The organism is Pseudoalteromonas spongiae UST010723-006, from assembly GCF_000238255.3.
Lineage (GTDB): Bacteria > Pseudomonadota > Gammaproteobacteria > Enterobacterales > Alteromonadaceae > Pseudoalteromonas > Pseudoalteromonas spongiae.
In genome coordinates this window covers 1,676,786-1,734,456 of sequence record NZ_CP011039.1, presented here as the reverse complement: position 1 = coordinate 1,734,456, position 57,671 = coordinate 1,676,786, and the positions used below count along the sequence as shown (strand labels likewise).

General features: G+C 40.7%; 54 protein-coding genes and 8 tRNA genes (2 of these 62 running past the window's edge). 51 read left to right on the top strand and 11 right to left on the bottom strand.

The annotated features are described in order from the left end of the window. Positions 1-1,500 carry the 5' portion of a carbohydrate binding family 9 domain-containing protein gene (locus PSPO_RS08175; protein WP_010559926.1) on the bottom strand. Its footprint begins 846 nt before the window's first position, so the window shows 1,500 of its 2,346 coding nt (coding positions 1-1,500); the start codon lies at positions 1,498-1,500; its stop codon lies beyond the left edge, outside the window. Between the two features lie 136 nt (positions 1,501-1,636). Next, the gene (locus PSPO_RS08170; RefSeq protein WP_010559927.1) at positions 1,637-2,794 is read right to left on the bottom strand and encodes a Na/Pi symporter; all 1,158 of its coding nucleotides are present in this window, start codon (positions 2,792-2,794) and stop codon (positions 1,637-1,639) included. Between the two features lie 355 nt (positions 2,795-3,149). Between PSPO_RS08170 and uvrY the strand changes: the two genes are divergently transcribed. The 16 genes from uvrY (at position 3,150) to ihfA (ending at position 13,356) form a co-directional block, all read left to right on the top strand. After that, positions 3,150-3,797 carry a UvrY/SirA/GacA family response regulator transcription factor gene (gene uvrY, locus PSPO_RS08165; RefSeq protein WP_010559928.1) on the top strand — a complete coding sequence of 216 codons (648 nt, stop codon included), beginning with the start codon at positions 3,150-3,152 and terminating at the stop codon, positions 3,795-3,797. Between the two features lie 4 nt (positions 3,798-3,801). Beyond that, positions 3,802-5,625 carry an excinuclease ABC subunit UvrC gene (gene uvrC, locus PSPO_RS08160; protein WP_010559929.1) on the top strand — a complete coding sequence of 608 codons (1,824 nt, stop codon included), beginning with the start codon at positions 3,802-3,804 and terminating at the stop codon, positions 5,623-5,625. A 13-nt stretch (positions 5,626-5,638) separates the two neighbouring features. Beyond that, the gene (gene pgsA, locus PSPO_RS08155; protein ID WP_010559930.1) at positions 5,639-6,190 is read left to right on the top strand and encodes a CDP-diacylglycerol--glycerol-3-phosphate 3-phosphatidyltransferase; all 552 of its coding nucleotides are present in this window, start codon (positions 5,639-5,641) and stop codon (positions 6,188-6,190) included. 250 nt (positions 6,191-6,440) lie between these two features. Then, a tRNA-Gly gene (locus PSPO_RS08150) sits at positions 6,441-6,516 on the top strand. 16 nt (positions 6,517-6,532) lie between these two features. Continuing rightward, a tRNA-Cys gene (locus PSPO_RS08145) sits at positions 6,533-6,606 on the top strand. Between the two features lie 33 nt (positions 6,607-6,639). After that, a tRNA-Leu gene (locus tag PSPO_RS08140) sits at positions 6,640-6,726 on the top strand. Between the two features lie 22 nt (positions 6,727-6,748). Next, a tRNA-Gly gene (locus PSPO_RS08135) sits at positions 6,749-6,824 on the top strand. 32 nt (positions 6,825-6,856) lie between these two features. Next, positions 6,857-6,943, top strand: a tRNA-Leu gene (locus PSPO_RS08130). 102 nt (positions 6,944-7,045) lie between these two features. Next, positions 7,046-7,121 (top strand) — tRNA-Gly (locus tag PSPO_RS08125). 101 nt (positions 7,122-7,222) lie between these two features. Continuing rightward, positions 7,223-7,296 (top strand) — tRNA-Cys (locus PSPO_RS08120). A 42-nt stretch (positions 7,297-7,338) separates the two neighbouring features. Continuing rightward, positions 7,339-7,425, top strand: a tRNA-Leu gene (locus PSPO_RS08115). Between the two features lie 95 nt (positions 7,426-7,520). Beyond that, entirely contained in the window at positions 7,521-8,576 is a 1,056-nt protein-coding gene (locus PSPO_RS08110; RefSeq protein WP_010559931.1) for a DUF2066 domain-containing protein, read from the top strand. Further along, complete coding sequence (hda, locus tag PSPO_RS08105; RefSeq protein WP_010559932.1) at positions 8,576-9,283, top strand: DnaA inactivator Hda; 708 nt, start codon at positions 8,576-8,578, stop codon at positions 9,281-9,283. Before PSPO_RS08110 ends, hda begins: the two co-directional genes overlap by 1 nt. A 391-nt stretch (positions 9,284-9,674) precedes the next feature. Further along, positions 9,675-10,655, top strand: a complete 981-nt coding sequence (gene pheS / locus PSPO_RS08100) for a phenylalanine--tRNA ligase subunit alpha (protein ID WP_010559933.1) — start codon at positions 9,675-9,677, stop codon at positions 10,653-10,655. A gap of 13 nt (positions 10,656-10,668) precedes the next feature. Beyond that, on the top strand, positions 10,669-13,056 hold the full coding sequence (gene pheT / locus PSPO_RS08095; RefSeq protein ID WP_010559934.1) for a phenylalanine--tRNA ligase subunit beta: 2,388 nt from the start codon (positions 10,669-10,671) through the stop codon (positions 13,054-13,056). Positions 13,057-13,059: 3 nt separating this feature from the next. After that, positions 13,060-13,356 carry an integration host factor subunit alpha gene (ihfA, locus tag PSPO_RS08090; RefSeq protein ID WP_010559935.1) on the top strand — a complete coding sequence of 99 codons (297 nt, stop codon included), beginning with the start codon at positions 13,060-13,062 and terminating at the stop codon, positions 13,354-13,356. 366 nt (positions 13,357-13,722) lie between these two features. Here the strand turns inward: ihfA and PSPO_RS08085 are convergent, their stop codons facing one another. Continuing rightward, positions 13,723-14,514, bottom strand: coding sequence for a DUF2989 domain-containing protein (locus PSPO_RS08085; RefSeq protein WP_010559936.1), 792 nt, complete (start codon positions 14,512-14,514; stop codon positions 13,723-13,725). 248 nt (positions 14,515-14,762) lie between these two features. Here PSPO_RS08085 and PSPO_RS08080 point away from each other — a divergent pair, with 248 nt between their 5' ends. The 6 genes from PSPO_RS08080 (at position 14,763) to PSPO_RS08055 (ending at position 22,691) form a co-directional block, all read left to right on the top strand. Continuing rightward, complete coding sequence (locus PSPO_RS08080) at positions 14,763-16,208, top strand: glyceraldehyde-3-phosphate dehydrogenase (protein WP_010559937.1); 1,446 nt, start codon at positions 14,763-14,765, stop codon at positions 16,206-16,208. A gap of 123 nt (positions 16,209-16,331) precedes the next feature. Then, positions 16,332-17,459, top strand: coding sequence for a M14 family metallopeptidase (locus PSPO_RS08075; protein WP_010559938.1), 1,128 nt, complete (start codon positions 16,332-16,334; stop codon positions 17,457-17,459). A gap of 215 nt (positions 17,460-17,674) precedes the next feature. Then, on the top strand, positions 17,675-19,351 hold the full coding sequence (locus tag PSPO_RS08070; RefSeq protein ID WP_010559939.1) for an alanine/glycine:cation symporter family protein: 1,677 nt from the start codon (positions 17,675-17,677) through the stop codon (positions 19,349-19,351). 50 nt (positions 19,352-19,401) lie between these two features. After that, on the top strand, positions 19,402-19,725 hold the full coding sequence (locus PSPO_RS08065) for a hypothetical protein (protein WP_010559940.1): 324 nt from the start codon (positions 19,402-19,404) through the stop codon (positions 19,723-19,725). A 1-nt stretch (position 19,726) separates the two neighbouring features. Then, positions 19,727-20,008, top strand: coding sequence for a YeaC family protein (locus tag PSPO_RS08060; protein ID WP_010559941.1), 282 nt, complete (start codon positions 19,727-19,729; stop codon positions 20,006-20,008). Then, entirely contained in the window at positions 19,998-22,691 is a 2,694-nt protein-coding gene (locus PSPO_RS08055) for a DUF349 domain-containing protein (protein ID WP_010559942.1), read from the top strand. Before PSPO_RS08060 ends, PSPO_RS08055 begins: the two co-directional genes overlap by 11 nt. 184 nt (positions 22,692-22,875) lie before the next feature. Here the strand turns inward: PSPO_RS08055 and PSPO_RS08050 are convergent, their stop codons facing one another. The 3 genes from PSPO_RS08050 to PSPO_RS08040 all read right to left on the bottom strand — a co-directional run bounded on the left by PSPO_RS08050 (position 22,876) and on the right by PSPO_RS08040 (position 25,082). Beyond that, positions 22,876-23,337 (bottom strand): hypothetical protein, encoded by a 462-nt coding sequence (locus tag PSPO_RS08050; RefSeq protein ID WP_010559943.1) that lies wholly within the window; start codon positions 23,335-23,337, stop codon positions 22,876-22,878. Between the two features lie 61 nt (positions 23,338-23,398). Then, on the bottom strand, positions 23,399-24,865 hold the full coding sequence (locus PSPO_RS08045) for a DUF3413 domain-containing protein (RefSeq protein ID WP_010559944.1): 1,467 nt from the start codon (positions 24,863-24,865) through the stop codon (positions 23,399-23,401). Between the two features lie 4 nt (positions 24,866-24,869). Then, positions 24,870-25,082, bottom strand: a complete 213-nt coding sequence (locus PSPO_RS08040; RefSeq protein ID WP_010559945.1) for a YejL family protein — start codon at positions 25,080-25,082, stop codon at positions 24,870-24,872. Between the two features lie 62 nt (positions 25,083-25,144). On the opposite strand from PSPO_RS08040, the gene yejK reads away from it, so the two are divergent. Then, entirely contained in the window at positions 25,145-26,155 is a 1,011-nt protein-coding gene (yejK, locus tag PSPO_RS08035) for a nucleoid-associated protein YejK (RefSeq protein WP_010559946.1), read from the top strand. 197 nt (positions 26,156-26,352) lie between these two features. On the opposite strand, the gene PSPO_RS08030 is transcribed toward yejK, so the two are convergent. After that, complete coding sequence (locus tag PSPO_RS08030) at positions 26,353-26,769, bottom strand: hypothetical protein (RefSeq protein WP_010559947.1); 417 nt, start codon at positions 26,767-26,769, stop codon at positions 26,353-26,355. Positions 26,770-27,174: 405 nt separating this feature from the next. Then, positions 27,175-30,159: a ribonuclease E gene (rne, locus tag PSPO_RS08025; protein WP_010559948.1), complete on the bottom strand. Its 2,985-nt coding sequence runs from the start codon at positions 30,157-30,159 to the stop codon at positions 27,175-27,177. Between the two features lie 522 nt (positions 30,160-30,681). On the opposite strand from rne, the gene rluC reads away from it, so the two are divergent. Next, positions 30,682-31,641 carry a 23S rRNA pseudouridine(955/2504/2580) synthase RluC gene (gene rluC / locus PSPO_RS08020; RefSeq protein ID WP_010559949.1) on the top strand — a complete coding sequence of 320 codons (960 nt, stop codon included), beginning with the start codon at positions 30,682-30,684 and terminating at the stop codon, positions 31,639-31,641. After that, on the top strand, positions 31,642-32,280 hold the full coding sequence (locus PSPO_RS08015) for an HAD-IIIA family hydrolase (RefSeq protein WP_010559950.1): 639 nt from the start codon (positions 31,642-31,644) through the stop codon (positions 32,278-32,280). Here PSPO_RS08015 and PSPO_RS08010 read toward each other — a convergent pair. After that, the gene (locus PSPO_RS08010; RefSeq protein WP_040641642.1) at positions 32,272-32,877 is read right to left on the bottom strand and encodes a Maf family protein; all 606 of its coding nucleotides are present in this window, start codon (positions 32,875-32,877) and stop codon (positions 32,272-32,274) included. The two genes, PSPO_RS08015 and PSPO_RS08010, sit on opposite strands and share 9 nt — an antisense overlap. Positions 32,878-32,995: 118 nt before the next feature. Here PSPO_RS08010 and yceD point away from each other — a divergent pair, with 118 nt between their 5' ends. From yceD to PSPO_RS07940, 14 genes are all read left to right on the top strand, one after another. Beyond that, entirely contained in the window at positions 32,996-33,520 is a 525-nt protein-coding gene (yceD, locus tag PSPO_RS08005; protein WP_040641640.1) for a 23S rRNA accumulation protein YceD, read from the top strand. An 11-nt stretch (positions 33,521-33,531) separates the two neighbouring features. Further along, entirely contained in the window at positions 33,532-33,699 is a 168-nt protein-coding gene (gene rpmF, locus PSPO_RS08000; RefSeq protein ID WP_010559953.1) for a 50S ribosomal protein L32, read from the top strand. Positions 33,700-33,709: 10 nt separating this feature from the next. Further along, the gene (gene plsX / locus PSPO_RS07995; protein WP_051320891.1) at positions 33,710-34,786 is read left to right on the top strand and encodes a phosphate acyltransferase PlsX; all 1,077 of its coding nucleotides are present in this window, start codon (positions 33,710-33,712) and stop codon (positions 34,784-34,786) included. A 72-nt stretch (positions 34,787-34,858) separates the two neighbouring features. Then, complete coding sequence (gene fabD, locus PSPO_RS07990) at positions 34,859-35,791, top strand: ACP S-malonyltransferase (protein WP_010559955.1); 933 nt, start codon at positions 34,859-34,861, stop codon at positions 35,789-35,791. Between the two features lie 15 nt (positions 35,792-35,806). After that, positions 35,807-36,553: a 3-oxoacyl-ACP reductase FabG gene (fabG, locus tag PSPO_RS07985; RefSeq protein ID WP_010559956.1), complete on the top strand. Its 747-nt coding sequence runs from the start codon at positions 35,807-35,809 to the stop codon at positions 36,551-36,553. 209 nt (positions 36,554-36,762) lie between these two features. Beyond that, positions 36,763-36,999 carry an acyl carrier protein gene (gene acpP / locus PSPO_RS07980; RefSeq protein WP_010559957.1) on the top strand — a complete coding sequence of 79 codons (237 nt, stop codon included), beginning with the start codon at positions 36,763-36,765 and terminating at the stop codon, positions 36,997-36,999. Between the two features lie 105 nt (positions 37,000-37,104). Further along, entirely contained in the window at positions 37,105-38,343 is a 1,239-nt protein-coding gene (fabF, locus tag PSPO_RS07975; protein WP_010559958.1) for a beta-ketoacyl-ACP synthase II, read from the top strand. Between the two features lie 60 nt (positions 38,344-38,403). Next, positions 38,404-39,195, top strand: coding sequence for an aminodeoxychorismate lyase (pabC, locus tag PSPO_RS07970; RefSeq protein WP_010559959.1), 792 nt, complete (start codon positions 38,404-38,406; stop codon positions 39,193-39,195). Then, positions 39,192-40,178, top strand: coding sequence for an endolytic transglycosylase MltG (gene mltG / locus PSPO_RS07965; RefSeq protein WP_010559960.1), 987 nt, complete (start codon positions 39,192-39,194; stop codon positions 40,176-40,178). The genes pabC and mltG overlap by 4 nt, the downstream gene beginning before the upstream one ends. Continuing rightward, positions 40,175-40,804: a dTMP kinase gene (gene tmk / locus PSPO_RS07960; RefSeq protein ID WP_010559961.1), complete on the top strand. Its 630-nt coding sequence runs from the start codon at positions 40,175-40,177 to the stop codon at positions 40,802-40,804. The genes mltG and tmk overlap by 4 nt, the downstream gene beginning before the upstream one ends. Further along, a complete protein-coding gene (locus PSPO_RS07955) occupies positions 40,801-41,691 on the top strand; it encodes a DNA polymerase III subunit delta' (RefSeq protein ID WP_010559962.1) in 891 nt (296 codons plus the stop codon). Before tmk ends, PSPO_RS07955 begins: the two co-directional genes overlap by 4 nt. A gap of 13 nt (positions 41,692-41,704) precedes the next feature. Then, entirely contained in the window at positions 41,705-42,031 is a 327-nt protein-coding gene (locus PSPO_RS07950) for a PilZ domain-containing protein (RefSeq protein WP_010559963.1), read from the top strand. Positions 42,032-42,045: 14 nt separating this feature from the next. Further along, positions 42,046-42,819 carry a TatD family hydrolase gene (locus PSPO_RS07945; RefSeq protein ID WP_010559964.1) on the top strand — a complete coding sequence of 258 codons (774 nt, stop codon included), beginning with the start codon at positions 42,046-42,048 and terminating at the stop codon, positions 42,817-42,819. Between the two features lie 43 nt (positions 42,820-42,862). Continuing rightward, a complete protein-coding gene (locus tag PSPO_RS07940; RefSeq protein ID WP_051320890.1) occupies positions 42,863-44,680 on the top strand; it encodes a metallophosphoesterase family protein in 1,818 nt (605 codons plus the stop codon). 318 nt (positions 44,681-44,998) lie between these two features. Here the strand turns inward: PSPO_RS07940 and rsmF are convergent, their stop codons facing one another. After that, positions 44,999-46,438, bottom strand: coding sequence for a 16S rRNA (cytosine(1407)-C(5))-methyltransferase RsmF (gene rsmF / locus PSPO_RS07935; RefSeq protein ID WP_010559966.1), 1,440 nt, complete (start codon positions 46,436-46,438; stop codon positions 44,999-45,001). Between the two features lie 87 nt (positions 46,439-46,525). Between rsmF and PSPO_RS07930 the strand changes: the two genes are divergently transcribed. Next, positions 46,526-47,752, top strand: a complete 1,227-nt coding sequence (locus PSPO_RS07930; protein ID WP_010559967.1) for a nucleoside recognition domain-containing protein — start codon at positions 46,526-46,528, stop codon at positions 47,750-47,752. Positions 47,753-47,771: 19 nt separating this feature from the next. Here PSPO_RS07930 and PSPO_RS07925 read toward each other — a convergent pair whose 3' ends face one another. Further along, complete coding sequence (locus PSPO_RS07925; RefSeq protein WP_010559968.1) at positions 47,772-48,740, bottom strand: integron integrase; 969 nt, start codon at positions 48,738-48,740, stop codon at positions 47,772-47,774. A 245-nt stretch (positions 48,741-48,985) separates the two neighbouring features. Between PSPO_RS07925 and PSPO_RS07920 the strand changes: the two genes are divergently transcribed. From PSPO_RS07920 to prpC, 11 genes are all read left to right on the top strand, one after another. After that, the gene (locus PSPO_RS07920) at positions 48,986-49,402 is read left to right on the top strand and encodes a hypothetical protein (RefSeq protein WP_010559969.1); all 417 of its coding nucleotides are present in this window, start codon (positions 48,986-48,988) and stop codon (positions 49,400-49,402) included. 108 nt (positions 49,403-49,510) lie between these two features. After that, on the top strand, positions 49,511-50,437 hold the full coding sequence (locus PSPO_RS07915) for an STM4504/CBY_0614 family protein (protein ID WP_010559970.1): 927 nt from the start codon (positions 49,511-49,513) through the stop codon (positions 50,435-50,437). Between the two features lie 82 nt (positions 50,438-50,519). Next, the gene (locus PSPO_RS07910) at positions 50,520-50,786 is read left to right on the top strand and encodes a hypothetical protein (protein ID WP_010559971.1); all 267 of its coding nucleotides are present in this window, start codon (positions 50,520-50,522) and stop codon (positions 50,784-50,786) included. A 114-nt stretch (positions 50,787-50,900) separates the two neighbouring features. Continuing rightward, positions 50,901-51,395, top strand: coding sequence for a GNAT family N-acetyltransferase (locus tag PSPO_RS07905; protein WP_010559972.1), 495 nt, complete (start codon positions 50,901-50,903; stop codon positions 51,393-51,395). A gap of 124 nt (positions 51,396-51,519) precedes the next feature. Continuing rightward, positions 51,520-52,005: a DUF4240 domain-containing protein gene (locus PSPO_RS07900; RefSeq protein WP_010559973.1), complete on the top strand. Its 486-nt coding sequence runs from the start codon at positions 51,520-51,522 to the stop codon at positions 52,003-52,005. Positions 52,006-52,114: 109 nt separating this feature from the next. Beyond that, positions 52,115-52,468 (top strand): hypothetical protein, encoded by a 354-nt coding sequence (locus PSPO_RS07895; protein WP_010559974.1) that lies wholly within the window; start codon positions 52,115-52,117, stop codon positions 52,466-52,468. Between the two features lie 211 nt (positions 52,469-52,679). Continuing rightward, entirely contained in the window at positions 52,680-53,144 is a 465-nt protein-coding gene (locus PSPO_RS07890) for a hypothetical protein (protein ID WP_010559975.1), read from the top strand. Between the two features lie 225 nt (positions 53,145-53,369). After that, positions 53,370-54,758, top strand: a complete 1,389-nt coding sequence (locus PSPO_RS07885; RefSeq protein ID WP_010559976.1) for a serine hydrolase domain-containing protein — start codon at positions 53,370-53,372, stop codon at positions 54,756-54,758. 356 nt (positions 54,759-55,114) lie between these two features. Then, positions 55,115-55,768 carry a GntR family transcriptional regulator gene (locus PSPO_RS07880; protein ID WP_010559977.1) on the top strand — a complete coding sequence of 218 codons (654 nt, stop codon included), beginning with the start codon at positions 55,115-55,117 and terminating at the stop codon, positions 55,766-55,768. Positions 55,769-55,854: 86 nt separating this feature from the next. Then, positions 55,855-56,727 (top strand): methylisocitrate lyase, encoded by an 873-nt coding sequence (prpB, locus tag PSPO_RS07875; RefSeq protein WP_010559978.1) that lies wholly within the window; start codon positions 55,855-55,857, stop codon positions 56,725-56,727. A gap of 11 nt (positions 56,728-56,738) precedes the next feature. Then, on the top strand, positions 56,739-57,671 hold the 5' portion of the coding sequence (gene prpC / locus PSPO_RS07870) for a bifunctional 2-methylcitrate synthase/citrate synthase (RefSeq protein WP_010559979.1). The gene runs 192 nt beyond the window's last position; only the first 933 of its 1,125 coding nucleotides appear in the window; its start codon is at positions 56,739-56,741; its stop codon lies beyond the right edge, outside the window.

Here is a 57,671-nt window from a genome sequence, read left to right as displayed (position 1 = left end):
ATACTTTTCGTTGTGCTCATAACTAAGTTTATAGGCAATATCATCAATTGCTTCTTCAGCACTGACACGTAAATATTGTTCGCTTATTTCGCAATCTTGCTCATTTTCACATTGTGTGCGCGCTTGTTGTTTGCACGTTGAAAGGTTATCGGCGTCGCAAATGCTGTCTCTAAATTCATCGGAATACTTTGTTCGCGACATCGCAAGTTGTGCGATAAAGGTATCGTTTTCAGTTAAACGGTATTTGCTATCAAGTGACGACACATAGTTGTAATAGTCATCAGCGCTTCGTGCGGTTGTCGTTGCGGCTATAGAGAAGTCGTTGGTAAAGTCATAGCGATAACGTGCCGCAACATTGTTACTTTTACTTTCTAACGAGACAATAGTCGAGCCTAGGTTACCAGGGATAATCACATTACTTTGGTTATCGTTAGCGATAAAGCTACCAAAGGTATGCGAGCCAACGCTTCCTGTAAGTTTTACACCTGCGTCAGGTTCTGCCACATTGCGGGTATAAATAAGGTTCCAAGGTGTTGAAAAATAGTCGGTATTCTCTAAGAAAAAGGCACGCTTTTCTGGAAAAAACAAAGTGAAACTGTTGTTGATACCGAGCTGTGCAACATCGGCTTCGACTTGTGAAAAGTCAGGATTAATGGTCGCAGTAAGCGTAACTTCTGGCGTGATCCCCCATTTTAGGTCTAATCCCGGTTCTAAGGTGTTATCTGCTTGCCAATCTTCAATGGGTACAACACTGACATCGCGGTTTTCGCTGCGGCCAGCAACAATGGTTGGCACTAGCGTTAGGTTATTGCCTTGTTCGGCTTGTTCAAAACCTGACACGGTTTGCATTTGACAAACCCAACAGCTGTTAGCGTGGTCGATTTTTATTGATGAAATACGCAGGCGTTCATTTCGTGGTAAAAAGCGAACAAACTCCATCGCCATTTTTTTGCTGTTATTACCCTGTTCGAAATTTAATATGCGAAACGGAATTGAAATCTCAACAACATAACCCGTTTCTGTTAATTGCCCCGAGCTGTGCCAAATACCATCCCACGCATCGCTTTCTTGGCCTGTTAGCACGTTTTCAATGGAGTCCATTTGCACGCCAAGCGGATTAATAAAAAACTGATACGCCAGCTTTTCGTTATTGTATGAGTCAATTTTCAAACCCACTAAGTCATCGCTCCAGTTTTTATCACGGTCGCGATAAAACGCACGAATTGCATTTGGGTTTGAATCACTTACCACATAAGCGACATTGAGTGATTCACCATCTTCATAAACAAGTGCGTAGGCTTGCTCCTTGGCTGGCATATTTTCATAGGGCCAAGTGATATTGTTGATTTCGATGCGTTTTGCTTGCTGCCACACACTTTCATTTATATTGCCATCAATAACGACTGAATCTGATAAAAATGGGATCTCAAGTGTGGTGTCGGTTTTTGCTATTACAGAGGTAGAGAGTAGGGCAGCACACAGTGCTAGCGGGTATTTCATTTTAATTGCACGAGTTTTTATTGTTTTGCAGTATTTTAGAGTGTTGCAGTTTTTCGAGCAATTTAGATAAGGTTAAGCAACAAAAAATAACGATAAAGTAACCACTTTATCGTTATTTTTACAAGGTAGTGAGTTTTTAGCGCGATACTAACATCATTACTCCAGGCACAACAAAAAAGGCACCTAGCACATAACCTAACGCTAAAGACTTATTATTTGAACCTACTTCAGCCAGCTTACTTGCAGCACGAAGCGGTAATTCACGTAGGAATGGTGTACCGTAAATAAGCGCAACAGCAAATACGTTAAACATTACATGAACAAGGGCGATTGTTAGTGCCACTTCGGCAGCTGCGCCTGTAATTGATGTTGCAGCAAGCAGCGCAGTAATGGTGGTACCAATGTTCGCACCTAGCGTAAACGGGTAAATTTGTTTAGTCGAGAACACACCACTACCCGCAAGCGGGATCATTAAGCTTGTTGTTGTTGACGATGATTGCACCATAACCGTAACCACAGCACCCGATGTAATACCTGCAACAGGGCCTTTACCAATCGCGCGGTGTAGCATTTCTTTGGCTGTGCCAACAAGCGCTTTTTGCAATAGTTTACCAAGAGTTGTTACTGCAAATAGAATCAGTGCGATACCCACAATTACCATAGCAATACCAAGGGTTTTGCCATCGAAAAATGCAAGACCATCTTTAATTACGCCTACCGCAGGCTTAACAAGTGGTTTGATAAAGTTATAACTTTTAAGTGATAGGTCAGCGTCGCCGACAAATAAATGCGCAAGGCTTTGAGATAGTTTTTGTAAAATGCCGAACGCTAATTCAAGCGGTAGGAAAATCGCAACAGCAATTAAGTTAAAGAAGTCGTGTACTGTTGACGCTTCGAATGCGCGTTTAAATTCTTCTTTTGAACGTATATGACCAATTGATACTAAGGTGTTTGTAATAGTTGTACCAATGTTCGCACCCATGATCATTGGAATTGCAATATTAATAGGTAATCCGCCAGCTACTAGGCCAACAATAACCGAGGTAACGGTTGAAGATGATTGTACTAACGCAGTTGCGAGTGCACCGAGCAATAATGCAACAAATGGGTTGGTTGCGAATGCAAAAATTTCTTTCGCACCTTCACTGCCACCTGAAGCTAGTTTAAAACCGCCACTTACGGTACTAACTGCAACTAAAACCAAATAAACTAAAAATGCGATAGCAGCCCAGTTTAAAAACTTGGCCGTAACACTTTGTTGGCCGTTTATTGGATTTGACGTATTTTGACTCATTTCATTTCTCTTGTTTTCGACGACCTTGTTGGTCGTGTTATGTGACATTTACATGTCATTTTTGTGACGACGCGGATTAAAACAAAGAAATATGAAAGAAATATTACAGTGAGTGTAATATTTCAAAGTTAACAACAATCGATGTGTTGTTATCGTCATTAAATTGCTGTTAGAACGTTAAAATTTCGTAATGTAATAGATTGTAAATGATGAAGTTTTTATAAATCGGTGAGTTAGTGAACAATCGGTCAAAATAGCCATGGAAATCCAATTTAAGTTGTTCGACTTTGATAACTAATGTGCTATGGTTAGGCCTCTTAAATCTGTCTTACATTGATAACCGTGAGGTAACTCCTTGATTAACGTATTGTTAGTTGATGACCATGAACTCGTTCGCACAGGTATAAAGCGTATACTTGATGACGTACGTGGCTTTAAAGTGGTTGGTGAAGCGAAAACTGGCGAAGAGGCGGTTCAGTTTTGCCGTCAAAATAACCCAGATATCGTACTCATGGATATGAATATGCCAGGTATTGGTGGGTTAGAAGCAACTAAAAAGATCTGTCGATTCTGCCCAGATGTAAAGGTCATTGTATTGACCATGCAATGTGAAGACCCATTCCCGAGCAAAGTAATGCAAATAGGTGCACACGGTTACTTAACCAAAAGTGCAGGTCCTGAAGAAGTGGTTAATGCTATTCGCGCTGTGAAAACAGGGCAGCGTTATATTGCGCCAGAAATTGCGCAGCAGATCGCACTAGCGCAGTTTAGCGGACGCAATGATGAAAACCCGTTTGCAAGCCTATCAGACCGCGAATTACAGATTATGCTGATGATCACTAAAGGTGAGAAAGTACAAACTATTGCAGATCAGCTTAACTTAAGCTCAAAAACGGTCAATTCATATCGTTACCGTATGTTTGAAAAGCTTAATGTGGGTGGCGACGTAGAATTAACACACCTTGCTATCCGCCATAAAATGATTGAGATTGACGCCGAATAACACGATGTCGGCGTTTAACGCAAAAGCCTTTCTAAAAACCGTATCAAATGAGCCCGGCGTTTATCGAATGTTAGACGCCAAAGGGCAAGTTATATACGTTGGTAAAGCAAAAAATTTAAAAAAGCGTCTTTCAAGCTATTTTCGCGATAACATTCCCGAAAACAAAACCCGAGCGTTAGTGGCGAATATTTGCGGTGTTGAAGTTACACTGACGAATACCGAAACCGAAGCACTACTGCTTGAAAATAATTTAATAAAAAAATACATGCCGCGTTACAACATTTTGTTGCGCGACGACAAATCCTATCCTTACATTTTAGTAACCAATCATACTCATCCGCGTTTAGCATTTCACCGTGGCGCCAGAAAAATTAAAGGCGAGTATTTTGGTCCTTATCCAAGTGCCGGAGCCGTGTCTGAAAGTTTGCGCTTAATGCAAAAGATATTTCCAGTGCGTCAATGTGAAGATGCGTACTACCGCGCACGCAGTCGCCCGTGTTTACAATATCAGTTAAAGCGTTGTTCAGCGCCATGTGTAGGTAAAATTTCCGACACGGATTACCAACAAGAAGTAGATATGGTGAAAAAGTTTCTGGCGGGGCGCTCGTCAGAAGTAATCGCAACATTGGTTGAAAAAATGGAAGCGGCGAGTATCTCGCTTGAGTTTGAAAAAGCAGCGCAATTGCGTGACCAAATTTTATTGCTGCGCAAAATGCAAGAACAACAAGCAGTATCGGGCAATGTTGCAGAGCTCGATGTAATTGGTTTCTCGGCTAAAAACGGTTTGGTGGCAGTACATGTATTGATGATCCGCGACCATAAGATTTTGGGATCCAAAACGTATTTTCCAAAAACGCCAAAAGACAGTAGCAATGACGAAGTCTTAGAATCGTTTTGTGCACAATATTATGTGCAATTATCCAATACCGGACGAATTCCAAAACAATTAGTTGTGCCGTTTGCATTTGCTGGCAGTGATACGTTAGCAGAAGGGTTATCGGCAATTTGCAGTAAGAAAATTGCATTTGTATTAGCGCTGCGTGGTGAAAAGGCAGACTATTTGGCACTTGCTAATAAAAATGCAGCAAATGCCTTAGAAGTAAAACAAAGTGCAAAAGACTCCATTGCGAAACGTTATGCTCAATTAAAAGAAGCGCTAAGTCTAGAAACCATTAATCGTATGGAGTGTTTTGATATTAGTCATACCATGGGCGAAAACACAGTTGCGTCGTGTGTGGTATTTGACGACCAAGGTCCAGCCAATAAAGAATATCGCCGCTTTAATGTTGAAGGTATTACACCGGGTGATGATTATGCTGCTATGGCATTTGCACTTAGAAAGCGCTACAACAAACTGACTGACGAAAGTAAAATTCCCGACATTATTTTTATTGACGGTGGTAAAGGGCAGTTATCACAAGCTGAACATTATTTTGCTGATTGGCCACACACCAAATTACCGCTATTAATAGGTGTTGCCAAAGGCACATCACGAAAACCGGGTTTAGAGACGCTATTAATTGATGGCGGCAGGCGCACGGTGAATTTATCATCGGATGCGCCAGCGTTACATTTAATTCAACATATTCGTGACGAAAGTCACCGCTTTGCTATTGCAGGGCACCGTAATAAACGTCAAAAGCAGCGCAATACATCTGTGCTTGAAGAGATTTCAGGGGTTGGCGCGAAAAAACGTCAAGCCGTATTAAAATATTTAGGTGGCATTCAAGGGGTAAAAAGCGCTACTATTTCTGAATTGGAGCGAGTGCCGGGCATTAGTCGTAGCATCGCAGAACGAATCTATCATCATCTAAATGATGACAAATAAATAAAATACCAATATGTGGAACATTCCAAATACACTTACAGCTTTTCGCCTGATCTTAATTCCGATTTTTATTGTTTTCTTTTTTATTCCAGCTAAGTGGTCTTTTTTCTGGGCCGCGTTTATTTTTTGGCTTGCCTCAGTCACCGATATGTTAGATGGCTATCTAGCAAGAAAACTTGAACAATCAACACCATTTGGTGCGTTCCTTGACCCTGTTGCTGATAAAGTAATGGTGTCAGTTGCACTTATTGCATTAACCCAACATTACCAATCGCTCTATATTACGATTCCGACCATTATTATTATTGGTCGAGAAATTATCGTATCGGCATTGCGTGAATGGATGGCGGAAGTGGGTGAGCGCGCCAATGTGGCGGTATCGCAATTAGGTAAAATTAAAACCGCAGCACAAATGTTGGCGATTATTGGTTTGATTTGGCAGTACGATAGCCAAATGATCACCTTATCATTTGTATTATTTTATATTGCGACTATCTTAACCTTTATTTCGATGGTGCAATATTTGGTTGCTGGCTGGGGCGCGTTGTCTCAATCAAACAATTAAATTGGTGTTTGTGCATTGAAATAAGTGCATAAACGAGTGTTTTTAAATCATTTTAGATAAAAAATAATCAAACAACTTATTTCCGACATTTTTATGTTGACGCGTTTAATAATCTATGTAGAATGCGTCGGTGTTGAGAGGGGAGTGGTTAACTAACTACCCAATTGGAAGTGCGAGTATAGCTAAGCTGCTCGAAGCAAGAATGCGACAAAGTCGTGTTAGTGCTAAGTTAAAAAACGGTTTATGGAACGCGAGTATAGCTCAGCTGGTAGAGCGCGACCTTGCCAAGGTCGAGGTCACGAGTTCGAACCTCGTTACTCGCTCCAACTTCTTAAAGAAGTCGGCGGAATGGCAGAGTGGCCATGCAGCGGATTGCAAATCCGTCTACCTCGGTTCGACTCCGGGTTCCGCCTCCATTTTCAACACTCCACATGCGAAAGCAGCCCGATGCCCGGGTGGTGGAATTGGTAGACACAAGGGATTTAAAATCCCTCGTCAGTAATGACGTGCCGGTTCAAGTCCGGCCCCGGGCACCATTGATTTTAGAATCAATTTGATGCGAGTATAGCTCAGCTGGTAGAGCGCGACCTTGCCAAGGTCGAGGTCACGAGTTCGAACCTCGTTACTCGCTCCAAATTGGTTTTTGCTGCAACGTAGAAACCCGATGCCCGGGTGGTGGAATTGGTAGACACAAGGGATTTAAAATCCCTCGCTAGTAATAGCGTGCCGGTTCAAGTCCGGCCCCGGGCACCACTTATTTGAGTTAAGCCTCACAAAAAGCCATTGGCAGCGAGTATAGTGCAACTGCTCGAAGTAACGTTTGGTTACTAAGCTAAAAAACGGTTGAAATGGAATGCGAGTATAGCTCAGCTGGTAGAGCGCGACCTTGCCAAGGTCGAGGTCACGAGTTCGAACCTCGTTACTCGCTCCAATTTTTAGAAAAAATAATTAACAACTTGGTATCACCAAGCCAGAACTACTAACTTTAATAGTTCGAAGCAATTATTTATCCAGCTTCATTATGAAGACATTGGCGGAATGGCAGAGTGGCCATGCAGCGGATTGCAAATCCGTCTACCTCGGTTCGACTCCGGGTTCCGCCTCCATTATCGAAAGATAATACTCTCCACATGCGAAAGCAGCCCGATGCCCGGGTGGTGGAATTGGTAGACACAAGGGATTTAAAATCCCTCGTCAGTAATGACGTGCCGGTTCAAGTCCGGCCCCGGGCACCACTTTATATCAAATTTAATTCCTTATAATTCTAAGCATATTTTTAGCTAAATTTACTTTGCTTTGCATCATCTGATGTTTTAGGATCAGACTCACGATGGAATACAAGTTTAACACTTTGAAAAACGCACTGATTTTTACTTTATTACTGGTTTTCAGTAAGGCTATTCTAGCCGTTGAAGTGACCGACCTTTATCAATATAAAGCGGTAGTTGATGATAAATCTCAAGCGCAACAACGCCGAGCAAACCGTGTTGGTTTTATTGGTGTGCTTGAAAAAGTATCCGGTCGCAGTATTGATAAATCACACCCAGCAATTGGTGATGCGTTTAAAAACCTGTCTCGCTTTGTACTCAAATACGAGTATGAAGAGTCTTTATACCAAACGTATTTAAACATTCGTTATCAGCCACAATTAATCGACGGCGTACTTAATGAGATGGAAATCCCGATTTGGGGTAACCGCCGACCGCTGACGTTAATTTGGCTTGCAATTGAAGAAGACGTGCAACGCTCATTAGTCACCAAAGAAGACTACCCACAAATTTTTCACTTACTCGATACCAATAGTAATAATGCGGGCTTACCGATTGTTATGCCGTTACTTGATCTTGAAGATCGCATGAATTTAACGGTTACAGATGTGTGGGCTAACTTTCCGCAGCAAATTTTAAATGCGTCGCGTCGTTACGAACCCGAAGTAATTGTGTCGGCAAGGCTGTATCAACGCGAGAATGTATGGCATTTGGATTGGCAGTTTACCAACCAAGGCACATTCCAATTACACCAGCTTAAGGGTGACAAACTCACGATTATCGGAGAGCTTGTTAGTAGTATTTCAACGCAAATCGCCAAGCAGTATGCATCACTTAGTGAAACTGAGGTTACCAGCAGTGTGTCAGTGCGCTTTTTTGGTGTAAAAGGCATTAAACAGCTTGAGGCATTAAAAACTCGCTTACGTACGCTTACCCAAGTTGATGAATTAGATATAAGTTTCCGTCAAGGGGAACGTGTGGATTTAGTACTATATCTTAATGCGCACGTAGATAGCTTGAAAAAAGCGCTACAATTGGATTCACAATTTGAGATTATTTTTGATCCATTTAGTCATCAAAGTACACAACAACTTGAGTATCAATGGCTAAGCCAGTAATGAGTGAATATCAACAAATGGCGTTGCCGGTAACATTGCCGGACGACGAAACATTTATGAGCTTCTTTGGCGGTGAAAATTCCCATGTTGTTAAACAACTAGAAGTGGGGTTAACACAACTTCAAACAATGCCATTTAATTATGTGTACTTGTGTGGTTTTTCTGACTCAGGTAAATCACATTTACTGTATGCAACGTGTATTCGCGCACAGGAGCTCGGCTTATCGTGTTTTTTGTTATCTTGTAAAGATCTCGCTTGGCTTGACCCACACGTACTTGACGACTTAGAAAAGCTCGATGTAATTTGCATTGATGATATTCAGCAAGTAGCGGGCGACCCACTGTGGGAAAAAGCGCTATTTAATTTTTTCAATCGCTTCAATAGTGAAGGAAAAATGTTAGTAGTAGCAGGGGATTTACTGCCTAATATGCTTAATATTGCATTGCCAGATCTCGAATCGCGACTCAACTGGGGTACCACTTTTCAAATCCGCTCTATGAGTGATGATGATAAAGCCGAAGCGTTAGTAAAACGTGCGAAAATGCGTGGCCTAACACTTACTGAAGAAGCAACACGTTTTTTATTGTCGCGCGTTAGTCGTGATATGCGTGCGTTACTGGATATTTTAGATAAGCTTGATCATGCTTCAATTGTTGAACAGCGCAAGCTTACCATTCCGTTTATTAAGTCTATTTTGGATCTTTAAAGCATGAGCATGTTTTGAAAAATCGTGCTCATGCTTACTTAATTTATTACACAGGTATCGTGCGAGCGAAACGCAGCAAAGACTGTGTTGAAAATCAAAATATAAACCCGCTATCTATTAAATCTTCCGCTTAGTTCTAAATTGTTTTTTATCGCAATATACGACCACTAAATTAGTGCAATCGAAATAAGCCTAAAAAAACCACCTAAAATTAACAATAACGTGCCTTTTTAACCATTATCGCTCTAGTAAAAACAATTGTTTTTCGGGTATCATAATGGGCTAATTTTTATTAAAAAATGTTACGTTAATCGATAGTTAAACGTTACGAGAAATCAAGCTAACTCAATGTAATATTGAGCTGGTTGGCAAAAACGAGTGAAAAGCCCTTATGAATTTAGAAGCAATCTTGGCTGAAGCCCTTGAAGCTGTTGAGAAAGCCAGTGAAATCGCTCATTTAGAAGATGTGCGCGTAAATTACTTAGGTAAAAAAGGCGAAATTACTAGCCTATTAAAAAGCCTAGGTAAAATGGACCCAGAAGAACGTAAAACTGCAGGTCAGGTAATTAACCAGGCAAAGCAGCAAGTTCAAGAAAAAATCAATGCGAAGCGCGAAGCGCTACAAGAAAAAGCATTAGCAGAGAAGCTAGCAAAAGAAACTATTGATGTGACGCTACCGGGTCGTACTCAACCGACTACGGGCCTACATCCTGTAACACGTACTATCGAACGAATTGAAAGCTTTTTTGGTGAGCTAGGTTTTGCTGTTAAATCTGGTCCGGAAGTGGAAGACGATTTCCATAACTTTGACGCGTTGAATATTCCTGAGCATCACCCAGCACGTGCTGATCACGATACCTTCTATTTTAATCCAAAGCTGGTATTGCGTACGCAAACAAGTGGTGTACAAATCCGTACTATGGAAGCAGAGCAACCACCACTGCGTATCATTTCACCGGGTCGTGTATACCGTAATGATTACGACCAAACGCATACGCCAATGTTCCATCAGGTAGAAGGCTTGATGGTTGATAAAAACGTAAGCTTCACAGAGCTTAAAGGGATTTTGCACGATTTCTTACGTAACTTTTTTGAAGAAGATATGGAAATCCGTTTCCGTCCTTCGTACTTCCCATTCACTGAGCCATCAGCAGAAGTGGACGTGAAAGGTAAAAACGGTAAATGGTTAGAAGTATTAGGCTGTGGCATGGTTCACCCTAATGTACTTCGCTCTGTTGGCATCGATCCTGAAGAATACACAGGTTTCGCATTTGGTATGGGCGTTGAGCGCTTAACCATGTTGCGTTACGGCGTAAATGACTTACGTGCATTTTTCGAAAACGACTTAAAATTCCTAAACCAATTCAAGTAAGAGTGAAGTAACAATGAAATTTAGTGAAAAGTGGCTAAGAGAATGGGTAAACCCAGCAATTGATACTGATGCACTTTCTGAGCAGCTGTCGATGGCAGGCCTTGAAGTGGATGGTTTAGACGCCGTTGCCGGTGATTTTACAGGCGTTGTTATTGGTCAAGTGGTTGAATGTGGCCAACACCCAGATGCAGACAAATTACGCGTAACTAAAGTCGATGTTGGCGAAGACGAACTACTTGATATCGTTTGTGGTGCTGCAAACTGTCGCCAAGGTTTAAAAGTAGCGGTTGCTAAAGTTGGCGCGGTATTACCGGGCGATTTTAAAATTAAGAAAGCAAAATTACGCGGTCAACCTTCTCACGGCATGTTATGTGCGTTCGAAGAGTTAGGTATGGCTGAAAGTTCAGACGGCATTTTAGAGTTACCTGAAGACGCAGTAATTGGCACAGATATTCGCGAATACTTCGGCTTAGATGATGTGACTATTGACGTTGATTTAACGGCAAACCGCAGTGACTGTCTTGGTATTAAAGGTCTTGCACGCGAAGTTGGCGTATTAAACAGCCTTGACGTTACTAACGTTGAAATTACGCCGGTTACACCGACAATTGATGACAAAATTGACATTGAATTAGTTAATCCTGAGTCATGTCCTCGTTATTTAGGTCGTGTAATTAAGGGCATTAACCTAAATGCTGAATCACCACTTTGGATGGTTGAGAAATTACGTCGTAGCGGTATTCGTTCAATTGATCCTGTTGTTGATGTAACAAACTACGTATTACTCGAACTTGGTCACCCAATGCACGCGTTTGACTTAAACGCAATTGAAGGCGGTATTAAAGTACGTAACGCAAATCCAGGTGAAGAGCTTGTATTACTTGACGGCAATACGGCAAAGCTAAAAGAGAACACGCTGTTAATTGCTGATGACCAAAAAGCACTTGCGATGGCTGGTATCTTTGGTGGTGAGAAATCAGGTGTTACCGAAACAACACACGATATCTTATTAGAAAGTGCTTTCTTCAGCCCGTTGGCAATTGCAGGACAAGCGCGTAGCTACGGTTTACATACGGATGCATCGCACCGTTATGAACGCGGTGTTGATTACAAACTTCAGCATGACGCAATGGAGCGTGCAACCCAACTATTACTTGATATTGTTGGCGGTGAAGCCGGCCCTGTAGTTGAAGCTGTATCACAAGCGCACCTACCAAAAGCTAAATCAGTGACATTGCGTCGCGCACGTTTAGACCGTGTAATTGGTTATCATATTGATGATGCAACGGTAACAAATATTCTTACTCGTTTAGGTCTAACAGTTAGCTTTGAAAATGACACATGGCAAGCTGATGTACCAAGTTACCGTTTTGATATTTCAATTGAAGAAGACTTAATTGAAGAAGTAGCACGTGTATTTGGTTACAACAATATTCCAAATGTAGCACCAACAGCGAAATTGGCGATGACAGATCACCAAGAAGCCGTGCTGCCGCTTAAGCGTTTTCGCAATGAATTAGTAAGCCGTGGTTACCAAGAGGCAATCACCTACAGTTTTGTTGACCCTAAAGTACAAAGCTTGCTACACCCAAGTGCTGATGCGCTGGTATTACCGCACCCAATTTCAATTGAAATGTCGGCAATGCGCGTAAGCTTATTACCAGGCTTATTAGGCTCTGTGGTATATAACCAAAACCGTCAGCAATCACGTATCCGCCTATTTGAATCAGGCTTAAAGTTTGTTAAAAACGATGCCGCTGAAAATGGTGTTGAGCAAACGCAAATTATTGGTGGTGTGATTTACGGTAACACGCATAACGAACATTGGGGTATCGCATCAACACCAGTCGACTTTTTTGATGTAAAAGGCGACGTTGAGGCACTATTAAACCTAACTGGTGATATGGCGAATATTTCGTTTGTTGCTGAGCAAAATGAAGGTTTACACCCAGGTCAATCAGCTTCGATTATAAGAAATGGTAAAAAAATTGGTTACTTAGGCTGTATTCACCCAGAAATACAGTCTAAACTAGGAATTAACAATCAAGTTTTTGCCTTTGAAATCGAGTTGTTAGGTTTAGAAAACCGTGTATTACCTGAAGCGGTTGAGGTTTCTAAGTTCCCATCTAACCGACGCGATATTGCGATTGTTGTTAAAGATTCGGTAAATGCTGGTGATATTTTAGAGTCAATTAAAAAAGTTGGCGGAAATCAACTAGTTGACCTAAACTTATTCGACGTGTATAAGGGCAAAGGAGTTGAGGCTGATCACAAGAGTTTAGCGATTGCATTAACACTGCAAAATTCAGAGCGAACCCTTGAAGAGAAAGACATCAACTCAATTGTAGACTTAGTGGTGGCCGAATTGGCTGAACAATTTAACGCATCGTTGAGGGACTAGATTATGGCGCTTACAAAAGCCGACATAGCTGAACACCTATTTGTAAAACTGGGTATTAACAAAAAAGACGCTAAAGACCTTGTCGAAAGCTTTTTTGAAGAGATTCGTACTGCACTAGAAGCAGGCGAGCAAATTAAGCTTTCTGGCTTTGGTAATTTTGATCTTAGAGATAAGAAAGAGCGTCCGGGGCGCAACCCTAAAACGGGTGAAGATATTCCAATTTCTGCACGCAGAGTTGTTACATTCCGCCCAGGTCAAAAACTGAAGACACGCGTAGAAGTTGGTACCAGTAAAGACTAACCAAGCGTATGTATGAAGCCAATTCGAAAAAGCCTGCTTAATGCAGGCTTTTTTATTTGCTCTTTACTAGGGTCTGTTGACCTTTTAAGTTCGTTTTTGCAGCAGTTTGATTGGGTTTTATACAAGGCAGAGGCTGCGTGGCATAGTTATTCTATGTGAGTCAGCCGATAACACAGTAGAAAAGCCAATCAAGCGCTGCCAAATGGTTCTTTTGAGCGCACTTTTCTCATTGTTGCTCGATATTTGCTTAGATTACTAGGCCACACATCGAGCGCCACGATAAAAGCACGCTCAAAAAGAACAAAAATAGAACAGCAAAGGTCAACAGACCCTACAAGCAATCGAATTTTACTTGATGTAAAAACCTTATCGTGGCGACGTGAAATTACCGTCTTCAATACGCGATAGGGTATCTGCCGCAAGATTTGCGAGCTCACTTAATGATTTACCTTGATTGGTAAGCTCATATTCAAGCGGTGCTAAGTCAATATTTTGCACGCCGGCTTCTTTTGCTACTAATGCCCAAATATAAGAAAGCTTATGCTCTTCCATTTGATAAAACATATTTGTCAGTGCAGTGTAGATTTCTGGCTTGGCTTCGTTGCCAGCAGGGTTTAACTCAAGCGCATGGTAAAGCTTATCTATTGCCAAATCGCTATCAAACTTAGTGTAGTAAGTTGCTAATTTGTATTGGAATTCAGATGTTTCTAACTCACGTTTTTCATCCATTGCAATCAGTGATTGAATAGCGCCTTCATCACCATTTCGTGACCAGTGATAGAATAGCAGGTGTGGATATTGTGAATTTCGTGTCTCTTTCGATAAACGGTTTATCTCTTTTAGTGCAGTGAGGTGACCATTTACGCGCGACGTTGTTTTTTCTTTTAGTTTAATGTGTTCAATGCTAGCTGCTAACTCAACACATTTCGCATAATCGTGAAATGCGCTGAGTAGTTTGTATTTAGTTGCATCATCAGGCGTTTTGGATTCTGCATAACGCCCTAAAATAACGTCGGCACGCTCGGTATTACAATGGCTGTCGGTATTAAGATCGGCGCAAAACTGGCTATTTTCGTCACAAATTTCACGAATACTTTTGGCATTGTCGCAGCCAACGAGAAGAGAAAGCAAACAAAGTGCAGATAGTTTTTTTAACACAATTTAATGACATAACTACAATAGGATGTTCTAAGCTTAGCGAATCCTTTGCTTAAATGTAATAGTGCATTGGTCATAATTCGCATAAATTTGTTTTCGCTCAAGGGGATTATCGGTACACGGCAAAAGTCTGATATTGAAATGGTGGAAAAAACAATGTTTTTCAATTAGAATGCACGCGTCTAAAGCACTTCTCACAATTAACGCTTTAGGCTATCCGTTCAAAATTTTACGTTTAGGTAGACAAAATGACCTCATCTCACGAGCAAGATTATCTGAATAGCTGGCAGGAACGCCAAGACTTCGCTGAAAGCATGCAACCAATTATTGGTAAGCTTTACCGTAACCGTGGCATCGAGATTGCCATCTACGGTCGTCCACTAATTAATGCAAGCACAATTGACGTTATTAAAGCACACAAAACTGTTGCACAATTTGAAGACAGCAAACTACGTCTTCGCGAAAGCTTCCCGTTTTTAGAAGCTATCGACAAAATGGAACTGACTTCAGCACGTATCGATTTAGGTAAACTAGCTTATGCTTATATCTATAAAAATGCGGGTGAAGGTCGTTCAATCGAAGAGTACCTAGCAGCAGAACTAGCTGAAATCCACAATAAAGAAGACAAAATTGAACCGCGCGACGTAGTCCTTTACGGTTTTGGTCGTATCGGTCGTTTATTAGCACGTCTTCTAATCGAGAAAAGTGGTCCTCACACAGATTTACGTTTACGTGCAATTGTTGTACGTGGCGGTAAAAAAGGCGACCTTGAAAAGCGTGCAAGCTTATTACGCCGCGATTCAATTCATGGTCCTTTCAACGGTTCAATCACTGTTGATAATGAGCGTAATGCAATTAAAGCAAACGGTAGCTACATTCAAGTTATCTACGCTAACTCGCCAAGCGAAGTAGATTACACGCAATACGGCATTGAAAACGCACTTGTAGTGGATAACACCGGTATCTGGAAAGACGAAGATGGCCTTGGTCAGCATTTAGCGGCAAAAGGTGCGTCAAAAGTACTTCTTACAGCACCAGCTAAAGGCAATATCAAAAACGTTGTTTACGGCGTAAATAACAAAGATATCCTGTCTGAAGATACAATTATCTCAGCAGCAAGCTGTACAACAAATGCGATTACGCCAACGCTAAAAGCATTAAATGACAAGTTCGGTATTAAGAACGGTCACGTTGAAACAGTTCACTCGTACACGAATGACCAGAACTTAATTGATAACTATCACAGCGCTGAGCGCCGTGGCCGTGCTGCGGCACTTAACATGGTTATCACGTCAACGGGTGCTGCAAAAGCAGTATCTAAAGCATTACCAGAGCTTGAAGGTAAGCTTACAGGTAACGCTATTCGCGTACCGACACCAAATGTGTCAATGGCAATTCTTAACCTTAACCTTGAAACTGCAACATCAGTTGAAGAGTTAAACGAATTCTTACGTGAAACGGCTCTTTACTCAGATTTACGTGATCAAATCGATTACACTGCATCTACTGAAATCGTATCAACTGACTTAGTTGGTAGCCGTTATGCAGGTGTTGTTGATTCACAAGCAACGATTGTTGATGGTGATCGCGTAGTACTTTACGTTTGGTACGATAACGAGTTTGGTTATAGCTGTCAGGTTGTTCGCTGTATGCAAGATATGGCTGAAGTAACACACCCAAGCTTACCTCGTTAATCTAATTTTTTATCTAAAAGCCGGCCATTGTGCCGGCTTTTTTATTCAATTACTCGCATATTGTTTCAGCCCACTCGTTATTTTGATAGGCTTAAAGCTATTGTGCGTTAGGGAACACAGTTTATGAGAATTACAAGCCAATTCGATAGCGGTAATATTGAGGTACTTAGCCTTGAAAACCGTGAAGATATTCAATTAAAAATTAAAAATGACAACCAGTCTGAATTTTTCCAGTGGTTTCACTTTAAATTAGAATCACAAATTGATTTATTACATCGTTTGACGATTGTTGATTTAGATAAATCAGCGTACCCAGAAGGGTGGGTTGATTACCAAGCAGTTGCATCGTATGACCGTCAAACATGGTTCCGAGTACCAACTAAGTTTGAAAATAACCAATTAGTTATCGAGTTTACACCAGAGTGCGAACAAGTATATTTCGCATACTTTGCTCCATACAGTTATGAGCGTCACCAAGACTTACTTTCTTGGGCGCAATCACACGAAAGCTGTACTATCGAAACATTAGGTGAAACACTTGATGGCCGCGATATTAGTGTATTACAAATCGGCGAACCTGCTGACGATAAGAAAACAATTTGGATGATCGCCCGTCAGCACCCTGGTGAAACCATGGCAGAGTGGTTTATTGAAGGTGTGCTTCACAAATTATTGGATGACGAAGACGCACACGCCGCTGCACTATTAAATAAAGCGGTTTTCTATATTGTGCCAAATATGAACCCAGACGGCAGTGTACGTGGTCACCTTCGTACTAATGCGGCGGGCGTTAACCTAAACCGTGAATGGCAAACACCATCAATCGAAAAGAGCCCAGAAGTGTATTTTGTACGCGAAAAAATGTTCGCTACCGGTGTTGATATGTGTCTTGATGTACACGGCGATGAAGCGATTCCGTTTAACTTCTTTGCGGGCAGTGAAGGCATTCCACGTTACGATGCGCGCTTAAAAGACCTAGAAGATTGCTTTAAAGCGGCGATGTTTGTTACTACACCAGAATTTCAAGATGAACACGGTTATCCAAAAGATGAACCAGGTCAGGCAAATTTAACTGTAGGTTCTAGCTGGGTGGGCCAAGAATTCAATTGTTTGTCTTACACAATTGAAATGCCATTTAAAGATAATAATAATTTACCAGATGTTGATTACGGTTGGTCAGATCGCCGTTCGTATTCATTTGGACAAGACACACTTGCGGCAATCGTAAGTGTGGTAGATAAACTACGATAATAAAAATAGGGGTGCTTATACCAATTCACTTAAATAGCTGATCATTTTAGCGGGTTAAATATTATGTTAACTGCGTTTGAATTTATCAATGTAGAACAACTACATAAGAAAAATTCCGCCTTGTTATCATTTCATTTCTCCAGCGCTACTTCTGATCACATACTTAACAGAATTGGTATTGCTGCCCAAAAAAATAATAACAAGAGGAACAAGTTGTGGAAGCATTTGGCAATTTTTTAGATATGCTAGATGGTATGTTAGGGAGTGCCTTTTGGTTTCCTTACGTGCTACTAGGGGTTGGTCTATTTTTTACCATTTACTTAAAATTTCCACAGGTGTTGTATTTTAAACACGCCTGGAAAATTGTAAGTGGTAAATACGATAAAAAAGAACACGAAGGTGATACAACGCACTTCCAAGCGTTAGCAACAGCACTTTCAGGTACCGTGGGTACGGGTAACATTGGTGGTGTTGCACTGGCAATATCAATTGGTGGTCCAGCGGCGCTTTTCTGGATGTGGATGACTGCGTTTTTCGGTATGACAACCAAATTTGTTGAGGTAACGTTATCTCATAAATACCGTGTTAAAACAGAAGACGGCACTATGGCCGGTGGCCCAATGTACTACATGGACCGTCGCTTAAATATGAAATGGCTTGCGGTACTGTTTGCAATCGCAACCGTAATTAGCTCATTTGGCACAGGTTCACTGCCACAAATCAATAATATCGCCCAAGGTATGGAAGCAAGCTTTGGTCTTGAACCTATGCTAACGGGTGGCGTTTTAGCAATTTTATTAGCACTGGTTATTTTAGGTGGTATTAAACGTATTGCGGCAATTACTTCACGCGTTGTGCCATTTATGGCAGCCGTTTATATCATTGGTGCGTTTGGCGTAATTTTTTATAACATCGAAAATATCGGCCCTGCATTTGCCTCGGTATTTACTAATGCCTTTACGGGTTCTGCAGCAGCAGGCGGCTTTATTGGTGCGTCATTTGCCTATGCGTTTAACCGTGGTGTAAACCGTGGTTTATTCTCAAACGAAGCAGGTCAAGGTTCTGCGCCAATTGCCCACGCTTCAGCGAAGGCGGATGAGCCAGTATCTGAAGGTATGGTGTCAATTCTTGAACCGTTTATCGATACAATTATTATTTGTACGTTAACGGGTCTTGTAATTTTATCATCAGGCGCGTGGACAGAAAAATTTGATACACGTTTTGAACGTACCAGCATGGAATTCATCGATGGTACATATCATGAGCGTGTTGATGCGCAGCGCAACGAACTTTACGCGTATTTAAATGGCGGTGAGTCAAGCGTTAAGCCGTTTAATGGTACGCTAAATGTTGTTGAAGGTAAGGCTGTAAATCAAAACTTTACAGTGTTACACAATCGCTCAGTGGGTGAGAAAATTCGTTTCTTACTTGATGGCGACCACTTGCATACTGGTACAATTGTTATCAAAAAAGGTAAAATTGTTGATAAAAGCATCGTTGTTAAGGGTAAGTCGCTTGTACACTCAGCAGAGCTAACAACGCTTGCATTCCAGCGTGGCTACTTTGGTGAAAACGGTCAATACATTGTATCGATCGGTTTATTACTATTTGCGTTCTCTACGGCAATTGCATGGTCTTACTATGGTGACCGCGCAATGACCTATTTACTAGGAACTCGTTCAGTAATGCCTTATCGCGTATTTTATGTCGCAGCGTTTTTCTGGGCATCATTTGCAGACACCACTTTAGTGTGGAAATTGGCGGCAGTTGCCATTGTTGTAATGACCTTACCTAACTTATTCGGCATTATGTTGCTGCGTAAAGAAATGAAACAGTCAGTAGATGACTATTGGGTGAAGTTTAAAAAAGACAACAGCCAAGAAAAAGAGTAAAATAGAAGGCGCCTTAAGGCGCCTTTTTTATTAGTTTAATGGAGCAGTAAATGGCGAGGATAAGTTGTCCAGCGTGTAGCAAACCGATTTCCGATAAACATAAAGTATGTCCACATTGTGATACTGCTGTAGCAGGGCTTGATGATCATGAAAGAGCCAGGCTCGCCAGTCGTCGTTACGTTAAGCGTAAGCAAGCGCTGCTCAATCAGTCATTTGTTGCATTGATTATTTTCTTAGGCGGCTTTTTGTACCTTTACTCACGAGAGCCCGCTGCAGATAGCATTGAACAAATGACAACCTATGGCGCCATTGCCGTGGGTTTTATCTGGTACCTTATTAACCGTATTCGCATCATTTTATTGAAAAAGTCTTAGCATGAACATTGAACACTTAGTTAACACCTTAACACCAGAAATTTTCGAACGCCTTGAGTACGGCGCTGCAACCGGAAAGTGGCCAGATGGCACGCCACTGTCTGATGAGCAACGAGAGCAAACTGTTCAGCTAGTGATGTTGTACCAAGCAAAAGTAGCTAAAACCAATGAACAATTCACGATTGGTGAAGATGGCCAGATGGTGCAAAAGTCAAAAGCAGAATTAAAGAAAGAATTCAGTCCTAAAAATGAGATCGCAAGGTTCGCGCAAGATGATATTTAGTAGTTTATTCACGCCGAAATGGAAAAGTAAAAAAGCATCAGATCGTTTATTAGCAATTAGCCAACTTGATGCCAATAAAGTAAAAGATAATACAATCTTAAACCAGTTAGCTAATAATGATGACGACGACAAGGTTAAGATTGCAGCATTAAAACGCATTAATGACATTAGTTTATGGTGGCAAACATATAAACAAGAAAACAGCCAGCCAGTTGTTAGTGCAGCTGAAAAAGAAATTTTTAATCAGCTTGAACAAAAAAAGCCAACTAACGATGAACTTGAGTTACTGGTAAAACGTTGTGATAAAACCCAACAATTAGAAGCGTTACTGCCACTAGTAAACGATTTTAATGTGCAAGTTTCGTTACTAAAGCGCATCGGTAAAAAGCCGTTAATCACAGATTTCTTTGCTCACGCCAGCGATTCGCAACAACTGGAGTTAGTTCCAGTTATGCAACAATATCAATTAGATAAAGCATTGTTAAAGCATGCAAAACCAGCACTTGCTGAACAACTAAAACAACAAGAAGAAACGCGTAAACGCGAAGCGCTTAAACCAATCGAGGTGAATAAGGCGAGTACATTAGTATTGGCTAAGCTAAACGCATTGCGCGATAAGTTTGATTTTGTAAAGTGCGATACCGAATACAAACAACTTGAAGCCCAGTGGCAGCAGCTTGAATTAGATTACTTAGACGATAAGCAAAGTGTGGTTGCTAAATACCAAGATATTACGGCAAAAGCACAAAAGCATTTAGTTGGTTTAAAAGCCAAGTTTGATGAAGAGCAAGCGGCTAAGTTAAGACAAGATAAAATTAAGTCAGTAAAGCAAACAAGCGTAAGCTTGAAAGAATGCGGTGAAAATGCGCTAGATGCGCTATTGCTTGAACCTACAGCTGATAATGTATCAGCACTTGAAACGTCATTATCAGCAATGAATGCGCATCAAGCAGAGCTAGATAGCTTATCACAAAGCGACAGTGACTTTACTAAGTTCACTCAGCGTTTAAAAGCACAATGTGCTGAAATAAAAGATGTTATTGAGTCATTGCCTGCGATTGCTGAGCAAGTTAATTTAGGTAAAGCATTAATTGTTGCAAGTGACTTACAAGGGCTTGATGAAGCGCAAGAAGCTAAGTCTCAGTGGTATAGCACCACGTCAGATATGCTAAAACAGTTACCAAAACCGTTATTGCAAAACTATCAAAAGCAAATGCGCGAAATGGATAAGCACTGGAAAGCCTCGCATCAAGACCTGCTTAAAGAGGTTAAATCGCTACAACAGGATGTAACGAAACAGCTTAAAGATATCAAGCGTTTAATTGACGCTGGTCGCTACAAGGTGTGTTTTGGTATTTTTAAAGGTGTACAAGAAAATATTGAAAAGCTACCTAAGTCATCACAACAAAAGCTTGAAGCAGAATATCAACTTGTTGATCAAGAATTAACGAAGGTAAACGAGTGGCAACGTGAAATTAGTTTGCCGAAACGCCATGAGTTAATTGAAGAAGTTAAGCAGAAAATTGCACAAAATGATGTAGATATTGCCGAGTTAAGCCAATGGATTAAGGTAGCACGTAAACGTTGGAACGAACTTGGCTACATTGCAACGGATGAAGAAAAAACGCTAGATGAAACTTTTAATCAACAGTTAGAAATCGCGTTTACGCCGTGTCGAGAGCACTATGCTGCACTTGAAGCCGCTCGCGAACAAAATGTTGTGACACGTAAAAACCTGATTGTGCAATATCAAGCGTTAGCAGATAGCGTAAGTACGCTAACACTAAAAGAGGTAGAAAAGCAGTATAAGCAGCTTAAGCAAAATTGGCGCAATGCAGGCGAAGTCGATAACAAAAATTATAAACAGCTGCTTGCAGAGCTAAAACCGATTGATAACCAAATATTTGCGTTTATTAAAGCGGCGTATGCGGTTAATGCAGATACAAAAGCGAAACTCGTAAAAGAGGCTGAAGCCTGTTTAACAGACGATAATATTGAAAACGTGATTGAGCAATTAAAGTCATTGCAACAACGTTGGAAAGATATCGGTTTTGCCGGTAAAAAGCTTGAAAACCAGCTGTGGAATGAGTTTAGAGCAGTTAATGATCGTGCGTTTTCATTGCGCGACAGTGAGCGCCAAGCCAAGCGAGAGCAGCAAGACGAGAAACTCGTTTCACTGCAAAGCGAGTTCACGCGCATTACACAAGACGTTGAGTTAGATAATGTAGAGTCGCTAACAAATGCAATTTCAGCGCTAGCGAATTTACGTGATGAACTGAAGCAGGCTTATTTACTGAAATCTCAGTTATCAAATGAGGTAAGCAGTACGTTGACAGAGTATGCTGCAAAGCAAGAAGTACTCAAAAACAGTAAAGATAAAGAAAAGTTAATTTCACTGTTTGAACAACTTGAACAAGGTATTGTTCCTCCGTCTTGGCAACAAAAAGTACCTAGCGAGTTAACGCGCCAGCAAATTACGATTCGTATTGAATTGTTAAACGAAATGGGCTCTCCAGAATCTGATGATGCGGTACGACTGAGTGAACAAGTAACATTGCTTCAAGAAAAAGTGAATGGTGCAGCGTTAGATAATGAAACCCTGTTAAAGCAGTGGCTTAGTAAAGGTGAAATCGACAGTGAGTCGTTAGCGCTGTTAGCACGCATTAAACCAGCGTTTATATAATGGACTTTTAACTCTAAAAATTGAGAAAAGCCCGTTTTAAAAAGCCACATAAGTGGCTTTTTTTATTGCCATTCCACTGTAGTTAACCAGAAGCAGAGCGGTGTTAGTACTTAGCTATTTAGACTTCGTTTATTCACATATTAGTTAAATAGTACGCAAGTTAAAAAACGTTAGAAAATGATCGTTATTTTCGACTGTTGCTGAGCTTTTTCTTTAGCCTTTTTAATTCGTCTTGTTGCAAGTCGATCAAATCCCTGTACTCTTCCTTGATTTGCTTGCGTTTGGCTTTTACCTCTCTTTTTAAGGCTGTTTTGTCTTCTTTTGACATGTGCTTATTGAGCTGTGTTTTTAATTGTGCCAGCTCATTTAATCGCGCCTGTTTCAGAGCACTTATTTTATGCTCAACCCCTTTTATGTCGGATTTAATTTTCAGTACATGTTGTTTTTGGGTGTAGCGATCGATAGTGTCTTTTTTTGCGAATGGCTTAGAGCTGGTGTTAACCGCTTTCAATGTCAGTGTTTGTTGTTGATGTTTCGATTCACATGGAAATTGACTAAAAGTAATGCCGTTTTGTGTTGTGCATTTATAGTAATCCAGCGCTGAACATGTGAATGGAATAAAGAGTAGGGTGGTGAGTAGCTTCATTGCGATTCCCTCATAATCTAGTGACATCCTGTCTCGTCACTAGATTATAGAAAGAGAATAGCTATTGCTCAAATTGCTTTAATTTCTTCAGGCTTTGCACTAAAAATGGCACTTCAAGGTGACTATCAATCGCGAATCCTTGCTGTGCTGATACTGTTTCATGTTTACCGTCAGACGTAAGTAAGGTTAGTTTATCTTTTTTATAGATAAGTAAGGTATTGCCACTAATATTCACACCTGTGTCGCTACCATTATACAGGTTGTTACCTAACGTCGTATTTTGCACGTTTTGGCAATCAAACGTGTTGGCAAGCACGGTTGTAATCACATCTTGTGGTGTAATAATGCCTGCAGGTGTAATGTGCTCAGCTGTATAAAGAGTTGATTTTGACCACGCATCTTCTTCGCTATTTGCCAGAGAAAATGCAAAATCTACAACGCTATTTTTAATGGTTGCAAGCTCGTCTTGTGTTTTCACATAGTGAACCGTTAAGCTGGCGTTTTCATCTTCTGCTAAGCGCGGAAGATTAATAAACGATGCATTAACGCTATTGCTCCATGCTGGTAAAATCCCCTGTGCACGAATCACTTTTTGATAGTAACTTGGCAAGCCATAAACCAGGTTGAAAAGTGATTCACGCTTATTTGCTGGCTGATAAAAGTTATCTGTGGTATCAAGCGCTTTGTCGCTTAAATACTGATTTAATAATGCCTGGTTATCAAACACTAATATTTCTGCAGAAGCTGAATTTGTATTACAGGTTAGCGGCTGGTTTGGCGCAACATAAGTTACTTTTTCATTGGCAAAGCTAACATTTTGCGCTTCTTTGTATTCGTCTAAATCGACAAGTTGGTAACGTGCTAATAAACTTTTCGCTGTGGTTGGGTAAGAAAGCGGTAAAACGTTATCTTGCTTGGTGATATCTAGCTTAACATTCGCATCAGCCCAAATATGAAGCAGGTGACTGGCGACAAAGGCAACAATAAATACCGGAGAGATATAACGACGAAACGGTTTTTGTCTTAATTCTGTGAGGTGTCGCCACGTAAAGTTACTGGCAACGAGTTCAAAAAACAAAATGACAAAAATAATGCCGCCCGCAATAAATAGCGAAAGGCTAGGATTAGTAGAAATTGTGTCACTGATCAAGGACACAATCTGTTCAAATACCTGCGGCGACAAATGATAGCCAAGTTGAAAATAAACATAGGCGTCTAATGCCAGAAGCGACATGGTAAAGGTTGCAATTACTGCAGCCATGCCCCGAATATGCCGCGGGTATGGAAAAATAAGACTGAGCGGAAAAATTGTCAGCACAAAGCATAAAAATGTCAAAAAGCTAATGTGACCTAGCCAGTTTAACAACAAGAATACTTTGCCGCTAAACGTCATCGGCATTGGATCTGAAATTAAATAGAGGCTACTCACAATCAATGCAAATAAAATATTTGCAAAGGTGAACCAGTGGCCCCAGCTCAACAGTTTTGCCGCTTTAGACGAAAACGCTTGTTGTGATGACAAATTCATAGCGTTACTTTACAGAGTCTTTTAATGCTTGTGTAAAATTATCTATTAGGGCTTGTCGTTGTGCTGCTGGCACTTTTTCATTAATGATATGTGAAAGTGTATTGCCAAGACTCATTAGGCTTAAATCTAATGGCGCTTTGTGGGCTACAAGGGTTTTTAAAAGGTCATCAACAAGATTTTCTACTTGCTGGTCTGAATATTTTGATAAGATAGGCATCAATTAAGTTCTAATTTTATAAAATTACTCATATTTTAACATTTGAGGCGCGAAAAACAAAGATGACAGTGCAAGTAGAAAGACTCGTCGTTCACTATGTCGACAAAAAAGACGAAACAGTTGAAATTCATCTTCGTAATGATGAAATGCCAGTCAACGATAAGGTTAATGTGTTTATCGATCAGTTACACCATGCCTACAACGGTAAGCCAGGAAAAGGCTTTTGCGGTTTTAGTCCAGAGAAAAACGGCGTGGTAAGTTCGAGTATTCAAAGTTATCGTCAAGGTGAAATGCATTTTTATCATTTAACTGAACAGGCTGCCGAGGTTTTAAAAGAAGAATTAAACAAATACGCGTTTAATGAAACGGGTTACCTTATTTTTTGTCACTACCGTTTTGTTGCCGACGACTATGTGATGATTGCATTGGTAAATGTAAAAGAGCATTACTCGATTAACCAAGAGCTCGACCTTACTTCGTCGCGTCATTTAGATATCGCGAAAATGCAGTTAGCGGCACGTATCGATCTTAACGGTATGGCAACAGCGCTTGAAGACAACCGTTATATTTCATTTATTAAAGGGCGTGCAGGGCGTAAAGTTGCCGATTTCTTCTTAGACTTTCTAGGCTGTGAAGAGGGGATTGATGCGCGCCAACAATCGCAAGCTATGTTATCGGCGGTTGAAGACTATTTATCGGATAGACAATTTGATAAAACCGAAAAAGATGACTTACGCAAGCAAGTTTTTGATTATTGCTCAGACTGTGTTGCTACTGGCAGCGATGCTGACGTATCACAGTTATCAAGCACCATAAGTAAAGATGATGAAGTAAGCTTTGATAGCTTTTATAAAGAGCAAGCCTACGATTTAGAAGAGTCATTCCCAGTTGATAAAAAGACGGTAACGTCTATGGTGAAATTTTCTGGTCAAGGCAGTGGTGTAAGTGTGAGTTTTGAGCGCAAGCATTTAGGTGAACGTGTTTTATATGATAAGTACAGCGACACCTTAACCATTAAAGGAACTCCACCTAACTTGAAAGACCAATTAGAGCGTTTCTTTGAAGAAAACTAACGTGAATAAGTTTTAACTCGATCTGCCAGATTTGATTTACAGAGCTGAATCAAATCTGGCAGTGAATAGCCGATTTGTGCCAACAACTGCCATTCGTAACGCCTAAATAAACGGCGAAAAATAGTAGGCTAAAATAAGCGACGGAGGAGCGCAAGCCTACTGTTTTGCGTCCACGGTTTAATTGGCTTGTTATATGCTCATAAACCTACGCTAATAAATTTACTATTTAACTTTTCACTTAAACCTTTTTCTAATTCTAAAGGCTGAGTATCTAGTTGCTCTCTGATAAATTTTAAGTTTTGAGAATATTCGGGATTATTAGCCATTTTTTCTACGTTGTAATAAATACGTGAAAATAAATCATCGTCTAAATATTTTTGAGACTCAATTGCACCCTCTCGAATTAACCTTTCCCGAAGGGATAGTTTGTAAAAAATATCATCTACAGTAAGTCTTAAAACATGTGCTCTAAAATCAGTTATACGTGCATTATCTATTTCTTTTACTGAAGCTTTGCAATTTTCGTTTGTAGCTTCAATTAACTGTTCAACTTTTGATTTGTCTTGTGCAAATGCAAGAGATGAAAAGAACGATAAAATTAGAAGTAATCTCATTGCTCCTCCTGAGCATATAACAGTTTATTAAGAGGCAAGTTGCCTCTTTTTCTACCGCAACATCGCCTGTTTACATACTGAAGCAATTTATAACACTAATAATTAGTTGTTACTAGTCAGATAGTTATTTGAAAATTGACATTTTATCAGTTGTAAAAAACAGGCAAATTGCCTGTTAATAATATTAAGGGGGATATAATCATTAATAAATGGATAGATTATTCAACGGCTGCTATTCGCTCATGGCGGCCTGTCAGGAGAAGTCCAAACCTATTCATAGAAACTACAAGAACAAATATTAGCTGCAACAATTAATGCTAGCTGAAGAGTTACTATTTCAATTCGCTCTAAATTTCAGACAAAAAAAGAGCCGCATAATGCGGCTCTTTTAGTTACAACTTAAGATTAAACTGTTTTTGCCATTGGTGCGCTTGCTTTACCAACTGGGTTAATGCTACCCGGTTGCATACTGCTTGCACTTGGTACTTGGCGTTCACTGTGTGGCATTGCTGATGGCATTTCAAAACCTTCAGTCATTGCGCCACCAGACGCTTTTGTCATTGGCGCACTTGCATGGCGATAAGCTACGCCGTTTGTCGCAGGTGCTGTGTTTGTTTCAGTTTGAGCAGCAACCGCTGCAACACTTGGTGTTTCAACTGTTGTCGTTTCTGCTTGTTGCGTTTCAACAACGTCTTCAGCAGCTGGAACGGCAGCGTCAAGGTTTTCACCGTTAGCGTCTTCAACTACTTCAGCTTTAACTTCAGGCTGCGTTTTTTCAACTTTTGGTGCTTCTTCAACTTTAGTTGGTTCAACGACAACCTCAGCTGCAGCATTTTCTGCGACCTTTGTTTTAACAATCGGTGCTTCAACAGCTTCGGTTTTAGTCTCTTGCACTTCAGGAGTTGCGACTGAGTCAACTTCCACTTCTGCCATTGCTTGATCAGCAACTGGTACAAAGCCTGGTGACTCCGTTGTCTCAAGTTCAATATCAGACTTAGTTTCGCTTGGCTTTTTACGACGCTGACCGGCTGCACGTAAATGGCGCGGCGAACGGCGAGAGCGAGTACGTGTCTCTTTTTCGTCGTCGTTTTGTGATTCAGCGCTTTCAGTCGCGGCTTTTGGCTCACTAACTTGTTCTACAGGTTCATTGGCTACGTCGTTAGCAACAACCTGTTGCTCGGCAACTTCTTGTGTTTTTTGCTCTGCAACCGGCGCGTCAGCGTTTGATTCTGAAGCCGCTACAAGATCAGCGTTTTCTACTTCTTCAGTCACTTTTGCTGGCTTTTTCGCTTTTACAGGCTTAGAACGCTGTGGCTTTTGCTTTTCAACCGGAGCTGTATTTTCAACTACAGGCGCTTGCGTTTCTGTATTTGTCTCTAACGCTTCATTGGTTTTCTCAATACGCACTTTTTTACGCATATTGCGACGTTGACGACGCTCTTTTACTTTAACCGGCTGTTGTTGATTTGCTTCCACCTCAACAGGCTTTTGTTCTTTCTCAACCTTGTTAGCGTTTGAGCGGTTGTTACGGCGGCGACGATTGTTGTTCTCTTTTGAGTTACGTTTTTCATCGCGCTGTTCGCGTTGCTCTTTTTGCTCACCAGCAGCTTGCTTATTACGGTTGTTCGGTTTGCGCTGATTGCGACGTCGATTGTCGTTACCACGTTGGTTATTACGACGACCACCGCGTTTTTGTACCGGCTTTTCTGGTTCTTCAGAAGCAAACAGGCTACCAAACCACTTAGCGATCTTAGTGAATAAGCCTTCTTTTACTTCTTTTTTAACTGGCGCAGGTTCGCTTGGTACAACAACACCTTGGAGTACTGGTTGCTCTTTAACCGCTTTTTCAGCGTGAACAATGGCATCCGTTTTTACTTCAGGTGCTTGAACTTGGTCAAAGCTTACCGTTTCAATCGTTTCATCTTTCTTTAAACGCAATACTTCGTAGTGTGGTGTTTCCAAATGTGGATTTGGAATAATCACTACATGACAGCCGTGGCGTTTTTCAATACGGCGCACGCTCTTGCGTTTTTCGTTTAGTAAGTAAGTTGCTACTGGTACAGGTACTTGTGCATTTACTTGTGACGTATTGTCTTTAATCGCTTCTTCTTCTAGTAGACGAAGAATCGATAATGCAAGTGACTCGTTTGAGCGTACAGTACCTTGGCCGTTACAACGAGGGCAGGTGCCTTGGCTTGCTTCACCCAGTGATGGACGAAGACGCTGACGCGACATTTCAAGTAAACCGAAACGTGAAATTTTGCCAATTTGTACACGTGCGCGGTCTGGTTTAACTGCTTCTTTTAATTTGTTTTCAACAGCGCGTTGGTGGCGCGGCGGTGTCATATCAATAAAGTCGATAACAACTAGGCCACCTAAATCACGTAAGCGAAGTTGGCGCGCAATTTCATCTGCTGCTTCTAAGTTAGTGTTTAGTGCCGTTTCTTCAATATCGCCGCCTTTTGTTGCTTTAGACGAGTTGATATCAATTGATGTTAACGCTTCAGTTGGGTCAATAACGATTGAGCCACCTGACGGTAAACGTACTTCACGTTGGAATGCAGATTCAATTTGGCTTTCAATCTGATAATGGGTAAACAGTGGCGCATCACCTGTGTAAAGTTTTACACGGTTAATGAAGTCTGGGCGAAAACGTTCGATATGTGCTTTTGCTTCATCGAATACGCGCTGCTTATCAATTAAAATCTCGCCAATATCACGACGCAAATAATCACGAATAGCGCGGAAAATTACATTGCTTTCTTGGTGGATTAAAAATGGTGCCGGGCCGCTTTCTGACGCTTTTTTGATAGCATCCCAATGAACAAGCAGGGCACGTAAATCGTATTCAAGTTCTTCGAAAGATTTACCAACGCCGGCAGTACGTACAATTAAGCCCATGCCTTTTGGTAATTCTAAACGAGACAGTGCTTCTTTTAGCTCTGTACGCTCATCACCTTCGATACGACGAGAAATACCGCCAGCACGTGGGTTGTTTGGCATTAATACTAGGTAGCTACCTGCAACGCTAATAAAGGTAGTCAGTGCTGCACCTTTTTGGCCGCGCTCTTCTTTATCAACTTGTACAATTACTTCTTGGCCTTCTTTTACAACATCTTTGATGTTTGGGCGACCGTTGAAAGTGTAACCTTCTGGGAAGTAACTGCGGGCAATTTCTTTAAGAGGGAGGAAACCGTGACGCTCAGCGCCGTAGTCGACAAAAGCAGCTTCTAGAGATGGTTCTACGCGGGTAATTTTACCCTTATAGATATTTGCTTTTTTTTGTTCATGGCCAGGGCTTTCGATATCTAGATCATATAAGCGCTGTCCATCAACCAGTGCAACGCGCATTTCTTCTTGTTGCGTTGCATTGATCAGCATACGTTTCATATTGTTAAACTCTGTAATAGTAGTAAGAGATTAACAACCAGTGTTGTTCAGACACCCACAAGTTTGTGCAGTCTCACGACTGGGCTGTCTGGGGGGAGTATAACTCCGATTTTCTGTTAAATTGCCATTCTAGGCAGGTGCTCGGTATTTGTTTCTTACCCAGCACAAAAATTCATTTAATTTTATTCTGAACGACGTTTGGTCGTAAATCTCGTATTTTATCTTTTAAAATACGTTTATTAGCTGAGTTAGATGGGGCTTTTCTGAATTACAATCTAGTACACTCATTGGTTCAGGGGGCCGCTACATGCGCTTTAAGATCGTTAAAAGCTTTAGAAAGCTGTCATAGACCTGTATGATCTGCGTCTTAAAGCGTGTTTCATCGTTAGCTTTGGCTAATAAAACACCAAATTGACACGTGGAGCGTGAATTTTGCTCACAAAAGGTCAATTTCAAGCGCGATTATCCCATTAAATATGGACGCTTCGCAACTAAATTATTACTCAAATCAGTGATTAGGCAATGTCAGAACAGCAAAAAAATCAGGTCCAATTTGTTGACATCGATGAAGGCAACCATGGGCAACGAATTGATAACTTTTTAATTACCGCTTTAAAAGGGGTGCCAAAAAGTGCAATTTACCGAATTTTGCGTAAAGGCGAAGTGCGCGTAAATAAAAAACGCATTAAGCCAGTTTATAAGCTTCAAGCGGGTGATGTGGTACGTATTCCGCCAGTTAAAGTGGCTGAGAAGCAAGAGTTTGTACCTAAAAACTTAGATAAAATTGCAAAGCTTGAAGACGCAATTTTATTTGAAGATAAATACCTTATGGTTCTAAATAAGCCATCAGGTATGGCTGTTCATGGTGGCAGTGGCTTAAGTTATGGCTTAATCGAAGCGCTGCGTAGCATTCGTCCAGATGAACGTAATCTTGAACTGGTTCATCGACTAGACCGCGATACGTCAGGCTGTTTACTCGTTTCTAAAAAACGTTCGGTATTACGTGGGTTGCATGAACAACTGCGTGAAAAAACCATGGAAAAGAATTACTGGGCGCTGGTTACAGGTAGCTGGGCAAGCAAAATCAAGAATGTTACTGAGCCACTTCGTAAAAATACCTTGCAGTCGGGTGAGCGAGTAGTGCGCGTAGACGAGGCAGAAGGTAAGCCGAGCCAAACACGTTTTCGTGTTTTAGAGCGTTTTGGTCAATTTGCGACGTTAGTGCAAGCATCACCAGTAACGGGTAGAACCCATCAAATTCGTGTACATACGCAATGTAAAGGTCACCCAATTGCCTGCGATGATAAATATGGTGTTGCTGAGTTTGATAGCGAAATGAAGAAAAAAGGCTTAAATCGCCTATTTTTACACGCACATGACCTTACCTTTATTCACCCTAAAACAGAAGAGTCGATGCGTGTTGAAGCGCCATTGGATAATCAGTTAAAGAACTGCATCAAAACACTACGTGAAGAAGCATAGATGACAGCGAAAGAACTTATCATTTTTGATTGGGACGGTACCATTATGGATACCGTGCCAAAAATTGTGAATACGGTAAAGCTTGTTGCAGATCGTCACCAGTTAACAAGGCCAAGTGATGATGCTATTCGTCAAATTATTGGTCTTAGTTTAGAGGTGGCAATTGAGAAGCTTTTTAATGAACCAAGTGCAACGTTTGAGTTAGCGCAATCATATAAAGAGGTGTATGTGTCAGAAGACGATACGCCATCGACGTTGTTTCCCCATGTTTTTGAATGTTTAACAGCATTAAAAAACAAAGGTTATACATTGGCTGTAGCGACGGGCAAAAGTCGCAAGGGGCTTGATCGTTTAATGCACGAAACTCAGCTAAGTTCATTTTTTAAAGCGACACGTACCGCGTGTGAGTGCGCCTCTAAACCATCACCAGAAATGATTTTAGAAATTTGTAGCGAACTTAATATAGCTGCTAATAAGGCCGTGATGATAGGCGATACCAGCATGGACTTGGCAATGGCTCAAAATGCCAAGGTAGCCTCTATTGGTGTTAGCTTTGGCGCACATCCGGTTTCTCAATTAGAGCCTTATGCGCCAGTCGCGATCATCGATCAGTTCGAGCAGCTAGTCGACTTATTTTAAATCCAGTGGGTCAATACCAATTTGTGCAAGCAGGTTGGTTAGCTTGATTAACGGCAGACCCACAAGGGAATTGGGATCCTCACCTGAGATCTTATCAAACAACACAATACCTAACCCCTCCGATTTAAAGCTGCCCGCGCAATTCAGTGGCTGTTCTTTATCTATGTATTGTTCAATTTGAGCTTGGCGCAATGTTTTAAAGTACACATCGGTGGTGTCGTGAGTTACTAAGGTGTTATTAGTTGCAATATCAAACACGGCAAGTGACGTGATAAAACGCACTTTATTACCTGAAAATAAAGAAAGTTGCTTAATTGCGTTATCGCGCGTATGTGGTTTTCCGAGTATTTGCACTTTGTTATTTGGCGTTTCAAATACGGCAACTTGATCAGAACCAATCACCACACCTTGTTGATAAAATTGAAGCGCTGTTTTGGCTTTTTCAAGCGCTAATCGCTCAACCAATTCGATCACACTTTCATTGGCTTTTGGCGATTCATCAATATTAGGTGAAAAGCTCTCAAATACCGGTAAAATTTTTTCTAAAATTGATTTTCGAAACGGCGAACTTGACGCTAAAATAAACGGAGTTTTCATGATAATTTTCATCGAATACTTACTTTTTGCGCAGAATAGGATTCAATTGCGCTAAATGCAAAGGAAAGTTGAATTTTATTTTGACTCTAAGTCTAACAATCTATATGATGCAGCCCCTATGCAAAAGGTGAAGATTCCGATCACGCTTGATCCTATACGAACCGCACAAAAACAGGTCACTTATGACGGTATTGTGTTGTTCGAGCAACTTCCTCGATTACTCGATGTAGTTGTACGGAACGAGGGTGAGGTCGAAGTTAAAATTCATTTCAGAAAAGACGAACAGGGAATTAGTGTTGTTGAAGGCCATGCCAACGCCAACATTACAACTATTTGTCAGCGCTGTAATGAAGAGTTAGGGTTGGATTTGGAACTAGACTTTGCTTATTCGCCAATAGGTATAGGTAAGTCATCTGAGCATCTACCGTCATGTTATGATGTGGTAGAGATGGATGAGGAAGGTGAAATTAATTTACATCAACTTGTTGAAGATGAATTAATGTTAGCCATCCCAATAGTACCGATGCATGAAGAGTCTCATTGCAGATTTTCAGAAAAGCCTTTGAGCTTTGGTGAAATAGAAGCAGAAGATGACAAACCAAATCCATTTGAAATTTTGAAACAACTTAAGAAAGATTCTTAGGAGATAAGGCAATGGCTGTACAAAAAAGCAAGAAGTCTCGCTCTAAGCGTGGTATGCGTCGTTCACACGATGCGATCAATGGTCCAACTCTAACAGTTGATCCAGTATCAGGTGAAACGCACCGTCGTCACCACGTAACTGCAGACGGTTACTACAAAGGCGAAAAAGTAGTTTCTTAATAGAGCTATTTTGATGTCTAATCTAACCATAGCGTTAGATATAATGGGGGGCGATTACGGCCCCCGTTCTTCGTTGCCTGCAGCAATTGAAGCTGTAAATTCGCACGATAATATCACCCTGATATTATGCGGTAACGAAACCCTCATTCGCACAGAGCTTGAAAAGCTCGACGCTTTGCAACACCCTCGATTACAGATTAAACATTGTAGCGAAGTCGTTAATAACGACGATAAACCATCCACAGCGTTACGCTGTAAAAAAGATTCCTCCATGCGAAAAGCCCTTGATTTAGTTAAATCAGGAGAAGCACAAGCATGTGTGTCTGCCGGTAATACTGGTGCACTGTTTGCAATGGCTTATTGCATCTTGAAAATGCTGCCGGGTATTAGTCGACCAGCATTAATCAGTTCGGTTCCAACTGAAAAACCTAAACCAGTTTATTTATTGGATTTAGGGGCTAATGTTACTGCGGATCCAGAAACATTGTTTGACTTTGCCGTAATGGGCAGTGTGGTTGCCGAACAATCGCAAGGCATTGAAAACCCGACTGTAGGGTTACTTAATATCGGCGCAGAAGATATTAAAGGGCATGAAGATATCAAACGCGCGTCAGAACTGTTTGAACAATCAAATGCACTTAACTACATCGGTTATTGTGAAGGCACCGACATTTTTAAAGGCAAGGCCGATGTTATTGTATGTGATGGTTTTGTTGGCAATATTGCATTGAAAACCTGTGAGGGAATTGCCAAAATGATCATTCATAAACTGAATAAAACCCTCAAAAAAAGCATTTTTTACCGCGCCGCAGCACTTTTAATGTTTCCAGTGCTAAAAAAACTCTATAAAAAGATGAACCCCGACCAGTATAACGGTGCAAGTTTGGTAGGATTACGCGGTATTGTGGTTAAAAGTCACGGTAATGCAAAATCGCCGGCATTTTTGGCGGCGATAAATGAAGCCGTGCGGGAGGTTGAAAAGCAACTTCCTGAGAAAATAGCAGCACGATTTGCTGCGCTGAAAGGGCAACAACTCGCGTTGGACAATGAGGAAAATGATCCACTTTGTTCACCGTGCAATAAATAGCGGCACTTTCACCACCAAAAGAATTTTATAACCAGCAAATGCTGGTTTTGTTTTGTTATAGAAGAAGAAACTATGTCAAATAACACAGCGATTTTATTTCCAGGCCAAGGTTCACAAACTGTGGGCATGCTGGCTGAACTACTTGCAGAATCAGATGTTGTTAAAGCAACCTTTGCCGAGGCAAGTGACGCACTTGGTTACGATTTAGCAGCACTTGTGCTAAATGGTCCAGCAGAATCATTAAATGAAACGCACCGTACTCAACCTGCGTTATTAACCTCAAGTGTGGCTATTTATCGTCACTTTATTGAAGCAGGTGGCGAAAAGCCAAGTGCAATGGCTGGTCACAGCTTAGGTGAATACTCAGCATTAGTTTGTGCTGGCGTTATTTCACTTTCAGAAGCAGTAAAGCTTGTTGAAAAACGTGGCCTTTATATGCAAGAAGCAGTACCAGCGGGTACTGGCGCAATGTACGCAATTATTGGTCTAGCTGATGATGCAATTGCAAAAGCTTGTGAAGATGCAGCGCAAGGCGAAGTAGTATCGCCAGTAAACTTTAACTCACCTGGTCAAGTTGTTATTGCAGGCCAAAAAGCAGCAGTAGAGCGTGCAGGGGAACTGTGTAAAGAAGCAGGTGCAAAGCGTGCATTGCCGCTAGCTGTAAGCGTGCCGTCACACTGTGCATTAATGAAGCCAGCAGCTGATAAATTAGCGGCTGATTTAGAAGCGATTACATTTAATACTCCTGAAATCTCGGTGATTAATAATGTTGACGTGGCTACTGAAACTGCAAGCGAAGCAATTAAAGATGCATTAGTACGTCAACTTTACAGCCCAGTTCGTTGGACTGAAACAGTACAAAAATTAGCGCAAGATGGCTTAACAACGACTTATGAGTTTGGTCCAGGTAAAGTATTAACGGGTCTTGCAAAACGTATTGATAAATCGGTAAGTTGCGCTGCAGTTAACGATTTAAACACTCTTTCTAGCGTTTTAGACGCATAATTTACGGAAAATTTTATGAGTAACTTATTCTCTTTAGAAGGCAAAGTAGTACTAGTAACCGGTGCAAGCCGTGGTATTGGTAAATCAATTGCTGAAACACTGGTATCGCTAGGTGCTAAAGTTGCAGGCACTGCAACAAGCGAAAGTGGTGCGGGTAAAATCAGTGATTACTTAGGTGAAAACGGCAAAGGTTATGCACTTAACGTAACAGACGCTGAGTCAATTGAAGCGACATTAGCGGCTGTAAAAGCTGACTTAGGCGATATTGATGTATTAGTAAATAATGCGGGTATTACTCGTGACAACCTACTTATGCGTATGAAAGACAGCGAGTGGGATGACATTATCGACACTAACTTATCGTCAATCTTCCGTTTATCAAAAGCGGTATTGCGTCCAATGATGAAAAAGAAAAATGGCCGTATTATCAATATTGGTTCAGTGGTTGGCACTATGGGTAATGCAGGTCAAGCTAACTATGCAGCAGCAAAAGCGGGCGTAATCGGTTTTTCTAAATCTATGGCGCGTGAAGTGGCTTCTCGTGGCATTACAGTTAACGTAGTAGCGCCTGGTTTTATCCAAACAGATATGACTGACGAGCTAACAGATGACCAAAAAGCAGCAACGCTTGCTAACGTGCCTGCGAACCGTTTAGGTCAACCGAACGAAATTGCAGCAGCAGTGGCTTATTTAGCATCTGACGCGGCTGCGTACGTAACCGGCGAAACATTACATGTAAACGGCGGTATGTACATGATCTAAGTCGTCACGTAATCGTAATTTCGGCGAAATAGTGAAGTTTAGGGTTGAAATTGCGGTGAAAGTAGGCGATAAAAGGTTAGTTTTAGATTTATGAGGTTCGACCAGATAATAAAAATCGAAATGAATCTTGAATCATAAAATTTTGCAGCGTAAACTACGCCGCAATCTGAAAAATAACGCAAAAGCGTTTTTTAATTAAGGAAACAAGAATGAGCAACATCCAAGAACGTGTTCAAAAAATCATCGTAGAGCAACTAGGTGTTCAAGAAGAAGAAGTAAAAGCAGAAGCATCATTTGTTGATGATTTAGGCGCTGATTCACTAGACACTGTAGAACTAGTAATGGCTCTAGAAGAAGAGTTTGACACTGAGATCCCAGACGAAGAAGCTGAGAAGATCACTACAGTTCAAGCAGCTATCGATTACGTTACTGCTCACGCTGAGTAATTAAAGCATAGACATTAAAGGCAGCATTCCAGCTGCCTTTAGTTTTTCAAAAGCCCTCATTAGGGCTTTTGTATTATCTGCACCTAATATATTTTGGAGATGACTGTGGCTAAACGTCGAGTAGTGGTTACTGGCCTAGGTATGTTAACCCCACTAGGTAATGATGTTGATTCAACATGGCAAGGTTTATTAGCGGGTCAAAGTGGCATTGGTTTAATCGACCATTTTGATACGTCTGATTTTGGTACTAAATTCGCGGGTCTTGTAAAAGATTTTGACCCAACACTTTATATGGCGAAAAAAGATACCAAAAAAATGGATTTATTCATTCAATACGGTATTGCTGCTGGTGTACAAGCATTTAAAGATTCAGGTTTAGAAGTAACTGAAGAAAATGCTGAGCGCATTGGTGTCGCTGTGGGTTCAGGTATTGGTGGTCTAACACTTATCGAAGAAAACCATGTTAAATTACTTAACAGTGGCCCTCGCAAATTATCACCGTTTTACGTGCCTTCAACCATTATCAATATGATTTCAGGTCATTTATCGATTATGCACGGCCTAAAAGGTCCAAATATTTCGATTGTTACGGCATGTACGACAGGTCTTCACAATATTGGTCATGCAGCACGTATGATCGCCTACGGTGATGCAGATGCAATGGTTGCAGGTGGTGCAGAAAAAGCATCAACACCAATCGGTATGGGCGGTTTTAGCTCAGCACGCGCGCTTTCAACACGCAACGATGATCCACAAGCGGCATCACGTCCGTGGGATAAAGACCGTGACGGTTTCGTACTTGCAGACGGTGCAGGTGTAATCGTACTAGAAGAATACGAACACGCAAAAGCGCGTGGCGCAAAAATTTATGCTGAGCTTGTAGGCTTTGGTATGAGTGGCGATGCGTATCACATGACGTCTCCACCAGAAGACGGTGCAGGCGCCGCGTTAGCGATGAAAAACGCACTAAATGACGCAGGCATAAATGCCGAGCAAGTAGGTTACATCAACGCACACGGTACATCAACGCCGGCAGGTGATATTGCTGAAACCAACGCGGTTAAGTCTATTTACGGCGCCGCAGCAAGTGATGTACTAGTAAGCTCGACTAAATCAATGATGGGTCACTTACTTGGTGCCGCAGGTTCTGTTGAGTCAATCGTAACGATTTTATCGCTGCGTGACCAAAAAGTAACACCAACAATCAACCTTGATAATCCAAGTGAAGGTTGTGATTTAGATTACGTTGCGCACACTGCACGCGATGCGAAATTGGATTACGCGCTGTGTAATTCATTTGGCTTCGGTGGAACTAATGGCTCTTTATTATTTAAGAAGATATAATCGTTAGCAGAAATCGAATTGCGAATAAAAGCCTAGGATTTCCTAGGCTTTTTTGTGTGTATGGATATAACAATAATAAATAATAGCCAAACTCAAACTGTCGCCTCTAACGACCGAGCATTGCAATATGGCGATGGCTTTTTCACTACCATTAAAGTAGAAAATGGCAAACCGTGTTTGTTAGAACTGCATTTAGCACGGCTAGCGCGCTGTGTGACGCGTTTGTATTTTGATAATGTTGATTTATCAGCCATTGAAAACCAAATAAATGCGCTTGCAAGCGGCCATTCTCTGGCCGTTATCAAAGTCATTGTCAGTCGTGGTCAGGGTGGTCGTGGTTATCAACTGCCTACCGTGCAAGCGCCGCAGGTTTATATTTACACTGCTGATTTTCCCGAGAATTATTTAACGCTCAAACAACAGGGTATCACCCTCGATACCTTATCAACGCAATTGGCAGTTAATCCTTTACTTGCAGGGTTAAAAACCCTTAACCGTTTGGAGCAGGTGTTAGCAAAGCAAGAATTACAACAAAAAGGTGTTAGCGAGGGGCTTTTGCTTAACTGTAACCATGAAGTCATTGAAACCACGGTTGCAAATATTTTGCTCGTAAAAAATGGCCAGTTAATTACCCCAAAACTCGACAAATCGGGTGTGTTTGGTGTTTATTTAGCGCATTTAGCGAAGCATATCGATATTAAATTTGATACTGTGTCTCTAAGCGACTGCTACAACGCAGATAACTTATTTTGTTGTAATAGCTTAATGGGAATCGTACCAATTACACGCCTTGATACACATTACTACAGCCTTGAAAACGCACTTCAATTTTTAAACGAGCAAGCATTATGATACGAGCGTTTGCGTTTTTATTTACGACCTTAATTGCAGCGGTTGCCTTTGTGGGTATTCAGCTTAAGCAGTTACAAGCGACACAAATTAGCATTTCTGAACCAACACTTTATCAAGTAAAGGCAGGTACGGGCGTTAACGCAATGTGCCGCACATTTAAAGCAAATGGTTGGATAAACGACTGCTTTTGGCTCAAGGTATACGCCAAAATAAACCCTCAGTTAGTGGAATTAAAACAAGGCATGTACTTAATTGAGTCGCAGTCTTTTCTATCGTTAATTTCAAAGATGAATAAAGGGCGCGATCATCAATTTGCGTTTACTATTGTCGAAGGTTCAACCTTTAAACAGGTATTAGCCAGTTTTAAAGACGCACCGTATTTAGAATTGGTGTCAGAGCAATCGTTGCGAACTACACTCAGCATGTGGGGCATTAATCAAACTAATCCTGAAGGGTGGTTTTACCCAGATACGTATCATTATTCTGCTGGCGATAGCCAGTTAGATATTTTAAATCGCGCCTATGAAAAAATGGCTAATACCTTAGATATCGCATGGCAAACCCGTGATACCTCAGTACCACTTAAATCAAAATACGATGCACTTATTCTGGCATCGATCATTGAGAAAGAATCAGGCCACAATGCAGAGCGTGATTTAATTGCCTCGGTATTTGTAAATCGTCTTCATAAGGGCATGCGCTTACAAACCGATCCGACCGTGATTTACGGTTTAGGGGATGAATATCAAGGTGATATTAAAAAAGAGCATTTAAAACGTTACACCGATTATAATACGTATCGTATTAATGGATTGCCGCCAACACCCATTGCCATGCCATCAGAGCAGGCTATTTACGCGACTTTAAATCCACGATACTCTGATTTTTATTATTTTGTTGCATCAGGAGATGGTAAACACCATTTCTCTAAAACATTAGCTGAGCATAATGCAGCAGTTAGGAAATATATTTTAAAAAAATGAACGGTAAATTTGTTGTTATTGAAGGCCTAGAAGGGGCTGGTAAATCGTCTGCAATTGCAGTGTGTCAGCGCGTATTACATGACGCGCAGGTTAAATTTGTTAATACCCGGGAACCCGGTGGTACACCGCTTGCTGAATCGCTGCGCAGTTTAGTGAAAGCAACGCACGAAGAGAAAGTAAGTGATGCAACTGAATTACTGTTAATGTACGCAGCACGTTCGCAATTGGTTGAAAATGTTATCAATCCTGCGCTTAATCGCGGCGACTGGGTATTAGGCGATAGACACGATTTATCATCGCAAGCATACCAAGGTGGTGGCCGTGAAATCGATAAACACAAACTTGAAGCGTTCGCGGATATTGTGTTGGGCGAGCTTAAGCCTGATTTAACCTTATACCTTGATATCGATCCAAAGATTGGATTAGCGCGCGCTGCCAATCGTGGTGAGCTAGACCGTATTGAACTTGAACAATTAAGCTTTTTTGAACGTACTCGCGAAGTGTATTTAAACGCCGCAAAAAACGATAGTTCAATTGTTACTATTGATGCCAGCTTACCAATGGAAACTGTTCACAAGCACATTGAAAAAGCACTTAAGCAGTTTATTGACGGAGCGAATGCGTGATCCCAAGCTGGCTTCAACATAATTACCAACAGCTTCAGCAATTAGGCGCTACGGGGCAGTTGCATCATGGCCTATTGCTACTTGGAAAAGAGGGCGTTGGTAGTTTCGATTTAGCATATCAGCTGGCGTTAGATTTATTGTGTATGTCTAACGGCACGCAAGCATGTGGGGTTTGTAAAGCATGTACCTTAAATAAAAGCCAAACAAACCCAGATTTTATGTTGGTCAGTGCTGAAAAAGATAGCATTAGCGTTGAACAAGTGCGTGCGATCAGCGATTTTTTTGTTAGTACAGCAAGCTTCCAAGGCAATAAAGTGGTTATTGTGAAAGATGCCCATGCTTTAACCTTATCAGCAAGTAATGCACTGTTAAAAACCTTAGAAGAGCCCAACGCTAATCGCTATTTGGTACTGCTAAGTGATCCCAATACGCCACTACCAGCAACAATTTTAAGCCGTTGTTTCAAAATTACGTTAACGGTAGACGCCAATCAAGCAAAACAGTTTATTGGTGATTTAGGCATTGATGCCACACAACCTTGGGTTAATGCGTTTTTACATAGGCCGTTATGTTTAAAGCAATGGCAAGAAGACGGGCAACTAAGTGCCGTTGAATCTTTGTATCAGTTATCTCAGCAGCAAACGTTACAATCATGTCATAAGCAATTGCTTGAACTTTTTAACCAAAACACTGATTATATAGATATATTTGCGCAATTTTGCGCACAAAAATTGCAAACTGAGCTACTCAGTAATACGCTTGATGTAAAACGCTATCAAGAAAAAAATCAAGCATTGCTCAGTTTTGCGCATAAGTTTAAAGAAGTTAAAGGACTTAATTTATCGTTGCAGTTAAACCAGCTGTTAAAACAATTAAGTTATTTATAAATAGGACATTATTTTGCAAGAATTACTAGTCGATTTTGAAGATACACGTGAATTGTACAAGAGCTACATGCCTTATTTAAAAACAGGTGGCTTATTTGTACGCACCAATATGCAATTTGAAATGTCTCAACCATTAGCATTGCGCATTAGCTTGCCAGATGCACTTGAAGAAGATGTTATTACCGGTGAAGTCGTGTGGATCACACCACAAGGTAGCCAAAACTCAAACCCTCCGGGTGTTGGTGTGAGCTTTATCGATGATAAGAGCCAAGTGCGCGATAAAATCGAAAAAATGCTAGGCGGTATGTTAAACTCTAGCGATCCCACTTATACCATGTAGTTTATGGATTTTTTGTGATTGTAGATTCTCACTGTCATTTAGACAGACTTAATTTTGATGAGCTTGGTCTTTCTCTTGACCAAGTATTAGAAAACGCCCGCGCTAAAAGTGTAGAGCACTTTTTATGTGTGTCGGTAACCTTAGATCAATTTCCAAGTATGTTGGAAAAGGTTAAAGCGTATCCCGATGTGTCAGTTAGTTGTGGTGTACACCCGCTAGACCAAAAAGACGTACTTGATAAAGCACGTTTAGTTGAGCTTGCAACGCACGACAAAGTAGTGGCGATTGGTGAAACAGGTCTTGATTACTACTACAGTAAAGACACGCACCAAGTACAACAAGATTCATTTGCAGGGCATATTGATGTTGCCAATGAATTAAACAAGCCGTTAATCATTCATACCCGCGATGCAAAGCAAGATACCCTTGATATTATGCGCGCCCACAACGCACAAAACTGCGGTGGCGTATTGCATTGCTTTACTGAAGATTGGGAAATGGCAAAGCAAGCGCTAGATCTAGGTTTTTATATTTCTATTTCGGGCATTGTAACCTTTAGAAACGCCGCAGCGCTGCGCGAAGTGGTAGAAAAAATTCCGCTTGACCGTTTGTTAATTGAAACGGACTCGCCTTATTTAGCGCCAGTACCGCATCGTGGTAAAACTAATCAACCTGCATATGTTGAAGATGTTGCGTACTTTATTGCGGATCTTAAAAAGTTATCGTTTAAAGAGCTTGCAAAGGCAACGACAGATAACTTTTACGACCTCTTTAAACTAGCCAAGTAAACAGGATAACTGCGTGACACTGCCTATTCTGTTAACAGGACCTATGATCCGGCGAGCAGAACCGAGACAGGTCACGTTATTTATTGTAAGTTCCCAGCAAGCGCCGTTTAAAGTGAATGCACAGGCGCTTGGCGAATTTGAACAAACCCAACAAATTTTAGCACTTGGCGAACACTGTTTTTGCCACTTTTACTTTTTAAATAGCACATCGACTAAAGGGTTTGTGGTTGATACGCTAATTTCGTATCAATTAGAATACAACAATGCGCCCGTTGACTTGTCGGCGTTTTATCTTGATGGCCAATCATCGTGCAGCTTTGTTATTGCTAAACAGCTTAGTAGCATTTTGCATGGCTCGTGTCGTAACCCTCATCATGAATCAAAAGACGCGCTTATAACCGCAAGCCATTTTTTGGTAAGTAAACGCAAAAATAGTGAGCCAGAACCAAGTTTACTGGTGATGTCGGGCGATCAGATATACGCCGATGATGTTGCGGGCCCTATGTTATTAGCGATTGAACAGTTAATCCACCAGCTAAAGCTGTTTAAAGAGCCTAACCTGATTGACGAACTTCAGGCTGATGCTAAACATACGCTTTATACACGCGATACCATTTTACCGATAACCAAATGGCATGAGCGCTCTAAACTAGAGTTTGGCTATTGGTTGCGCCAAGATTTAGAACACTTTACCAGTTTAAAATCGCATAACCACTTGGTGCATCTTGAAGAATTTTTTGCGCTTTATTTATTAACAACGAGTGCAGCGTGTTGGCAGTTAGTTGGGTTAGATGATTTAACATTCGAATCGAATAATCAAAAACACAGCAATACATTTTTACAAGAAAAACAAAACTTAATCGACTTTGTTGATGGTTTGCCCGAAGTTGAAAGGCTATTTGCTAATATTTCTCATATCACCATGTTTGACGATCACGATGTCACCGATGATTGGAATTTAACGGCAGGATGGGAGCAGGCAGTTTATTCAAATCCGATAAGTAAACGCATTATTGCTAACGGCCTGATAAGTTATTTAGTATTCCAAGGCGTGGGTAACGATGGCGGCGAATATACCAAGGCGCTGTTAAATGCACTAGATGAGCAAATAACCACCCAGTATCGTCATTTAAAGCAATTTGATAATCAAATATTGGCATTTGATAGATGGCATTACACCCTTGATACTCAACCTAAAATTATTGCGCTCGACACCCGAACACACCGCTGGCGTAATGAAACCGATTTTAACGAACCGTCAGGTTTATTAGATTGGGAACAATTGGTCGAGCTTGACGATAATATGACAGGACTTGAGGAGGTTATTTTAATCTCACCAGCGCCGGTGTTTGGTGTTAAATCAATTGAAGCGATTCAAGCGATTTTTAACTTTTGTGGTCAACCATTATTAGTTGATGTGGAAAACTGGATGGCCCACGAAGGGGCGGCGCGAAAATTAATGCAAATATTCAAACGCGCAGATACGCCAATTGAAACGCTTATTTTGTCAGGTGATGTGCATTATTCGTTTTGTTTTTCGGTGCAAAGCCGTTTTTCAAATCGTGATAACCGTATTTGGCAATTGACTGCCAGCGGCATTAAAAATGAATTTCCTAAATCTTTGCTCAGCAAATTAAACACCTTAGATAGCATTTTGTACCATCCAAGTAGCCCGCTTAATTTCTTTACCAAACGTTGGCAAATGAAGGTGCATAAACACCGCCATAAACAATCAACAAAGCATTTAGTGAGTGATTCGGCAATTAGTTTGGTGTGTTTAGACAACGAACGACTGACCCACTACCAGCTATTACACGGTGATGGAAACATTACAGAATTTGATCTAAAAGAGAAAAGTTAAATTAAGCCCCGATTTTAACCTTCAATACCGCTGAAAAGTTGCAAAATACGGGGCTTAAGCCAAGTTTGTTGCGCTTTTACAAACGCCCAATAAAAATCGCCCAGGACCAATCCACATTGTCCTGGGCTTAGGGGAATGGCTCATTTAATGAGCCGTGCGCTAACTTACAAACTTGATCATTTCATAGGGAGAAGTGAAAAAGTATTAATAATTGTAGTTAAATTAATCAAAAAAAGGAAATTTTTGCTCAAAAAATAAACTCACAAAAAACAATTGGTTATAAATTGTTTAAAAAATTGTTAACAAGTTTTCATTGAGTTATTCCCAAGTTATCAACCGACTATCCCGAACTAACTCACGTGGTAAGCCATTTTTGATTTTGTTCTTTTGCCATTTACCTAAGCCAACGCAAGTATCGTTTAACAAAAGTAATACCTCGTCTTTCGCGCTAGTAACTTGTGCTAATTTAATATCTTTTCCTTGAAAGTAGTCACAAGCCTCTGAAACTGACAGTTTATGGGTGTTTTTAAGGCCTTCAGCGCCAAAGCAAGTTGCAAATTCATGCTGTAATCGAATGCCATTTTTATGCACCTTACCAAGCAAAATTCCAATGCGACTGTATTTAATTTTGTCTATTACCGAGTCTATATTGCTAGGGAACAACCAAAGCTCTTGCTCGCGTTGCCAAAGCTCGCCTGCAAGCGGTTTCATACCAAATTGCTTTTTGATTATTTGGTTAAATTGCTCGGTTGTTTTTTTATCGGCAGCAGTAAATGGAAAAGCGCCTTTTTTAACTTTAGGCTCAGGCTGTGGCACATGGGATTTTTTAACAAACTTGGCAACAAAAAAACCTTCGGTATCGTAAATTTGCGGCCAAATATGTAAGTAACCCTCATCGGTTGCCGAGTCTTTCACATTTTCAAATAGGTGAGTTAGCGGCACTACCTCAATATGGTCGGCAAATGTGGTGAGTAAATATTGGCATACCGCTTGGTTTTCAAGTGGCGTTAAGGTGCAGGTTGAATAAACTAGCGTGCCACCGGTTTTTAACGCATAAAACGCACTTTCTATTAGGCATTTTTGTACATCGGCAATTTCAATATTAGATTCAATAGACCAATTTTTTAATGCATTCTCGTCTTTACGAATAGTGCCTTCGCCTGAGCATGGTGCATCAAGCAGAATATGGTCAAAGCTCTGTTCCATATACTGACCAAAAATACTGGCGTCAAAATGCGAAAGGGCACAGTTGCTAATACCTAAACGCTGCATATTGGCACTTAATGACTTAATACGCGAACTCGAATACTCATTGGCAACTAATACACCGTCGCTTGAAAGGGCTTCGGCAATTTGAGTTGATTTACTGCCGGGAGCTGCTGCCATATCAAGCACACAGCTATCACTTAAGTCGTTACCATCTAACAGGGCGGTAACAGGCATCATTGAGCTGGCTTCTTGCACGTAAATACAACCAGATAAGTGAATATCGGTATTACCCAGTGAAAGTGATTGTTGGTTTTCAGGGCGTTCTAGCCAAAAGCCATTTTCACACCATGGCACTTGCGTTATTTGCCAGTCGTTTTGTTGCGCGTACTGTTTAAAACTGTCAACTGACATTTTTTTGGTATTTACGCGAACGGCCGTTCTAAGTGGCTTCTTACATGAGGCGAGGTAATCATCTATTGAGAGGTGATTTGGAATATAGCTTTCAACATCATCAATAAACGTTTGTGGAATATAAATATTAGAATGCACTTTTTATCTGCCATGTAAGGGGAATTGCGACAATAATACAGGAAATGTGGCACACTAAGCAGCATTCAAAATAATAATAATCTGATTATGCTTAACAAAATTTGGCTTTCATTTTTCATTATCGCGTTTGTGTCTGCATTAGCTACGTGGATAGGCGGTGACGGCTTAGTATTTGAAAGGTTGGTGCAAGCTCTATTTAGCATGGCCAAAGTATCCGTTGAAATTGCTATAGGCTTAATTGGCGCGCTGTGTTTTTGGTTAGGGGTAATGAAAATTGCCGAGCGCGGCGGCATGGTAGATGTGCTTGCCAAAGGCTTATCGCCACTATTTACCCGCTTAATGCCCGGCGTGCCAAAAGGACACCCAGCGTTTGGCTCAATTACCATGAATTTAAGCGCTAATTTACTGGGCCTTGATAATGCAGCAACGCCAATGGGCATTAAAGCCATGCATGATCTGCAATCACTTAACAAAACGCCTGATACCGCAACCAATGCGCAAATACTGTTTTTAGTATTAAACACCAGCTCAGTAACGCTATTTCCGATAGCGGTATTTGTGTATCGTGCACAGCAAGGCGCGGCCAGCCCAACCGATGTGTTTATTCCCATTTTATTAGCAACCTTTGCTTCAACCTTTGTTGGTTTGCTCGTTACGTGCGCCATTCAACGAATTAAACTGTTTAATACTGTTGTGCTGCTATACCTTGGTGGGTTAGTAGCCATTGTGATGGCACTTATTTTGTATTTTATGAACCTCACCACAGAGCTAATGCAAACGCACTCCGCGATTTTCAGTAACTTTTTAATATTCGCGTTTATTATTGTGTGTTTATGTTGGGCAAGTATTAAAAAAATAGATGTGTACGACAGCTTTATTACAGGTGCCAAACAAGGGTTCGAGCTATCTATTTCTCTCATCCCATATTTATTAGCTATGTTGTGTGCCATTGGCGTATTTAGAGCGAGCGGGGCGCTTGATTATGTATTGGATTGGCTGCGTACTGTAGTGATTACGCTTGGCGGTGATACACAATTTGTAGATGCCATGCCAACCGCTTTTATGAAGCCACTTTCAGGCTCTGGCGCGCGGGCAATGATGTTAGAAACCATGAATACCCATGGTGCAGATTCATTCGCAGGGCGTTTAGCATCCACCATTCAAGGTTCAACCGAAACCACTTTTTATGTTTTAGCTGTGTATTTTGGTGCAGTTGGCATTAAGCATACTCGCCATGCGGTGGGTTGTGGTTTAGCTGCAGATTTCGCTGGAATTTTAACAGCCATTGGTGTGTGCTATTGGTTTTTTGGTTAGTTGCTACAAAGCTAAATTTTTACAAATGCGACAAGGGACTAATCACACCGTTCGCTCCTTGTTGTAAAACATGCGTATAAATTTGTGTGGTGCGCACATCACTGTGCCCCAATTGTGCTTGAACAGTACGAATATCTGCACCACTTTGCAGTAGGTGAGTCGCGAAGGAGTGCCGTAATGTGTGTGGTGTTACAAGCTTTATAAAGCCAGATTGTTTAGCAGCTTGTTTTATTGTTTTACGAATACAACTTACATCAAAATGATGACGTCTTATTTCGCCTGTTTCTGGGTTAGCACTTAACTTATAAGAGGGAAACAAAAACTGCCACGCGAGTGACTTATTGGCTGTAGGGTATTTTTTAGCAAGGGCAGTTGGCATCCATACCCCTGCAAATAGTTTGTTGTTTAAATCGCGTTTTAAATACTCATTGACTTGAATTATCTGATTCCTTAATAAAGGAATAAGCTCTCTAGCAAGTGTGACTATGCGGTGCTTGTTTCCTTTACCGTTCCAAATACGCACACAGAGATAATCAAAATCAATGTCCTGAATTCTCAAGTTAACCACTTCTCTACTTCTTAAGCCACTGCCATACATTAAACTCGCAACTAAATAATTCCGCTTAGTTAAATTTGAAAGTAACAAGCGAACTTCTTCACGACTTAAAATGGATGGAAGCTTTTGTTGGCGATTACTCTTAATAAAATTTAATTTTATCGAAAGCGACTGTTTAATAATGTGCCGATACATAAAGACAATAGCATTTAGAGCAAGTGCTTGTGTATTTGCTGCAAGATTTCGTTGTACTGTTAAGTAGTTTAAAAACGTTTCAACTTCGGTATCTCCCATTGAAGCTGGATGACGTTTATTGTGAAAATTAATATAGGCAGCTATCCAATGAATATATGATTCGATTGTTTGTTTTGCATATCTTTTAGAATGCATTTCCTCAATGACTAAATTTAAAAATGGAGAACGTGTTTTCATAAGAACTGACTTTTATTTTACTGTAATTATATACAGTATTGCAGTTTTTCCTCCTTAATCAAATTAACAGGCAATTTGCCTCTTTTTACCAGTTAACTATGAAGAGTTATTCAGCTAAGTTGATGACTAGTAAATGTTTATAACAAATGTTATAAACTGGCTTGAAGATAAACAGGCGATGTTGCGGTAGAAAAAGAGGCAACTCGCCTCTTAATAAACTGTTAAATCTCTTTAGGTAGTCACTCATGGATTTCGAGATCGAATTACAAAACATCCGGTTCGACGAATATGATGAAGCTGATATGGAAGCGCTTTATGATTTCATTGATCGCCTTGAGGAGCTTCCTAATAAAAGGGAAGCAATTCCAGCGATATTCAGCTTCATCGAAAAGTTTAATGATAAAGATCTTGGATCACCGGGACCATTGGTTCATTTCATCGAAGAAGAAGACGATTATCACGATTATTTGAAGTCGTCTTTATGTCGGAAACCTACAGGGTTAACTGTTTGGATGGTAAACCGCATACTCAATGGTCTGCCCGATGAAGAAAAGCATGAATGGCTGATAAGCCTAGAATCAGCTTCTAAAAGTGAATATGCTGATGAAGTTGCTAAAGGCGAAGCAAAAAGGTATTTGGAGTTTCAGTGTGGCGAGATTTAACAAGGGCCAGCAACGGACCTCCGGCAATTGTCGCCTTTTGTGCGGGGCAAAAAAGTCGCCAATCACCTCCGGCCGCTGTGGCCGGCGTTAGCTGTATAAGGAAGGAATATGGCAATTTTTGAGTTGTTTTCAAAGAGACAGAAAAAGATACGGGGGGAAGTCCCAGACGTATATGTTTATGAGGAAATACCGCAATCTTTGCGCGTTCAAATAGTGCACATTATTCAAGACACCATCGGGCAAGATAAATACGAAAACAGAGCTCATGGTGCTTACGAATTTATACACAAAGCTTTATGTAAAGAATACGGCGTTTTCTCTCTCAAAAAACACGCGAGAAGTAATGATGAGGCTATTCTTGATTACTTTTTGAGTTGTGATGACTACGGGAAATGTTTGGATATCATTGAAATCTGTTTCCGAATCATCAATAACTATGTTGCTGATAACTATTACAACTACAAACAATACACAACTTCAAGCCAAGAACCGGAAGATGCTATTAATGAGTTAAATTCAAGATTTAAAGAGTCTGGAGTTGGATACCAATTTGAATCTGGAGAGCTGATTCGAGTAGATTCGCAATTTATTCACTCCGAGACAGTTAAGCCCGTATTACAGCTTTTAGGCTCTGTTAACGAGTATCGTGGTTCAAACGATGAATTCCTTTCCGCACATGAGCATTACAGGCATAAGCGATATAAAGAATGCCTTAACGACTGCCTCAAATCTTTTGAAAGTCTAATGAAAGCCATACACGAAAAGCATTCATGGGCTTATGGTCAAAATGACACAGCTAAAAAGCTAATAAATAGCTGTTTATCTAATAATCTAGTGCCTGAATATCTCCAGAATCAATTTTCGTCAGTAAGAATATTACTGGAAAGCGGAATCCCTACTGTAAGGAATAAGGAAGGTGGGCACGGTCAAGGTTCTGAGATATCAAATGTTCCAGAGCACCTTGCAAGTTACACTTTGCATTTAACTGCGACGAATTTGTTGTTTCTTGCAAAGTGCGAAGAAACATACAGCTAACAAACGCGTCAATCGGGACTGGTTTTCCGCTGGCGCTCCAAACCAGCCCATTACACGGGCGTTAGGTGTATAGGAGGTTGAGGTGACACACGCAGGGGCAGGGGCAATTTTTCCACTACTTATTCTGTTATTAGTATCTTTACCAACCACCTTGATTTGGGTCTTTCGTGGTCAAGGTAATGCTAGAAAAAGGCGCATTATAGGTTTCTCTCAAATAGCCATTTGCGCTATAGCAATAATTTTATGCTTTTCTGGTGTTACTTATCTTCAAAGCATTGGATTTGTAGGTGCTTTTATAGTTTTAATAGCTATGCTGTTTACACCCTTAGTATTAAAAAACAGAGTGTAATATACACCTAACAAAGCAAATTAAAAGTGCGGACAAATAACAGTTGGCTTTGTTCGTACCTCACAAATTTTAGCCAACTATTTTTAGCCGTTTATTTGCGGCGTTAGGCATCAAATGAAAATTACAATACGGAAAGCTGAAATTGCCGATAGTGCTGCACTAAGTATGTTGTGGCAGTTTTACCAATATCACCAGAGTGCGTTTGACCTAGAAGATGTGGGGTCAGACGGTCGCTTTGACATTGATGAAGAATATCTTGCTTCTATAATTCGCGGTGAAGAAGAATGCGTCGCTTACCTTTTTTTTGTTGCTGGTCAGGTTGCAGGCTTTGCTACGGTTGAACCAACCGAGATTATGGGTAAGGAAATGCCTGAATTAGCCGATATATTTGTTCTTCCTAAATATCGAAAGCAGGGCATCGCCAAATTTGTCGTTCAACATTTGATGCAAGCTGAAACTAATCAATGGCATGTAGCTGTCTACTTTAACGATAGCTTGGCATTAAAGTTTTGGAGTGACTTGTTTACTAAATTAAATGTGGCGCTTGTTGATAAAGTAGAGCCCCCTGAAACAGAAGGCTTTCACGAGTTTGTCATTACAAATGCCTAACAAACCGGTCAAGGGTGGACGCAAAACAGTAGGCTTGCGCTCGTGCCTCGCTAATTTTAGCCTACTATTTATGCGCCGCTTACCGAGGCGTTGTTAGGCATTCAATCGATTCAAAGGAAAATATATGGATATAAATGAATTTTGGGAAATAATCGAGCTTGGAAAAGACTCCGAAGAACCGGAAGATAACTTAAGAATTAATTTAGAAAAATTAACTCCTGAAGAAATCGTTTCGTTTAAAACTCATTTTGATTATTTTTTTGATAGAGCTTACACGTGGAATCTATGGGGTGCTGCTTATATCATAGGTGGAGGATGTTCTGATGATGGCTTTATCGATTTTAGGTATGGGCTAATTTCACAAGGACGAGTTGTATATTCTAATGCAATTGAAAATCCTGAATCATTAGCCGAACTTGGTGAAGATCTCGAAATTGAAAATGAGCTTTATGGGTATGTCGCAGATGAAGTGTATGAAGAAAAAACAGGTAAAGAGATTTCGATAAGTGCTGTCCCTGACAACGAAGATTCTATGGGGGAAGAGTGGGATTTTGATGATGAAGAAGAAAATATAAAAAGATTTCCCAAGCTAATGGCTTTGTATTGGTAGATGCCTAACAAGCCACTGAAGTGCTGAACTGCCAACAGTTTGCTCGGTTTCGCTCCGCTTCACAAATTTAGCAAACTGTTTTCAGCCTTAGTGGGGCGTTAGGTTGCCAATGAGACATGTCATCATACTTCTGATTTTATTGTCAGTTACTGTTAAGGCTGAAACAGTAATCGTTCCAATTCCTGATGGTATGATTGCTTTTTGGTCATTTGAGCCAGAAACAGAGTTGGAAAGTAAGGCATTTGAAGCGGCTAAAAAATATTTGAAAGATAAAAAAGAAAACTTAAACAAATATTACCTCGCCGAAAATGGGCTGGATGTTAAAACTGGCTTATACCACTTTTATATTATGCACACTTCCACTTATCGTAAAAACACTATGGTAGTTGATGAGTCATATAAAAATGGTGTTCTGTATTACAGCGCACAAAAAGATAAAGTTGTTGAGTTTCATCACAAATAGCAACCTAACAAGCTAATTAGATTGATATTCTTGTCGCACGCTTGAATTCATTAACCACAATATTTTCACATCTTTTTTTAACTTCAATTCTCACATTTATTACGGGCTGTAAATTACTTTTAATAACAAAGCGCCATAGCTAACCTGTTGTTTAATAATACGCGATATGTTGAGATGTATTGGTATTTATATCAATGTTGCTGGAGAGTTTATGAGTAATGACCTGTTTCAAAAAGTCCGTTTTGTAATTGCTAAAATCTTTGTGTTTATATTTTTAGGCATGGCGTTAGCTTTGTTGTACTCACTTGGAAAATCGACATTAAGCGGCATTTTGGCAGGTGAAGACGTTACCCAAATCTTCTTAAACGGCATTAATACAGGCATTATTGCATTGGCAGTGTTTGAGCTAGCCTTAGTGATCCATAAAGAATACTCGGTGGCCGAAGAAAGTAACAATGCCATTGAGAGTTTGCGTGGCACAATTCCGCGTTTTATTGGTACTGTGAGTATCGCGCTTTCATTAGAGGGGCTGATTATGGTTATTAAGTACAGTCAACTTGAACTTGCAGGTAATTTGTATTACCCCGTAGCCATTATTATTAGCACCGCGTTTTTACTAGCATCTTTAGGTGTGTTTTTATATTTAACGCGGGATACAACAAATAACAAAACGTAGCAATTTGTGATAGCCCAAACACTTAAATAGTTGGGCTATTTTTTTGCAATAAGCTTATTACTTAGCGATAGAAAGCCAGCGACTTTGGCCTTTAAATTTTGGGCGAAAAGGGCAACACGCACTAATAACTCATTAATATTTTTATACAATTATTATTTGCTGAGTGTAATTAAGCAATAGATACTAAATGCCATCTAACGCTATGCAAAAACAGGGAATTTAATTGTGTTAACCGCAAAAATCGCGTCTGTGACCATAGGGCTTGTCTTATCTTTTAGCCTTTATGCTAAAGAACAGCCCACAACACAAACAACAAAAAGCGCTATCGAAAGCGTAATTAACAGTTACGTTTCACATGGTGCATTTGAAGGTGTGTTACTGGTTTCTCAATCAGGTGAAAAAATATTTGAGCAGGCATACGGCTTTGCTAATTATGACAATCGCACACCAATTAGCGTAAATAGTTCGTTTCAAATTGCATCGCTTTGTAAACCCATTACAGCCACGTTAGTGCTTAAACTTAAAGAGCAAGGCAAACTTAAGCTTGAAAGTACATTAGCCGACTACTTTACTGAATTTGATAATGATATTGGCCGACAAATCACATTACATCATTTATTGAATCATACATCGGGTATACCTAATCACTTTACCTTCAATAACTGGTTTAATCGTGACTTTCACAAAGTAACCACTGAGCAGGCATTTGTTGATGTCATTGCAAATATGCCGTTAAGCGCTGAGCCTGGTGAAGAGCACAATTATTCAAACCCTGCATACTTTCTGTTAGGTAAAATCATTGAAAAAGTCACAGGGCAATCATTTGCACAGAGTCTAAAAAACAATATTTTAGCACCACTTAATATGACGCATTCTGGTGTTGCCCCTGGCAATACACAAAGTGATCGCGTGATTAAAGCGCACCAATGGCAAGATGCTGGTGGCTATAAACGTGAACCAGACAACAACTACAAATTATTTGGTGCAGGTGCCGCCATTTATAGTAGCGCCGATGATTTATATCGATTTGATTTAGCGCTTTATGGCACAGAACTAGTTAATGCACAAAGCAAGCGCCAATTGTTTAACCCTGATCTACCTTACAGTTGGCGAGTAGGCAAATTGCCAATTACAGAGTCACGTAATGTGAATGCCCATATGTATGATGGCAAAATAAAAGGCTACAGCAGCATGGTGCTGCGTCTTATAGATGATAAACACAGCGTTATTCTACTTAGCAATAATGGTATGAGTTACCAATTGAAACGCCAACTAGTAGGGGATATTGCCAAGGTGCTTTATGGCGAGCAGGCACCTAACCGTGAAAATGATGTTGCGCTTGCATTAACACAAGCGATTACCACTGGCACCTTTGAAAAGCTATTAACCGATATTAAAGCCAACAAATACACATTAGATGAAGGCATGATGACATCGTTTGCCTATGAGTTACTTTGGGCAAACCTAGCAAGTAAATCGTTACAGTTATTTGCTGTGATCGGTAACCAATTTAAGCAATCTGAAGATGCGAAACATCATTTTGCAAAGGCGTGTAATCACAGATTGGTTAAGAACTTAGAAGAACGAAACGCTATTTGCGGTGCAACAATTTAAAAGGCCTTTAATACTTAACAGGCGTTATGTGAACGAACTTAGGTGTAGGTGGCGTGTTTAGTGATGGCCTACATTTTTTTCGGCGTTGAACATGAATTACTAGGGATCTTTGAATCAAGCGGCTTAATGAAGTGATTTACCTTAAGCGTTAAATGCATAACGGTTAGTGAATGATCGTTATACGTTAGTAGCGAAACGCTCACCGGAGTGTTTCATGGTCTCTATTGTCGACAATTAACACCTCTGTAGTCCAATTTAATAAAATTAATTGCTAAAATTGTCGACAATCTGTTGATCTCTTCGTCAATCACTCCTATATTACCCCTAGTTATTGTCGACAATAGTTAGGTTTTAAATTGGAAAATGAAGTAAAAACAGCGTCAGATAAAGTTTTTGTCGACATTCGTCAAGCCATTGTGGAAGGTGAAATAGCGCAAGGCTCAAAAATCTCTGAGCCAGAACTCTCCAAAAAGCATCAAGTTAGCCGCGCAACCTTGCGTGAGGCGCTTAATCGTTTAGAAAGCTGTCATTTAATCGAGCGCAAAGCCAATGTGGGCTGCCGTGTAATTTCGCTTACCCCAGAAAAGTTAGATGAAATTTATCAAGTACGTAGCGCCCTTGAGGGGCTAGCGTGCCGTTTAGCAGCAACCAATATGACAGACGATGAAATCAATCAGGTAAAAGCCTTACTTGATGATCATTTGTCGACACAACGGGTGCGCCAAGGGGAGTCTTACTACCAAGAAGAAGGTGACTTAGATTTTCACTACCGCATTATTAAAGGCAGTAAAAACAGCCACTTAATTAATCTATTGTGCAACGAATTATACCAATTAGTGCGAATGTACCGAGTGCAAATGGGCATGAATGGCCCACGTGTTAGTAAAGCATTTGATGAGCATTTGGCTATTATTAATGCCATTGCAGCGCGTGATGGCGAACTAGCCGAATTATTAATGAAAAGACATATCGCGGCATCAGGTAACAATATTGAACGTAAGTTTCAGTAATGCGTGATGCCAATAAAAGTGTAAACAAATTTAGTTAGCGTAACGCTAGCGTACAAATATAAAAATACCGTTCAAAGGAGACATACATGTCAGCAGGTTTGAAGTTTCGCCAAGCATTAGCAGAGAACCAACCGCTTCAAGTGGTCGGCACTATCAATGCTTATACTGCAATGATGGCAGAGAAGGTAGGGCATAAAGCCATTTACTTATCAGGCGCTGGGGTTGCCAACGCCAGTTACGGTTTACCCGATTTAGGCATGACAAGCTTAGATAATGTGCTTGAAGATATTCGCCGTATTACCAGCGCATCTGATTTACCACTACTCGTCGATGCCGATACAGGCTGGGGCGGTGCATTTAATATTGCGCGTACCGTAAAAGAAATGACAAAAGCAGGTGCCGCGGGTTTTCATATTGAAGATCAAGTCGCGCAAAAGCGTTGTGGCCATCGTCCAAATAAAGAAATCGTAAGCCAGCAAGAAATGGTTGACCGTATTAAAGCGGCGGTTGATGCAAAAACTGATGAGCATTTTTACATTATGGCGCGTACCGATGCGTTTCAAAAAGAAGGGTTAAATGCCGCAATCGACCGCGCTGCTGCGTGTATTGAAGCAGGTGCCGATGCAATCTTTGCAGAAGCAGTGCACGACCTTGCTGACTATAAAGCATTTAGCGATGCGCTTAATGTACCAATTCTCGCCAATATTACTGAATTTGGCCAAACACCAATTTATTCAAAAACCCAATTAGAAGAAGTGGGTGTTGGCATGGTGCTTTACCCGCTAAGTGCGTTTAGAGCAATGAATAAAGCGGCGCTTAATGTATATAACACAATTTTAAGTGAAGGCTCGCAAGCAAACGCCATTGATTCAATGCAAACCCGCGCTGAGTTGTATGACTTTTTAGATTACCACTCGTTTGAAAACACACTTGATAAACTTTTTCAGAATAATAAATAAGGGGCAGGAAAATGGTAGATAAAGCATTAGGCGGAGCAGGATTACGTGGTCAAGTTGCTGGTGAAACAGCGTTATGTACAGTAGGTAAATCAGGCAGTGGTTTAACGTATTGTGGTTATGATATTTCAGAACTTGCAGATAAAGTTGAATTTGAAGAAGTATCTTACCTTTTAAGCCGTGGCGAATTACCAAATCAATCACAACTTGATGAGTACAAAGCGAAACTAAAAACACTTCGAGGTTTACCAGCGGCACTTAAAAGTGTTCTAGAGTCTATTCCGAAATCAGCGCACCCAATGGATGTAATGCGTACGGGTTGTTCAATGCTCGGCAACCTTGAAATGGAAACCGACTTTAACGATGTGAACGACCATATCGACCGTATGGTTGCGGTATTCCCAAGTATTATTTGTTATTGGTATCGTTTCTCGCACGACGGTGTACGTGTTGATGTTGAAACTAATGACGATTCAATTGGCGCGCACTTCTTACATTTATTACACGACAAAGCACCAAGCGAGCTATTCGCTAAGGTAATGAATGTATCGCTAATTTTATACGCAGAGCATGAATTTAACGCATCTACGTTCACAGCGCGCGTATGTGCATCAACACTGTCTGATGTGCATTCATGTGTAACCGGTGCAATTGGCTCATTACGTGGCCCACTGCACGGTGGTGCAAACGAAGCCGCAATGGAAATGATTGAGAACTTCACAAGTGCTGATCAAGCGGAAGAAGCACTGATGGGCATGCTTGAGCGTAAAGAAAAAATCATGGGCTTTGGCCACGCAATTTACCGCGAGTCTGACCCGCGCAATGTGATCATCAAAAAGTGGTCTGAATTACTTGCGAAAGAAGTAGGCGATGACGTGCTTTACCCAGTGTCTGTGCGCTGTGAAGAAGTAATGTGGCGTGAGAAAAAGCTATTTTGTAATGCTGAT

Bases quoted from the DNA above. Each gene is read 5' to 3' on its own strand.
- prpB (WP_010559978.1), top strand. From the start codon at position 55,855: ATGTCAGCAGGTTTGAAGTTTCGCCAAGCATTAGCAGAGAACCAACCG.
- PSPO_RS07890 (WP_010559975.1), top strand. From the start codon at position 52,680: ATGAGTAATGACCTGTTTCAAAAAGTCCGTTTTGTAATTGCTAAAATC.
- PSPO_RS08060 (WP_010559941.1), top strand. From the start codon at position 19,727: ATGAACATTGAACACTTAGTTAACACCTTAACACCAGAAATTTTCGAA.
- rpmF (WP_010559953.1), top strand. From the start codon at position 33,532: ATGGCTGTACAAAAAAGCAAGAAGTCTCGCTCTAAGCGTGGTATGCGT.
- rluC (WP_010559949.1), top strand. From the start codon at position 30,682: ATGTCAGAACAGCAAAAAAATCAGGTCCAATTTGTTGACATCGATGAA.
- mltG (WP_010559960.1), top strand. From the start codon at position 39,192: ATGATACGAGCGTTTGCGTTTTTATTTACGACCTTAATTGCAGCGGTT.
- hda (WP_010559932.1), top strand. From the start codon at position 8,576: ATGAGTGAATATCAACAAATGGCGTTGCCGGTAACATTGCCGGACGAC.
- yceD (WP_040641640.1), top strand. From the start codon at position 32,996: ATGCAAAAGGTGAAGATTCCGATCACGCTTGATCCTATACGAACCGCA.
- PSPO_RS07905 (WP_010559972.1), top strand. From the start codon at position 50,901: ATGAAAATTACAATACGGAAAGCTGAAATTGCCGATAGTGCTGCACTA.
- PSPO_RS08010 (WP_040641642.1), bottom strand. From the start codon at position 32,877: ATGAAAACTCCGTTTATTTTAGCGTCAAGTTCGCCGTTTCGAAAATCA.
- rne (WP_010559948.1), bottom strand. From the start codon at position 30,159: ATGAAACGTATGCTGATCAATGCAACGCAACAAGAAGAAATGCGCGTT.
- fabG (WP_010559956.1), top strand. From the start codon at position 35,807: ATGAGTAACTTATTCTCTTTAGAAGGCAAAGTAGTACTAGTAACCGGT.
- acpP (WP_010559957.1), top strand. From the start codon at position 36,763: ATGAGCAACATCCAAGAACGTGTTCAAAAAATCATCGTAGAGCAACTA.
- PSPO_RS08050 (WP_010559943.1), bottom strand. From the start codon at position 23,337: ATGAAGCTACTCACCACCCTACTCTTTATTCCATTCACATGTTCAGCG.
- PSPO_RS07895 (WP_010559974.1), top strand. From the start codon at position 52,115: ATGAGACATGTCATCATACTTCTGATTTTATTGTCAGTTACTGTTAAG.
- PSPO_RS08040 (WP_010559945.1), bottom strand. From the start codon at position 25,082: ATGCCTATCTTATCAAAATATTCAGACCAGCAAGTAGAAAATCTTGTT.
- ihfA (WP_010559935.1), top strand. From the start codon at position 13,060: ATGGCGCTTACAAAAGCCGACATAGCTGAACACCTATTTGTAAAACTG.
- PSPO_RS08075 (WP_010559938.1), top strand. From the start codon at position 16,332: ATGAGAATTACAAGCCAATTCGATAGCGGTAATATTGAGGTACTTAGC.
- yejK (WP_010559946.1), top strand. From the start codon at position 25,145: ATGACAGTGCAAGTAGAAAGACTCGTCGTTCACTATGTCGACAAAAAA.
- PSPO_RS08015 (WP_010559950.1), top strand. From the start codon at position 31,642: ATGACAGCGAAAGAACTTATCATTTTTGATTGGGACGGTACCATTATG.
- PSPO_RS08030 (WP_010559947.1), bottom strand. From the start codon at position 26,769: ATGAGATTACTTCTAATTTTATCGTTCTTTTCATCTCTTGCATTTGCA.
- PSPO_RS07930 (WP_010559967.1), top strand. From the start codon at position 46,526: ATGCTTAACAAAATTTGGCTTTCATTTTTCATTATCGCGTTTGTGTCT.
- PSPO_RS08110 (WP_010559931.1), top strand. From the start codon at position 7,521: ATGGAATACAAGTTTAACACTTTGAAAAACGCACTGATTTTTACTTTA.
- PSPO_RS07920 (WP_010559969.1), top strand. From the start codon at position 48,986: ATGGATTTCGAGATCGAATTACAAAACATCCGGTTCGACGAATATGAT.
- pheT (WP_010559934.1), top strand. From the start codon at position 10,669: ATGAAATTTAGTGAAAAGTGGCTAAGAGAATGGGTAAACCCAGCAATT.
- PSPO_RS08055 (WP_010559942.1), top strand. From the start codon at position 19,998: ATGATATTTAGTAGTTTATTCACGCCGAAATGGAAAAGTAAAAAAGCA.
- PSPO_RS07900 (WP_010559973.1), top strand. From the start codon at position 51,520: ATGGATATAAATGAATTTTGGGAAATAATCGAGCTTGGAAAAGACTCC.
- PSPO_RS08080 (WP_010559937.1), top strand. From the start codon at position 14,763: ATGACCTCATCTCACGAGCAAGATTATCTGAATAGCTGGCAGGAACGC.
- PSPO_RS07940 (WP_051320890.1), top strand. From the start codon at position 42,863: ATGATCCGGCGAGCAGAACCGAGACAGGTCACGTTATTTATTGTAAGT.
- pabC (WP_010559959.1), top strand. From the start codon at position 38,404: ATGGATATAACAATAATAAATAATAGCCAAACTCAAACTGTCGCCTCT.
- PSPO_RS07915 (WP_010559970.1), top strand. From the start codon at position 49,511: ATGGCAATTTTTGAGTTGTTTTCAAAGAGACAGAAAAAGATACGGGGG.
- PSPO_RS07925 (WP_010559968.1), bottom strand. From the start codon at position 48,740: ATGAAAACACGTTCTCCATTTTTAAATTTAGTCATTGAGGAAATGCAT.
- uvrC (WP_010559929.1), top strand. From the start codon at position 3,802: ATGTCGGCGTTTAACGCAAAAGCCTTTCTAAAAACCGTATCAAATGAG.
- PSPO_RS08065 (WP_010559940.1), top strand. From the start codon at position 19,402: ATGGCGAGGATAAGTTGTCCAGCGTGTAGCAAACCGATTTCCGATAAA.
- PSPO_RS08170 (WP_010559927.1), bottom strand. From the start codon at position 2,794: ATGAGTCAAAATACGTCAAATCCAATAAACGGCCAACAAAGTGTTACG.
- pheS (WP_010559933.1), top strand. From the start codon at position 9,675: ATGAATTTAGAAGCAATCTTGGCTGAAGCCCTTGAAGCTGTTGAGAAA.
- pgsA (WP_010559930.1), top strand. From the start codon at position 5,639: ATGTGGAACATTCCAAATACACTTACAGCTTTTCGCCTGATCTTAATT.
- PSPO_RS08045 (WP_010559944.1), bottom strand. From the start codon at position 24,865: ATGAATTTGTCATCACAACAAGCGTTTTCGTCTAAAGCGGCAAAACTG.
- tmk (WP_010559961.1), top strand. From the start codon at position 40,175: ATGAACGGTAAATTTGTTGTTATTGAAGGCCTAGAAGGGGCTGGTAAA.
- fabD (WP_010559955.1), top strand. From the start codon at position 34,859: ATGTCAAATAACACAGCGATTTTATTTCCAGGCCAAGGTTCACAAACT.